This is a genomic window from Bacteroides sp. 214 (assembly GCF_010501015.1).
GTDB lineage: Bacteria > Bacteroidota > Bacteroidia > Bacteroidales > Bacteroidaceae > Bacteroides.
This window is the reverse complement of the sequence record NZ_QVML01000010.1, coordinates 1-57,671: the sequence shown is the minus strand read 5'-3', so window position 1 is coordinate 57,671 and position 57,671 is coordinate 1. Positions and strand designations below refer to the sequence as shown.

Sequence of the window (57,671 nt, the reverse complement as noted above, 5' to 3'; positions counted from 1 at the left end):
CATCAAGCATAGCTTGTAACTCTAATCCGTGACAGTAGTCCCATTTCAGGCGAGGTTGAAAGTCGAGTTGCCATGCTTCGGGGCAACGAATCATTTCCGATTCTACCATTCTTACCGACCAAGGTTGGTTCTTGTCTACTTGTTGCGCCATTGCTGTCATAGAAATCGCCAATACTCCCGGCAATATCAATTGCTTTACTAATTTTTTCATCATTGTTTTCTTATATGTTTTTTATGGTTTCTTATTGTCTGTATTTCCAGAAAGTACAAAAATAGTTTTCCTTACAGGAAGTTTTGTGTAGTTTTCGTTATAAAAAGTGGAATTTTTATTTTTCGTGTACGTAAACAATAGTTTTTGTGGCTTTTTTTATTAGTTTTGCGTGAGCTTTTTGAAATAAGCGGTCAATTAATCTTATAGTATGACCAATTATTCCAATTTTATTTTCCTTGCAACTTTTATATTTGCAGGCGTATAAAGTGCATATAATTATATTTTAAACATAATATCATGAGTACATTACAAAATGCAACAGGAAAAATGACAAACTACAGGTGGGTTATCTGCTCTATGTTATTTTTCGCAACTACTATTAACTATCTCGACCGTCAGGTTTTATCGTTGACCTACGCGGAGTTCATTCAACCCGAGTTTCATTGGAACGACACACACTACGGTATCATTACCGGTATTTTCTCTCTGTTCTATGCAGGTAGTATGCTTTTCGCTGGTCGCTTTGTAGACTGGATGGGCAGTAAAAAAGGTTTCCTTTGGGCTATTGGTATATGGTCGCTCGGTGCGTGTATGCATGCCGGTTGCGGTGTTATTACTGAACTTTGGACTGGTTTAGCCGATAAAGAAGCTATGATTCAGGCTACGGGCGATGTAACGGTTGTTATCGCTACTGTGGGTATGTGGTGTTTCTTGGTTTCGCGTTGTGTTTTGGCACTTGGTGAGGCAGGTAACTTCCCTGCAGCCATTAAGGTTACTGCCGAATATTTCCCTAAGAAAGACCGTGCTTTTGCAACATCTTTATTTAATACAGGTGCATCGATTGGTGCTTTGATTGCTCCGCTTACTATTCCTCCTTTGGCTAAGTTCTTCGGTTGGGAAATGGCGTTTATCATTATTGGTGCTTTAGGTTTTGTTTGGATGGGATTCTGGGTGTTTATGTACGATGCTCCACGCAATAGCAAACGTGTAAATGCTGCTGAGTTAGCTTACATCGAACAAGATGAAGAAGAAGCTGATGAAAAAGAAGAAGTAAAAGAAGAAAGAAAACTTACCTTCCTTGAGTGTCTTGGTTTCAAACAAACCTGGTCTTTTGCTTTCGGTAAATTTATGACTGACGGCGTATGGTGGTTCTTCCTGTTCTGGTTCCCTCCTTATATCTCGGCTCAGTTTGGTATTAAGACTTCCGAAGGTTTGGGTATGGGATTGATCTTTACACTATATGCTATCACAATGCTTTCAATCTATGGTGGTAAGTTACCTTCTATCATTATGAAGAAAACAGGTATGGATGCTTACGCTGCCCGTATGCGTGCCATGTTGATTTTTGCATTCTTCCCGTTGGTAGTATTGTTTGCCCAACCAATGGGTAGCATCTCTCCTTGGTTCCCAACCATCCTTATCGGTATTGCCGGTGCTGCTCACCAATCTTGGTCGGCCAACATCTTCTCTACCGTTGGCGATATGTTCCCCAAAAGTGCTATTGCTACCATTACAGGTATCGGTGGTATGGCAGGTGGTATCGGTTCGGCACTGCTTCAAACATCTGCAGGTAGCTTGTTCGACCATGCCGAAGCTACACAAATGGTATTCTTAGGTTTCCAAGGTAAACCTGCCGGATATTTCATTATATTCTGCGTTTGTGCTGTGGCTTACCTGATTGGCTGGACTGTGATGAAATCATTGGTTCCTAAATATAGCCCGATTAAAGTATAATCTTAGTCTATAAAATATTAATTGAGAAAAGGTGCTCCGTATGGGGTACCTTTTTACCAATTATTCCCCCTCTTATCCCCATTATTCCCCCTTGGGTTTTCTCCTTTTCTTTTACCTTTGTCAACTGACAAACCATCTTATAATTGATTTACCATGAAAAATAAGTTATTTATCTTTGCTTTGTTCATCGCCTGTGCGGTGTCGGCGCAACAAAATTACAAATCAGAAGTGTGGGTAGCCGACAATGGCAACGGAACCTACAAAAATCCTATTCTTTATGCAGATTATTCAGACCCTGACGCATGTCGTGTAGGCGATGATTATTATATGACCTCCTCTAGCTTTGGTTGTTTGCCCGCGTTGCAGATACTACATTCCAAAGATATGGTGAACTGGACAATCATTGGTGCTGCCGTTCCTCATGCTTTGCCACCGGTAACCGATACAGCTCCCGAACATGGAAATCGTGTGTGGGCACCTTGTATCCGTCACCACAATGGAGAGTTTTATATTTTCTGGGGTGATCCCGATCAGGGAGCTTTCATGGTAAAAGCTAAAGATGCAAAAGGACCGTGGAGCGAACCAGTACTCGTAAAACCTGGAAAAGGAATTATTGATACATCTCCTCTTTGGGATGAAGATGGTAAAGTATATATGGTACACGCGTACGCAGGAAGCCGTGCCGGATTGAAGAGTGTTATCGCTATCTGCGAATTAACACCGGGAGCCGACAAAGCTATCGCTCCATCACGCATCATTTTCGATGGACACGACAACCATGAAACTATAGAAGGTCCTAAGTTCTACAAGCGCAACGGATATTACTATATTTTTGCTCCTGCAGGAGGTGTGCCAACAGGTTGGCAGCTTACTCTACGTTCTAAAAACATATATGGTCCTTACGAAGAGCATATTTCATTAGCGCAAGGCAAAACTAATGTAAATGGTCCTCACCAAGGAGCATGGGTTGATACCCCAACAGGAGAGGATTGGTTCTTCCACTTCCAAGATGTGGGCGCTTATGGACGTATCGTGCATCTACAACCAATGAAATGGGTTAACGATTGGCCAGTTATGGGTGTTGATAAAGATGGAGATGGTACAGGAGAACCTGTAAAGACCTATAAAAAGCCAAACGTAGGAAAAACATATCCTATTACTACACCACAAGAAAGCGATGAGTTTGACGGATTTACGCTTTCTCCACAGTGGCAATGGCATGCGAACTATAATGAAAAATGGGCGTACTTTGCTGGCGATAAAGGTTTTGCTCGTCTTTATTCATATCCGGTTCCTGAAAACTACAAGAGCCTTTGGGATGTTTCTAACTTATTGTTACAAAAAACACCGGCAGAAAACTTTACCGCAACCATTAAGTTGACATTTAAGCCTACCAACAAATATACCGGTGAACGTACAGGGCTCGTTGTAATGGGGTTGGATTATGCCGGATTAATTCTTGAAAACACTTCAGAAGGAATTATTCTTTCACAACTCGAATGCTTAAAAGCAGATAGAGGTGGTACGGAAAAAGTGAACGCACAACTTCCTTTGAAAGATCAAACTATCTACTTGCGCGTTAAATTTACATCGGATGGTGGTAAAAAAGCACATGCCGAAGGTGGATGGGATCAAATCGTAATGTGCGATTTCAGTTATAGCCTTGATGGTAAAAAATATACAGCAATGGGTAGTAAATTCCCAGCTAAAGAAGGAAAATGGATTGGTGCTAAGCTAGGAACATTCTGTACACGTCCCGGTATCGTTATTAACGATGGTGGCTGGGTCGAAGTGGATTGGTTCCGTATTACGAAATAACACGAACACGACTATATAAAGAATGAAACTTCTTAAGTAGCAGCTCCTGTAAGGGACTGCACTTAAGAAGTTTTGTGATTTTAAGCTCAGAAATTTCGACTCAAGTAGAAACCTTTGTTAATGCTTGTCTTCCCTTTACATTTCTGCTTATTTCCAAAAAAAACAACGTTGCGCTAAGACGCTTCTGAGAGGGGTATTTCAGCCCCAAATACTTGACGCGTCAACTCTTTATACTTGACGCGTGTACTCTTTATACTTGACGCGCCAAGTATTTGGAGCACACGCCTATACTATTTAACTTGATCCATTTATTACTTTGAAAACAGATTGCGTAAACAGGGATACCAACAAAGATTTTGACTTAAGCCGAAATTTCTGACTGTTTTTTGTCTCATTTCTGACTGTATTTTTGAATTTTCTCAGTGAATTTTGATGCAAAAAGCACTGAGATTTTTTTGCATCTTACTTCAAACGAAAAGTCATAAGTGTTGACTTATGTGTTATGCTCCAAGAGAATCGGATAACGATGTCTTACCTATTACAACAAAAAAATCCCAAGAGGAAAAAACCTCTTGGGATAATTCTTGTTATCTCTTAGATTGTATTTATTACTTTATAGTTACCCTTACCGGATGTTCCAGTTCTTCCTTCCATTCACGGATGTAAGCAAACCATGCTTCGGGTGTTTTATAACCAAAGGTCTCCTTCATGGAAGTAAAGTTCGTGTAGTGATATAGTGATTGTTCTCCATCTGCTTTCATCGTATAGAGATAATTCACTTTATCTTTCACTTCTTCGCCCACATACTTTTTGGGAATATACGTGGCAAGTCCTACGGTTTCTTTGGCATATTTAATAGTGTCGTTTACCGGCCAATGTGTACCCCAGCAACCTACTAAACCTTCTCCATCCGAAGAATGCTCGGAGTTTACAATATTGATAACACCGGTAGCGAATACTTTATCTTTCAGTGGTTGGTCGAAATAGGTTTCTATTCTTAAGTCGCGATGTCCACCATAAAGAATATAGCGGTTTATCATATTCAACTCATCGTTCTGATAGTTCCATTCGGTTACAGCACTCTCGGCAATGGCGCGAATAGGCCCGTAAGCAATCATACGCGAAGTACGATTAAGCACTGGCTCTATATGAGTCGCTTTTTCCCCGTTCCATCCTTTAAAGGCACCTAACCCTGCGCTACCACCTACCAACAGTACATCGTCTCCAAACCCTCGGGCTAGCTGTTCGTCGGTAGGATAAAACTGCGATTCTTGTATTTCAAAACCTTTATTAAACTTGCCATATGGGTCAATGGTTTGTTTTTGATCGAAGTAAACACGGTAAGCTACTAGTTCTGACTCCATAGCAGGACCATGGTGGTGCATTTGATTGTAGATGTTGCTTGTGCCGGGTATGGTGACAGCTTGTACAGGTACATGCTTTCCGCGTTTGTCGCTAACCAATAGCTCGGCATATACGCGTGTGGGGTATTCTTTTTTTACGGTGCTTTTGGTAGCGGAGAGTACAATCTTAAATTCTTTCTTACTTCCTGCCGCAACGTCTGTTAGGAAAACGACTTCATCTGCTTTGAGGTCATTGTTTAAGTCGTCAAGTTGAGATGGAATTTCATTGTTCCCTTCCCATACAGTTGCCGATTTTACTTGGAAGTTCAAATTAAGATCTTGTAATTTAATAACTACAGGTTCATCTGTTTTAGGCTTTGTCCAATCATTGCAGACTTCTACCTTAATAGTCTTTTCATTTTCTGCCTGCACACACGATGAGGCTACCAGTGGTGTAGATAACGCAAAGGCTAATGCGTACATAAGAATTGTCTTCATTGTAATATTGTGTGTAATATGTAAATGGGTTTATAAACGCAAATGTAATGAAAAAAATAAAGGGCGAAAATTATTCGCCCCTTATTCTTTAGAAATCCATCTTTACCAATCCTTTACCTATTTTATAATCTTCACCATTTATTTTAATGTTGTCTACATCTCTCATTTGTAGTTGAGGTCCTGTAGTTTCTATCGTTATATTTTCGAGTTTTACATCTTTAGCCTGACTGATTACTACACCTTCTTTTGCGTCGGTTATGACTACATCCTTAACCGAGATGTTTTCAACCGGCATTTCGGGTAGCCCATTGAAGAAGATAGCACGTCCGGAACCTTTGCAAGTAACATTGGAGATGTGTATGTTGCGGAAGGCAGGGGTTTCTTCTGTTACTGGAGGTACGGTAGTATAGTCGTAATTACGATCCTCATCTGTTAGTTCGCTTTGTGCTTTTCCACCATAGAAAAGGTCGAATAGCAGTGGTTCGTTAGGTATGTTGATCATTTGAATGTTTTCTATGTAGATATTTTCTACTATACCACCACGACCGCGTGTGCTCTTGAAACGCAAACCTACGTCGGTACCCATGAAAGTACATCCTGACACGAAGATATTCTTTACACCACCTGACATTTCGCTACCTACAACAAAACCGCCATGACCATGCAATACTGTATTATTCTTCACGATTACGTTCTGGCAAGGTTGACCTCTGCGACGTCCGCTCTCGTTCTTGCCTGATTTAAGACAGATAGCATCGTCACCTGCATCGAATAAACAGTTGATGATAAGTGCGTTGGTACAAGATTCCAAATCCAAAGCATCGCCGTTTTGTGAATACCATGGGTTGGATACTTTTACATTATTAAGTGTAATGTGTTCGCAAGACAACGGGTGTATGCACCAACTGGCCGAGTTCTTGAATGTTACACCTTCGAATAACACCTTTTTACAGCTTCTGAAGCTCAATAATACAGGGCGAAGGAATGTTCTGATTTCATCCCAATCAGCATCTGTGTGGATGTTTTCGGGGTTGTTGAAGTCGGATGTAGCCTTTGCGCCTTTCAAAGATCCTGCATTTGGATACCAGATATCTTTAGCTTCGTTCAAAACACCTCCCGGTTTGTTCAATAAGGCTTTCCATTGATTTTCGGTCATCTTGCCTTTCTTTACATAACGCCAACTGTCGCCAGCACCATCAAATGTCCCGAAACCAGTTATCGCTACGTTCTCTGCATCCAAAGCCCAAATAGGTGAGGTGCATCTGCGTGTTTCAAGTCCTTCGAAAGAAGTCCCTATAATAGGATATAATTTGTGATCGTCGCTGAAGAGTACCAACGCGTTGTGGTCTAAGAAAAGATTAACGTTGCTCAATAGTTGGATAGGGCCGGTAAGCCACAGACCTTCCGAGATTACAACTTTGCCACCACCTTTGGCGTTTACAGCTTTTATAGCGTTGTTTATGGCGTCTGTGTTTATGAAAATTCCGTTTGGTTGCGCTCCGAAATCCTTAATATTAACTTCGTAGGCAGGGAAAGACGGTTGTTCTACTTTGGCCATGTTAAATGGTAGGTTTTCATAGATGCTTTCATCAATTGCATAAACATCAGTTGAAGACTTTTGGCATCCGCAGCTAGCTAAAATAAATGCCACACAAATTGTAAATGTCCATTTCAAGGTTTTTGATAATGTGTTCATTCGTAATATAATTATTGGTAATAAAATCGTTGCTTAATAATTATAGTGGTAGCGTTTTATCATTCTCTTCTTTTGAACCACTCTCCCGAGTCGTTCAAAAGAAGGATATGATTCTAACCTAATTCTAACTTTAATAAATTATGAAAAACCACTATTTATCGTTTGCAAAAATAGAATAGAAAATAGCGATAATTGTGTACTAATTGTTAGATTATGGGTAAATTTTGATAATATCGGCATTAAGAGCAGGGGCTTATTGTCTGATTATACGAAAAAGTTCTATCTTTGCAACCTTAATTAACAATTTAATAGGTATGAGTTATAACTTGTTGAAAGGTAAAAGAGGCATCGTGTTTGGTGCTTTGAATGAACAATCCATAGCTTGGAAAGTAGCCGAAAGGGCTGTAGAAGAAGGAGCAATTATTACGTTATCAAATACGCCGGTGGCGGTTCGCATGGGCGAAGTAGATGCTTTGTCGCAAAAACTGAATTGCGAAGTTATCCCTGCCGATGCTACCAGTGTTGAAGATTTGCAGGAAGTTTTTCGTCGCTCGCAAGAAGTGTTGGGCGGAAAGATAGATTTTGTACTACACTCTATTGGCATGTCGCCAAATGTGCGGAAAAAACGCACGTACGACGATTTGGATTATAGCCTACTGGATAAAACATTGGATGTATCGGCTGTTTCGTTTCATAAAATGATGCAGGTTGCCAAGAAAATGAACGCTATTGCCGATTACGGATCTATCCTGGCGTTGAGCTATGTAGCTGCGCAGCGTACTTTCTTCGGATACAATGATATGGCAGATGCAAAGGCGTTACTGGAATCCATAGCCCGTAGCTTTGGTTACATCTACGGTCGCGAAAAGAATGTGCGTGTTAATACTATATCACAATCGCCAACCGCTACTACAGCCGGTTCGGGTGTAAAAGGTATGGATAAGCTTATGGACTTTGCCAACCGTATGGCTCCATTAGGTAATGCTTCGGCAGACGAATGTGCTGACTACTGTATTTTAATGTTCTCTGATCTTACCCGTAAGGTAACTATGCAGAATCTTTTCCACGATGGAGGATTTTCAAGCGTTGGTATGAGTTTGCGTGCTATGGCTACCTATTCCAAAGGTTTGGAAGAGTATATGGACGAAGAAGGAAACATTATTTACGGATAATTGTTTCTAAGGTAGCACGACCTTAAAAGGTGTCAATAACACTACTTTATGAAGATACGGAATTTACCAATACTTGTTTTTTGCATTTTATTATTGGTTTCATGCCAGTTTGCTAAGAATAATTTCCTAGATCAAAACTCTGGGAATGGTATCTCCGTTATTCGCTATGATAGGTTACAATACGAGTATGCGGCATTCGACAGTTATGCTGCTGTGCAAAAAATGAATACCACATACTCGTGGCTAACCCAAACTCTGCTGCAAGATGTGCTTGGTATCGGACAAGTTTTCGAAGATGGCATTAACCAAAAAATGCAAGCTTACTTTCAGGACAGTACCCGTTTGCAACTTCTCATTGATGTACAGGAGAAATTTGCCGATATCAGTCATATTGAGAAGGGGCTTACCAAGGGGTTTAAGCGTCTTCAAAAGGAGATTCCCGGTATTCGCGTACCCGAAGTATATACGCAGGTTTCCGCGCTCAATGAATCGGTAGTAATTGTAGATTCGCTACTTGCCATTAGCTTGGATAAGTATATGGGCACAGATTACCCACTCTATTCACGCTACTACCATCCGTATCAATGCAGCTCAATGATTCCCGAACGCATTCTTCCCGACTGTTTTCGCTTTTATCTGTTGAGTGAATATCTTTTCCCCGACAACTTGCGTGGTTCGCTGCTGGAAATTATTCTGTATCGTGGTAAAATAAACTATGTAGTACAGGAGATTCTGGGGTATAAATCGGCCGAGAAAATGATTGGCTACTCTAACGAGGAGATTACTTGGTGTAAAGAGAACAGGAAACAGATTTGGGAGTATATAAATTCTACCGGACAGCTTAACACTACCGACCCAATGGTAATTCGCAGATATATTCATCCGGCTCCGCATACATCTTATTTTGGCGAAAACAGTCCGGCATTTATTGGCGTATGGTTAGGAATGGAAATAGTTTCTTCGTACATGAAACACAATAATATCTCAATCAGGGAGCTGCTCGAAATGAATGACTACCGAAAACTTTTGGAAGAGTCGCGCTTCAAACCTTGATAAACGAAGAACAACATGGAAATAGCTCTGTATCTTATCCCTGTAACTCTGGGGGAGACTAATCTTGATAGTGTGTTACCGATAGGAAATACTGAAATAATTCGTGGCATTAAGCACTTTATTGTAGAAGATGTGCGTACTGCCCGGCGCTTTCTCAAAAAAGTAGACAGGGAAATAGATATTGATAGCCTTCAATTCTATACCTTAAATAAACATACATCGCCCGAAGAAATATCGGGTTATCTACAACCTCTTGTCTCGGGTTTTTCTATGGGAGTAATATCCGAAGCTGGTTGTCCTGCTATTGCCGATCCCGGTGCAGATGTAGTTGCTATTGCACAGCGCAGAGATCTTAAGGTAATCCCCTTGGTGGGACCTTCTTCTATCTTGCTTGGCTTAATGGCTTCGGGGTTTAACGGGCAAAGTTTTGCATTTCATGGATATTTGCCTATTGAAGCAGGCGAGCGGTCTAAATGCCTCAAAATGTTGGAGCAACGCATTTATAGTGAGAAGCAAACTCAGATATTTATCGAAACTCCTTACCGTAATCATAAAATGGTAGAGGATATTTTAGCCACCTGTCGTCCTCAAACAAAGCTATGTATAGCTGCCAACCTTACCACCGATAGCGAGTATGTTAAAACACGTACTGTAAAAGAGTGGAAGAATCGTGTACCTCAACTGGCTAAGATTCCTTGTATTTTTCTCTTGTATCAATAATCGTTTGCAAGTGATCGAACTCGTGTTCAAAGAGTTCTGAGAAATAATTCTTATCAAGGTTGTCTTTTATTTGATTCATAGTCCACAACTTACCCGAAAAGATACGTAATTCATTAAACATCTTTTCATCTTTAATCGGAAGTAGATACAAATAAACCTGTCTGTGGATTAGCCTGTTCTTAAAGTTGTAGCGTATACTGAAAACCGGTTTTAGGTTATTGGCCATAGGCATAGCATCTTGTAGTATGCGCTTAATAGCATCGTCGAGCGTTTCGCCATAATATAGTGTGCTCTCCATTGGTATATCCAAACGTTCTCCTTCGAAGAGCTCAAGTTGTGGCTGTTTTATAAGATACAGCATTCCTTCATGTATCACTGCGATACGAATGACCGGTGTGCATATCGTATTTCCTTTATTTTCCAACTCGGCTTGGGTGACTTTCCCCAATACATAACCTTTATTATCAACTACCGGAATGTAGCGATGTTCGCTCATCATCAGGTTGAAAATATAAATAGATAGTTGATTCAGACATATAGTTGCAATAAAAACAAAAACCGGTGCAATATAAATGAGTAGCCACATGAGTACGCTCTTGTAACCATTCATGTGAATATAGAAGATACCACAAAGTATGATGTGTACAATGGTAATAATCAGGAAGATGCGAATAGACACAATAGTCGATTCAGCAATTTGTGTATATCTGCCTTTCTTCATCTCTTTGTAGCGCTTCATAATAGGACGCTTTATAAGGAATAAAAAGAAGAGAGGTATAGCAATACTTATTTCTAAAAATAGAGGAAGCAGATTGTATGAGATATCTTCTTCCAGAAAGAGAACTATTATCGAATAAACCAATAAAACAGAAGTCGTTACTTCCAGTATGACGTTGACAGTCTTTTGTATTCGACTATATACTGTGTATGCTAATCCAATAGCAAGACCTATATGAATAGATGCTTCTTGAGACCCGATAATCTCAAGTAATATAATTGTGAATATAACCGGAATAAATCCTATCGCTAAATTCAGCGCGTATGATATTTTGATTCTATTTCCCATTTCAATATTAAAACAACCATTCCTCTGAATGGTTCTAAAATTAACTTTTATATGTGCTTTTCTGCGTGGTAAGAGGAGCGCACGAGTGGTCCGCTCTCTACCAACTTAAATCCTTTACGTATTCCTTCTTCTTTATAACGCGCGAACTGTTCGGGTGTAACGTACTCTGCAACCGGATAGTTTTTCCGGCTTGGCTGCAAATACTGCCCAATGGTCAGTATGGAACAGCCCGCTACTACCAAATCGTCCATCGTTTGATGTACTTCCTCTATGGTTTCGCCCAAACCTACCATAATGCCCGACTTGGCTGTTGTGCCTTTATCGGCTATGTGTTTGATAACTTCCAGGCTACGGTCATAGTTGGCTGCACTCCGCACTAGCGGACTGATGCGTCTTACCGTTTCCATATTGTGCGAAATGATTTCAGGTTGCGCTTCTATTACTAAATCCACCAGTTCCATCTGCCCTTGGAAGTCAGGAATCAGCACTTCGAGTGTAGTACCCGGATTTTCCTTCTTTATCGCGCGTATGGTGTCTGCCCAATGCTTAGCGCTCAGGTCGGGTAGGTCATCACGGTCTACCGAAGTAACTACCGCATGGCTCAACTTCATTAATTTAATAGAAGCAGCCACGTTTTCGGGTTCGGCAGGGTCGAGTGGGAGTGGGCGACCTGTTTCTGTGTTGCAGAATTTGCAGCTACGGGTGCAGATGTTTCCACCTATCATAAAGGTAGCTGTACCTTTGCCCCAACACTCGCCTAAGTTAGGACAACGACCACTGCTGCAAATAGTGTGCAGGCAATGTGATTCTACAATGCGTTTTGTTTCGGTATATCGTTGGTTGGTGGCGATACTTATTTTAAGCCACTCGGGTTTACGAACTCGTTCCGCCATCTGCTACAAATTTTCTAAAAAGAATCGGGTTATCTTTGCAAACAGATGTTGACGGGTATTGCCCCCATAAATACCATGATCTCGGTTGGTGTAGTAGTGCATGTCAAACGGTTTGTCGAGTTGTATCAAACATTCGGTGTATTCGGCAAGGTTTTGTAAATGCACATTGTCATCGGCTGTTCCATGTACAAGCAACACTCTTCCGTTTAGCTTGTCCGCACGCGTAAATGCTGATGCAGCTTTGTAGCCCTCGGGGTTTTCGTTGGGTGTGCGCATGTAACGCTCGCCGTAGATGCTGTCGTAGTATTTCCAGTCGGTAACCGGAGCCACTGCTACGCCGGCTTTGAAAACGGGTGTACCTTCGCTCATACTCATGATAGTTGTATAACCTCCATAGCTCCAGCCCCAAATGCCAATACGGGTTTTATCCACATAAGGCAGAGTGCCCATGTATTGGGCAGCCTCTACTTGGTCTTTAGCTTCTTTTACACCAAGATTAAGGTAGGTGCATTTCTGAAACTCTTCTCCTCGTCCTCCGGTGCCTCTGCCGTCTACACATACCATTATATAGCCTTGATTGGCCATGTAGTGATCCCATCCGATGCCGTTTCCTTGTCCACCCATACGCCATCTGTCTAATACTTGTTGGCTACCGGGACCACTGTATTGGAACATGATAACCGGATATTTCTTGCTAGCCGAAAAGCCGGCAGGTTTAATCATCCATCCATTCAGAGTAATGCCTTGTGATGTTTTGAATGTGAACATCTCTCGCGTAGGCAGGTTGTACTCCTCTATCATCGTTTTTAATTTGGCATTATCTACAAGGGTACGTAAGGTTTTGCCGGTGTTATCTTTCACTTCTACTAAAGGAGGTGTAGATATATTGGAGTGAGTATGGATAAAATACTTGAATGTTTTGCTGAAATCGCCCGAATTAGTGCCTTTTACGCCACTTAGATTGATAAGTTCACCTTTCTTTCCGGTTTTGTACACCGCATTTTGAGTAACCCCGTCAACGTTAGCCTCAAAGTAGAAAGAGTTGTTTACCTTATCCCACCCGATGAAGCGCTGCACTTCAAAGTCTCCTTGTGTAACTTGCTTTACCAACCCTCCGTTGAAGTTATACCAATAGAGGTGTTTGTAGCCATTACGTTCGCTAATCAGCGTGAAGTTGTTTTCGTAAAAACGGATATTATCCAGTGCGTCTTCATCAATATAATATGCGCTTTCTTCGCGTAGAATTAGTTTGCATACGGTAGAGCGCGGGTCGGCAAAGTAGAGGTCGAGCTTATTTTGCGTACGGTTCAACGTAATGATTGCCATTTTGGTTGGGTCACTGGTGAAACGTATGCGGGGGATGTAGTCACTTTCTTCTACTGGTAGATTAACTTTGCGGGTTACTCGAGATTTAATGTCAAAGGTGTGTACCGATACTTTAGAGTTGCGTTCGCCCGTTTTGGGATATTTGTAGCTATACATATCCGGGTAGTTGTTACCCCACATCTGTATAGAGTACATAGGTACTTCGGTCTCTTCAAAGCGGATATAGGCTATCATGTTATTGTCTGGGCTGAATTCGAAAGCAGAATTCATGGAAAACTCTTCTTCGTACACCCAGTCGGGTACACCGTTGAGCACTTTGTTAAACTCGCCATCTTCGGTAACTTGCGATTCGCTATTACCAAAAAGGAGCTTTACCAGGAAGATGTTGTTGTCTCGCACGAAAGCTATCTGATGCCCGTCTGGCGAAAATTGAGGAGCTTCTTGCGGTCCACCATCCGAGAGGGTTTCCAATCGGTTGTTTCTTATGTCGTAAATGTAGTACACAGCGGTGTATGAGCGGCGGTAACGTGCTTGTGTATTGGTGCGTATCAAGATTTTTTTCTCATCCGGAGAGAAAATATATCCATCGAACTGTTCGAAATTGCAATCGCGTGCTGTGGCTACGTCAAATACTGTTGCTACCTCTTCGCCTGTGCGGAAGGAATATTTTTTGATTTGCTTGTTGTTAATAATGCGGGTGTAATGTTCTCCATCTTCCATAGAACGCATACCTTGTATGCCTTCTACCCGGAACTTGCCTGCGATAACATCGCGAAGATCCAAATCTTTTTTGCCTTGTGCAAAACAAATAGCTGTAGCGAAACAGAGGAGAAGTGCAAAATGTATTCTTTTCATGTTAATAGGTTTTTATTCTACGTGGGCACAAAAATAGGAATATATTTTGTGAATAAAAAGTGCTGGTTCAATATAAGATTAAGAGCCATAAGCATTTGACTCGGATACTATAAGCATTCTAAATCCAGTTTTGCGAAACAGGTCTTCACATTCACATGTCGCTGTAAGCAAATTTTTAACAAGACATGGCTTAAAGCCCTTATTTAGATGCATTTGTCAGCCATAGTCTCATGTCCTGTCAGCCATAGTCTCATGCCCTGTCAGCCATAGCCTCATGCTCCGTCAGCCATAGCCTCATACTTCATCAACCATAGCGGGAATTAATTCCGCCACTTATACAAACTATTCTTATGTTATGGGAATTCTAATTTCTTTTTTGGATTCATACTACAAGTTTTTTTGTATATGATTGAATCTATTAAATGATTTGTATTTACTTACCATAAGGTATGTCAGTGTATTTAATAAGCATTCTTTTTCTTGATTATATGAGTAAAGTTATGGACAGAAATTGTATGTATTGAGCAAATAATGCAAAAAAAAATAATTGCGATTAAAAAAACTTTACTACATTTGCACAATCTTAATACTCCGAAAACAAATAATTAAGGGAATGAATTGCGAAGAATCTACAACGAGTAACGAGCGAGTGGATCTATTGTTGGATATTGCAGGATTAGGTTGGTGGGAAGCCGACTTTGGACGCGAAACATTTGTGTATGCTGAATCTACTGCTACAATGTTAGGTCTTGATAAGGAAGGGTGCACTTTTGACACTTTTAATAAAATTATACGGGAAGACTACCGGGTGAAAATCATAAATGAACTGATAAGTCTTAAACCGGGAACTACCCGAACAATAACTTATCCGGTAACAACAATTCATGGCGAATTATGGGTAGAAGGCAAATGCCGTGTGAAAGAAACGCACAATAATAAACCTCTCATTATAATAGGAACCCTACAAAGAGTAGAAAACCCTGAAGAGACCAAGCAGCAAGAAAATAGTTATTTGCAGGATCTTTATAAATATATGCCAATAGGGTATCAACAAACCCGCTTAATCTACGAAAATGGCATACCGGTTGATTACGAGTTCCTCGAAATAAACAAACGAATAGAGATAATTAGTGGGAAAACACGCGATTGGATTCTTTCCAGCCGCGGTAGTGAACAAGAAGATTCTTTCGAGTCAGAGCTTAATCATATGATAGAGGTGGTAAATACAGATAAGCATCTGGAATACGATTATCTGGAAGAAAGCCTCGATAATCGTTGTCGGGCCATCATGTTTTCGCCACAAAAAGATATTATCGTAACCCTACTGCTCGATGTAACCGAGACGTACAATGCCAACAAGGCGCTTCGGGAGAGTGAACAATTACTACGGGATATATATACCAATTTGCCTGTAGGTTTAGAAATCTTCGACGCCAATGGTATTCTTATCGAAGCCAACGAAAAAGATGTGGACATACTTGGCATGGCGTGTAAGGATGATTATATGGGTGTGAATATTTTCAATCACCCCATTTTGCCTCTCGAAGTAAAGGAACGTATGAAGCGAGGCGAACGCATGGATTTTAATTCCAGCTATGAATACAGCCGTGTGTTGGATGGTTACTACAAACGCCTGCCAGTGAAGAAGGGGACATCAAGTGTAATAACCAAGATAGTACCCGTAATTAATGCGAAGGGAGATATACAAAACTATATTTTCATCAACATAGACAACACAGAAACCACCAACGCTTATCTGCGCATTCAGGAGTTTGAGGAGTATTTTTCACTTATTGCCGATTATGCTAAAGTAGGCTATTTCAAATGGAACCTGATGAAGCAGGAGGGATTTGCCATTTCACAATGGTATAAGAACTTGGGCATGGATGCTAATACGCTGATTGGTGCGAATCTTGATGATGAATATAAAACATTGACGCTCGAAGACGCACGTGTGCTTAAAAAATTCTATCAAGATGCTAGAGAAGGTAATGCCAAGATACTAAACCGCGAAGTGAAGGTGTCTAAAGAAGGTGAAGCTCCCCGCTGGCTGCGTTGCACATTGATGGTAAAAGAGTACGATCCCGAGAACAATAACATTGAAATGATTGGGCTTAGCGTAGATATTACCGAGCTGAAAGAAATGATACTCGCCAAAGACAAGGCAGAGGCTTTGGATAAACTAAAATCGGCATTCCTTGCTAATATGAGTCATGAAATACGTACACCACTCAATGCTATTGTCGGTTTTTCGGATGCTGTGTGCGAGGTTGAAGATGTTGAAGAACGTCGCGAATTGGCTGCTATTATCCGCCATAACAATAATCTGTTATTGAAACTAGTTTCGGATGTGCTCGATCTTTCCAAGTTGGAAGCCAATATGTTTGAATTGAACAAACGTGAGTTCAGCCTGAAGAGCTTCTCGGATGATATTGTTACTTCTATGCAGAATAAGATTCCCGAAAATGTAAAACTGCAATTAAGTGAAGAATTGCCCGAAGTTGATATTGATGGTGACCAGGAACGTATTCAACAAGTGGTTGTAAATCTCTTAAGTAATGCCTTCAAGTTTACAAAGCAAGGTAGTGTAACTTTCGGCTATGAATTGACCAATAGTGATACTATACTTTTCTATGTGAATGATACCGGTATAGGTATTCCTCAGGAAGAGCAAGAGCGTATATTCGAACGTTTTGTAAAGTTAGATTCCTTTGTGCAAGGTACAGGACTGGGGCTCTCTGTGAGTAAAAACATGGTTATTCAGATGGGAGGCGAAATGGGAGTCGTTTCGGAACCGGGGATGGGCTCTAGATTTTGGTTTACGCTACCTGTGAGAGGATAAAAAAAGGGCCCGTTCAAACGCATTAATGAACGAGCCCTTCAGTTAATCACAGAAAGAGAAAACTTGTGTTGTGCAAGAGAATACTATTTATTATTAAAAACTAGTTATTGTTATTGAAATGATAAAATATCGTCAGCCATATTGCTGATACTATTAATCGTTTGGTGTGAAAAAGGACTTACTACTAATGCGTCTTCTTGAGACACTGTGTTGTTAGTCTCTTCTTCCAGAACTTCACTCTCAAAAAAGCTTACGACTTGGTCGAGGCTCTTTCCTTTTAAGATTTCAACAAACATTTTCATCATAGCTGTTTTGGTTTTTACTTAGTTATTCATATAAAAACTAAAAGTTACAAATACGCGAATGATACACAAAGAGCGATAAGTGTTGGGAAGTGTAATTGAGGTTTCCCAGTATGATTCCGAAAGCAATGACAAAATAATATTGATCTTCGCGTATTTGTAACAATTAGTTGCCTTCATTGCTTTCTTTGACAAAAATAGGGGGTAAAAAGATAAAAAGATTGTCAAATCTGGAATAAAGATTCTCAAATCAGAAACTTTTTGTGTCTGTTTTATGCTAAATTTGAAACTTAGAACAAAACAATTAAAAATATTGGCTGGTAATTCATCAAAAATTCCCCATTTCATCGATATATATACGATTTTGCTTTGTGGAAAAGACGCAAATGTTAAAACTGGCAGAATAAAGAATGTTTTTTTGAAATAATTGAATGAAATGTAGGTGAAAAATAGATGTTACACACTAAAAACGGAACAAACGTTAATTTGAAGAACAGCTCTAAATACGCCAACCCTCTCTTTTCGTCTATTTATTCTACTGTAGCCTTGTTGTCTTTTGCTTTTAACGACTCTGGTTTTTCTTCTGGATACATATTTTCTTGATTTGCTACAATATTTAAGTTCAAAAAGATTAAAAACTAATATGATGTGCTGATTCTTTTTTATAGCTTTGTTAGCAATAAATCTCTAACCTTATATTGTTATGGCAACAATCGCTCTTGATATTGGCGGAACAAAGATTGCAAGTGCTATCTTTATGCCCGATGGAAGTATGTTGTACAACCGCAGAAAACTCTTAAAAGGAAAAACCGGAAGCGAGGTCGGTGAAATGGCCGCTGAAATTTTAACCAAGTTGCTAACTTTCGCCCGTCGAAGCCTTATCCCTATAGAAAATATAGGGGTATGTATCCCAGGTATTGTTTATTCGCAAACAGGAAGAGTGTGGGCACCCAATATTCCCGGATGGGATAATTATCCGCTTCGCGCGGAACTCGAAGCCTGCGTCAAGAACCCCCGTGTTAAATTGTATATTGATAGTGACCGTAACTGCTATATGTATGGAGAGTTATGGAAAGGTGTTGCCAGAGATTGCCATAGTGCGGTTTTTATGGCGGTAGGTACTGGTATTGGTGCTGGAATTATCATTGATGGCAAAGTGTTGCATGGTGCGGGAGATATTGTTGGTGCTGTGGGGTGGAGTGCGCTACAGCCACCTTATACAGATAAATATGATGCGTGCGGATGTTTTGAATATTACGCGTCGGGTAATGGTATTGGCGATCGTGCGCGCGATGCTGTACGTGCGGATAAATCCTATAGGGGTAAGCTAAGACAGAAACCGATAACCCGAATAACGTCACAGGATGTCTTCTCTGTATATGAAGAAGGTGACCCAATTGCTGTGGCCGTTATTGATAAAGCAATAGAGATGTGGGGGATGGCTGCAGCTAATTTGGTCAGTATTCTCAATCCGCAAATGATTATTTGGGGTGGTGGTGTGTTTGGCCCGGCGGCGGGTTTCATCGAAAGGATTTATAATGAAGCTTTGAAGTGGGCACAGCCCATTAGTATCAGGCAAGCGGAATTTGTAGCTACAGGATTGTCTGGTCATGCGGGACTAACCGGTGCAGCTTATATGGCTATTCGTAACTATGAGAGTGAAGTAAGTGATAACGAAATAGAATAAAGTGATGAAACAATATAATAAAACACTTGTATTTATTGCTGCTTGTATAGGCATGTCGTTTTTTGGAATTTCTATGCTGACAATGGGCTCTGTTTTACCTTCGCTTGAAACAAAACTGGAGTTGGATAAATTGCAAGCAGCCTCGTTGGTAACGTTACTACCTATTGGAATATTGACAGGCTCGTTGGTGTTTGGTCCTATTGTAGATCGTTTTGGGCATAAAGTTATGTTGATAACGAGCTGCCTGGTAGTGTTGTTGGGCTTAGAAGGTATTGCTCTGTTTGATAACCTTTCATTGTTGCGTTTCTCTATTTTCCTTATAGGCTTGGGGGGTGGTGTTTTGAATGGTGAAACCAATGTGTTGGTCTCCGAAATATCGAGCGACGAAGAAAAAGGTGCAAAACTGAGTTTGCTGGGTGCGTTCTATGGCATTGGAGCTCTCGGCATTCCGGTGTTGCTTAGTTTATTGCTGAAGAGTTATCCGTTTGAACTAATTTTGCAAGGTACAGCTGCTGTGCTGCTGTTGTGTGTTCTTTTCTGCTGTCCGATTGGGTTTCCAACTCCCAAGCAACCGCAAGGATTCCCCGTGAAGGAAGGTGTGAAGTTGCTTAAAGAGAAAACACTGTTGCTGTTTTCTTTTATTCTCTTTTTTCAGAGCGGACTCGAAGGTGTAACCAACAACTGGACCACTACGTATCTAAAAGAGGTAACCAACATACCAAACGAACAAGCTCTCTTAGTACTTACTTTTATGGTAGCTGGTCTGACTGCTGCCCGGTTTGTGCTTGCTGTGTTGCTGAAAAAGTTTCAAGAAAGTACCGTGTTGGTTGCAAGTCTTTGTTTGGCTGCTGTGGGGTATGTGTTACTGATGGGAGAACCGCGCTTTTTGCAAGCAGCTATAGGTATGGTGCTGATTGGTGCAGGATTGGCATCGACCTTCCCTGTGGTACTGAGTTATTTGGGGCAAAAGTATAAAGCATTGTCGGGTACTGCTTTCAGTGTGGCACTGGTAATTGCACTAACAGGTAATACGTTGCTCAATTGGTTGGTGGGTATACTCTCCAAGGAATATGACATTACTTTGTATCCTCAGTTAATGATAGTGGCGATAGTTGCGATGCTATTGTTGTTTAGGTTTGCCAAAAATCAACATGTTTAGAAGTCTTAATCAATTTATTAACAATAAAAATTTTATGTAATTATGTTAGCACTTGAATGGTTAAAAAACGCGCGTAACATCATGGATACGCTTGAAACGACCCAAATGGAAAATGTTCAAAAAGCCGCCAAAGTAATGGCAGATACCATCGAAGCGGGGGGGTGGGTTCACACTTTCGGATGTGGTCATGCTACTATTCCGGTAGAAGAGATGTATCCTCGTATCGGTAGCTTTGTTGGCTTTCACCCTCTCTGTGAGTTGCCTCTTACTTTCTTTACCCAAATCATCGGACAGATGGGTATTCATCAATTCCTTTTCTTGGAAAGAGCCGAAGGATATGGCGTGGAGATTATGAAGAATTATGACTTCGGTTCGCATGATTGTATTTGGATTTTCTCTCATACCGGCATTAATAATGTAAATATTGATGTTGCTTTAGAAGCCAAAAAAAGAGGCATGACGGTAATAGCTTATGGGTCGGCAGCCGAAGCAGAAGGAAAAACCACACGTCACCCATCGGGTAAGACTATATTCCAGATTGCCGATATTGTGGTAGACTCCTGTGTGCCTATTATCGATGCTTCTGTAACACTGAAAAACCACTTCGACAAAGTAGGCCCGCTTTCTACACATGCATTTGTTACATTGGTGTGGATGACTATTACTACTGTGGCCGAAATACTTGCCGACCGTGGAGTTAAGTTACATATTCATCCGTCGCACAATGTGCCGGGAGATACAACAGCTCGTGAGCGACTGGATGCAGCTATTGCCGAATATAAAAAGAAAGTAAAATCATTGTAATAGGCATGTCTCTTTGAAAATTGCGTCCTTCAATTTCTTTATACCAATAATTATGACTAAATTGCCGCGTTTTTTAGCATATGGCTAAGAAACTCTTCTTTAGTAGATAGAATAATAATTACTTATAAACATTAACGTAAAAAAGAAAATGAAGAAAATTGCACTAATTGTAACTGCTTTGGCAGGTGTTGTATTTACATCTTGTACCGCTCAGGCACCGAAAGAAAACTTAAAGACAGAGGTTGACTCATTGTCGTATGCTATTGGTATTGCTAATACACAAGGTTTGTTGCCTTATCTGGCGCAAAATGGTGTGGATTCAACTCAGATGGCTGACTTTGTGAAGGGTGTTCTTGAAGGAGTAAACGCTACTAGCAAAAGCGCTGGCTATGAAATGGGATTGGGTGTAGGTCGCCAAATCAAAGATCAAATGCTTCCAGGTATCAACTCTCAGGTGTTCAAAAATGACTCAGTAAAGAAGGTTAGTAAAGACAACTTCATCGCAGGATTCATTGCGGCAACATTGGGAAAGAAAACGGCTATGAACCTGGAAGGTGCGCAAGCGTATGTGCAACAGTATATGGAAGAGCAACAAAGCAAAGATAACATGGCACAGTTTGCTGATAACAAGAAAGCTGGTGAAGATTTCTTAGCGGCAAACAAAGGAAAAGAAGGTGTTATTACTACTGAAAGCGGTTTGCAATATAAAGTTATTAAAGAGGGCAAAGGTGAAATACCTACTGTTGATTCGAAAGTTAGAGTGAACTATCGTGGTACTTTGATTGATGGAACTGAGTTTGATGCTTCTAAAGAACCTATCACTTTCCCAGTAACAGGTGTTATCGCGGGATGGACTGAAGCTCTTCAATTGATGCCTGTTGGTTCTAAATGGGAACTTTATATACCACAAGAATTGGCATACAAAGCTACTCAAAGAGGTAGCGATATCAAACCTTTCTCTGCTTTGGTATTCGAAATTGAATTACTCGGAATAGAATAACGTCTCTTTTTAAGAGCAAAAGGGAAAGGAGTCTTGCGCAAGCAGGACTCCTTTTTTGGTGGGGTACAGTATGTCTACATGCAGTGTATCCGGAAGAAGAAATTCTCACCACGTTGAGAATAAACACTCGCCTTGTCGAGAACAAATACTCGCCATGTCGAGAATTTATTCTCAACATGATAAAACCTTTTGAGAAAAACAGCTATGTAGTAAAATTAAAAACGTTAACATACAAATGATAGGTTGTGTCAATACGCTGGTAAAAGGTCGCTTTGAGAGAGGGTTTGGATACGCTTTGTTTAGAAAAAAAAGAGGCCATCTCACTAATTTGGAGACGGCCTCGTTTGATTTGTTATTTCAATATTACCACCACTTTTCTACGTTTTTCTTCGCCCAGTCTGTAAATAGTGGGTATGTCGTATAAATAGGTGTTGCTTCTACTCTTAATTTCACATCAACATTCAATACGTCGGCATTTGCTCCATCGGCGTTCAGGCAGAGTGCGTATGGGTAGAAATCTTCGCTTCTGTAGAATGTTGTAGTACCATTCGAGTTGTCATTTGCTGAACCAAACAATGGATCGCAGCAGCTTAATCCTTCGCAGGTAGGAGCACAGTCAATCAAGTGGATTTCGTGCTTCCTGTTCATGTTCTTGGTGATAAACGGATTGTAAGCTGGACCTACTTTGGTACCATATACGTTTGCACCACCATCAAATTCGGTTTCTTTGTAAGGAATGGTAACAGTGAATTTAACTGTAGCAAAATTTGCGTTAGCCATTTCGGTTGCGGCAACATCTTCTACACCAAGTTCTGCTTTTGCGTTATCGAACAAGTAGATAATGTAGTCTTGACCTTCTTTAACCAATGTAAAGTCAATCGGTTCGTTGTTTCTCTTTATGGTAATGTTTTCGTAATCTACTTCATCGTCCATTACTACATGGTAACCAAATCCGTTCTTGTAGTTAGCTCCCGACCATACAAGTTCAAATTCGTCAACAATCTTACCTCTTGTGTAGTAAGTAGTGATTGTTCCATGGAAATCGTTGGTTACTTTCTTGTAGTATGTTTGCGTAGAAGCATATTTCAATACAACGTCATTCATATCATAGTCACCTCTTGCGGGCCAATTGTCTTCAAAAGCAAGTAAACCTCTGGTGGTGGTAGAAACCGGGAATGTTTCTGTTTCAGGGTTGATTGTTGGAGCTACACCGTGTAATTGGAAAATAACGTCGTTGTAGTCGTACAATGGGCCTTCGTAATAGTCTTCCAAGCCAAATACAACTGTAGGTTTATCTCCATCGGCTCCGTATGTAAAGGTAGAAGCCATGTCGAAATATGGTATGTCTAATGGGGTGGAGTAGTGATATTTGCTCTTATTGTCTATCATAAAGCCTATTTTATATCCCTTTGGCCATGTTTCTTCAAATTCTCCATTGGCGTTGATAAATGGCAGTGTGGCTGTTGAACCTTTCAATCCGTCATCCGTTCTTCCACCGGCTGCACCATGTAAGTCTGTCCATATATGGGCTTTCTTTAGGTTTTCGATGTATGCTTTGGTTGGAGTGTCAGCTGCGGGATAGCAAAAATAGTATAGGTCGTCGTTTCCGCCAGTGGTTCCTGCGATGTATTCGATAGTTACGGTTTCCTCCTCAACATAGAAGTCGCTATCGTAAGTAGACAAGCCTACTGGAGTTCTTTCTTCTGTATAAACACCTGCGACAACTTCCTGTGCCACCCGTAGTACTTGGGGAAGCATTTGTCCGTAGTTTGCAGCGGGTAGTGTTAAATAACCGCCAACTATAGACTCTGCTCTTGTTTTGCTTGTCGCATTCAATAGTAGCAATTCATTGTTTTTGGTTGCTGTAATGTTGCTGCCTACTACATCTACGTTTAACACGCGAGGAGCAAGGATGTAGTTGGTGTAAATGTATGCTTGCTTTACCGAAACAGGGAGCATGATGCTACCATTGAATTTTCCCTCTTTATCGGTAAATCCCATTGCTACCGCGGTTATTTCCTTGTTTTTAACCTGTACTCCGTTTGTGTCAATTGTATACGGATTTTCGTCATAGATCTCAAACATCATTTGGGCTTCAATACCGTAGTCTAAATTAACGGTTACCTCTTGAGTGGTCTTAAAGTCAAAAAACTGATCCAGTTTATTGGTGTCAGGGATTGGCTCTACGTACAAATCTTTCTCGTTGCATGACGAGAAGATACAAGTTGCAGCTGCGATAACTAATATCGAAGCTGACTTTCTGATTGGATTCAAATTAATACACATAATCATAATAGTTTTAGTGATATATTCGTTAATTACATTTTCTGTTCTTTGTTGTTGCAAATTTAGGCTAAAGTTTTTGTAATTCAAATGCTTTTTGCAAGTTTATTTGCTCAGAATGTGCAATTTTAACAAAATACACTAAAGTGACCAGGAAAAACGAAAAGAGAGCGAAGATTCACATCTTCGCTCTCACCACCTAATAACTAAGTATTACTACTTGTCAACATTCACAGGATACGCTCATCGCTGTGATTTCTTTTTCTGTTTTTTATATCCTAACATCTACACTCGTACAGCTTGTAAAGAGGTAGGTGGCAGCTGCTATTATTATCAATAGCGTGGCTATTTTTCGAAGTAAGTTCATGTCGATGCACATAATGTTATAGGTTTAATGCGTTAATAAATTGTCGTTTCCTAATTCTGTATTGCAAAGATACAACAATATTTGATATAATGAACAGAATAATCAACTTATTTGCATGAAAAGTTGTAAATAGCTTCTTTTGCAGTTGTTTAATGTGCTTTGTTTTGTTGTAGGTGGTGTTCTGTGTTGTTTGTGGCGGTTGTTCTGCTGGACTTCTGCTTATATTTCTTTTGTTGATGAATTTGGTTAGTTGGTGTTGAATGTGCAACTTTTATTTTCTATGTGCAACAAAGAGTTGTGGATTCGGGTATAAATGAAGAGCGGGTACCCGTTTGGGTACCCGCTCTCTGTCAACAACTTTACAATTAGTGTATGTACCTGAAACTAAAATACATCTGCAGGTTCTTCGAACCAGTTTAAGTGATTTTGCAACTTACTGTTTACCCAGTCTATGTATTTTGGATAAGAGTAATCTATAGGTTTTGTTTCTACTGGAATTTTGAACTCTTCTACTCCAGCCAAGTTGATAGCGAATGGATAAGGGGTATCGGCGGGGCCTGCATACATAAGTTCATTCTCATTGCTTCTATCATCAAATTGTCCGAAGAGAGATTGGTCTGCTTTTTCTGTTGGCGAGTAGCCTGGTAGGTGAATTTCGTGTCCAGCTCTTCCGTTGGAGATGATGAATGGGTTGTATGGAGCGCCAATTCCCGCTTGGTTGAAATCGTCTTGTAGGATGCTGTTGTTTTCTTCATCGAAAATCATCGTTACGTTAAACTCTTTCGGAGTGCAAGTATAAACTTTGTCTGCACCAAACACGGTTTGTAGGTCATCGTGTACATTATTGCTAATGTTGATGATAAAGCCATTGCCATCAGTTTCTGGAGTGTAGCCTGCGTCGTTTATTCTAACGCTTTTTACGGAAGCCGGGCTTATGTTTGCTTTGTATGCAAAACCGTTTTTATAGCTTGCTCCTGAGTGTAATAGTGTGAATTTGTCCTTGATGACTTGTACTATAGGTTTAGTTTCTGATTGCACTTTGCCTTCGAGGGTTTTAATGTATTTCACATAGGTAACTTCCGATTCGTATTTCACAACTACGTCGTTAAGGTCATAGTCGCCTTTTCTTGGCCAATTGTCTTCAAAAGCCAGGATTCCACGAGTGTTTTCTATTGAAGTTCTTGAATTCACTTCAGGAAGTGGTTTTGGTTTTTCGATAGCGTTGGTTGGATTTACATTCATGTGGAACATAACGTCATTACAGTCTTTGTCGCCACCGCCTTTAGTGTCTTCAAATCCAAAGCAAACAAATGTATCGTCATCTGTTGCCAATGCGGCATCAAAATAAATAGTGTGTGTTTTGAAAGTTTCATGGTTGTTGAATGCGCTAGCTGAATAAAGCACATCCTTTCTTGTGTTTATGTATGGATTGTTGTCCCAAATAGAAAACGCGTTCGATCTGAGCATAAAGCCAATTGTTACGCCAGCGGGGAATTCTTTAATCCACTTTTTTGTATCCGCATCATAATACATTAGTTGTACTACGTCGCCAACCTTTAAGCCTTTATCGAGCTTTGCATAAGGCAATGCAACTACTTCTTTCATTTTGCTTTTCGCTACGGTTGAGATTTCCTCTGGTGTTCCATTGTAGAAGAAGTAACTCAATGTGTTTGAGTTGGATGCATCTCCATGGATCATTGCAATTTTGATTTCCGCGGTTTTGTAGGTATGCAACAACGCGTCTTTGTAGTAATCCTTATTGGTTACTGCTGTGGTGTTGGGGAATGCGGCTGTAATTCGGTTTAGGTATTTGGCGTCAACGGTAATCGTTTCGGTGATGTAATTTGGACGGTAATTTGCGTCAATATCCATAGTACTTCTTACGTTGCCGTTGTCTTCTGTGGTAAGATATCCGTCGATGGTGTTGTTGGAAAGTGTACGTGTGGTGTTGTTGTCATTAGAGCTTATGCTAAGGTCAACAACAGAGAAATCTGCCATTCCAGCACTGATGTTTGCGTGCATTAGGGTTGGGATGAATAGGTCGGGGGTATAAATATATAACTCCTTCGCTGTGGCAGGTATTACTTTTGACAAATTGATTTTTCCACCTACGGAAATGCCGGCGGCTACAGATTTTAATCCACTTTTCAATTCATAATAGTTATTGGCATTCAATACCAATGGGTTTTCGGTAAATACTTCGAATGTAGAAACAAATCCACTTGAAGCTCCATAGTTTACATTCAATTTCACGGTTTGCGTAGTGGCAAAGTCGAGAAGTTGCGGGTCTTCGTTGTTAACTTCCGTTTCCGGAGTTTCTTCAAAGTAGTCTTTTTCCTGGCAGCTGCCGAGGGAGAATACTACAGCCATCGCTAAAAGCGCGGCACCTGTTTTAAATAATCTTGTTTTCATAATACACATATATTATACGTTGTTTAATAAATATTGATATAACAAATTGTTTATTTTAATCTTTCTCTTTTGCAAATATACAATGACTTTTGATATAATGAACAGAATTTGCAACTTATTTGTTCTCGGCGATGCTTATTTATTTTAATTCAAAATAACATAATAAAGCATTTTATGGTAAAATGTGCTTTGTGTGCGTTTAATGGCTCTTTTTGGCGTGAACTTATTCTCTTGTTTATATTTGGTCGAATTAGTTGTATATTTGACACTTGTTGGGCTTTTGCTTGCAAATGCTACTAAAAACCACTTTCTGATTAGCTAATATTAGTTGCCGAAAACTCATTAAGTTGTATATCTTGCTCTTTGGCTCTGTGCGTGCAAGCAAAAAAGAGATGTGATAATTATAAAAGTAAAGGAGCAGAATGTTATATTTGCAAAAATAAACTACTGTAACCATGAAAGGAATCGTATTAGCCGGAGGCTCCGGCACTCGTCTTTACCCCATAACTAAGGGAGTAAGTAAGCAAATGTTGCCGGTGTTTGATAAGCCCATGATTTATTATCCCATCTCAGTATTGATGTTGGCGGGTATCCGCGAAATACTAATTATCTCTACTCCAACAGACTTACCTGCGTTTAAGAGACTGCTGGGCGATGGCTCTGATTATGGTGTACAGCTGGAATATGCAGAGCAACCCTCGCCAGACGGGCTGGCGCAGGCATTCATTATTGGCGAAAAGTTTATCGGCAATGATGCGGCTTGTTTGGTGTTGGGCGATAATATCTTTTACGGACAAGGTTTCACGAAGATGCTGACCGATGCGGTAAAGGCAGCGGAAGAAGAAGCAAAGGCTACCGTGTTTGGATATTGGGTAAGCGACCCCGAACGTTATGGTGTTGTAGATTTTGATGAAGCGGGCAATGCGTTGAGCATTGAAGAGAAACCGATAAATCCGAAATCAAACTATGCTGTAGTGGGTTTGTATTTTTATCCTAATAAAGTGGTGAATGTAGCGAAGAGCATCAAACCATCGGCACGAGGCGAATTAGAAATTACCACTGTGAACCAGCGTTTCCTCGATGATGAGGAGCTAAGAGTACAGTTGCTTAGCCGTGGATTTGCTTGGCTGGATACCGGAACGCACGATTCCCTCTCCGAGGCAAGTACCTTTGTAGAAGTAATTGAGAAACGGCAAGGACTGAAGGTGGCTTGTCTGGAAGGCATCGCTTATCGCAAAGGATGGATTACTACCGAAAAAATGCGCGAACTGGCACAGCCCATGATTAAGAATCAATATGGCCAGTATTTATTGCGGATGACCGATCGCGAGCCATAAGCTGACGAACCATCTGCCATAGGCACACGGAGCATGAGGCTATGGCTGACGGAGCATGAGCCATAGGCTGACGATGCACGAGCCATAGGCTGACAGGGCGTGAAACTATGGCTGACAAGTGTATTTTCTGACTGATTTTTACTTCACTTCTGACTGTGTTTTGCTTCACTTTTGACTGTGTTTTTAACACAAAAACAGTCAGAAAAATGCTGTGAAGACCCTGTGAAGGATTAAACAGGGGGGGCTTCACACGCAACTTGCTTACTATCATTCGCTTACAGCGATATGTGAAGGTGAAGACCTATTTCGTAAAACTACATTTGGAGTGTATAATCACCTTTCCGCTCTTCAATCCCTTCGCTTTAGCTTCGAAGGTAATTGTTCCTGCCGTTTCTCCTGCTTGCACAATGGCTGTTAGTTCTCCACTGAATGCGTGCATTTGTGGCAAGTGGAAGAGCTCTAAGCAAGTTGGGTCTCCATTGGCTGCGGCACGATAGCTGCCGGCACCTTTTACCGAGAAATTTATCAGACGAGCATCATGCGGACAGAGATTGCCTTCTTTGTCTACTACGCGAACGGTGATATATGCCAAATCTTTACCATCGGCAGTTATTTCTTTTCTATCCACACGAAGTTCAATATTGTGTGGCTTACCTGCTGTACGAACTGTTTTTTCTTCCACCGCAAGACCGGCTTTATCGTAAGCTACCACCTTCAACTCACCGGGCTCATAAACTACATCCATCCACATAAGACGATAGCGATGCAATACACTTTCATTGCTAAACGTTTTCTTACCCTGACTTTTGCCATTCACAAAAAGCTCGGCGCTAGGATGGCTGGTGTACACAAATACAGGAGTAACCTTTCCTTCGCGTCCTTGCCATGTCCAGTGCGGAAGTATATGTAACGTATGTGCATTTTTGTTCCACTGGCTGCGGTAGAGATAGTAGCGATCCTTCGGTAAACTGGCTAAATCTATAATCCCGAAGAGTGAGCTATGGCTTGGCCAAGCATCGGTATCATACGGCGAAGGCTCGCCAAGATAGTCGAACCCTGTCCAGACAAACTGCCCCATAGTCCAATCATAATCATCTGCTAAGGCAAAATCGTCATCGGGGATGTTTGCCCAACTGCAATACTCCACATCATAAGAAGAAGATTGATGGTCGTCGTGTGTCATAGGCGCTACTTTTACAGGGAATTTATATACTCCGCGCGAACTAACTGTAGAGGCGGTTTCCGAGCCCAGAATAACTCCTTGAGGAAGATTCTCGTAAGACTCCACATAGCGATGTGCGCGGTAGTTCAGTCCCGGTACGTCGAGTAATGCAGCGAAGCCATTCTTCAGTACGCAGCTAACTTGGTCCATGCCACATGTCACAGGGCGGGTAGGATCTTCGCGATGGCAGATGTTTTGCAAGAAAGAGGCTACCTGATAGCCTGTGGGGCGGCACTGTGTGGGTACTTCATTGCCAACACTCCACATAACCACACACGGGTGGTTGCGGTAGTTGTGTAACATATTCACCATGTCTTTCTCTGCCCATTCCTGGAAGAAGCGGTGATAACCATTTTTGCACTTAGCAATATCCCACTCATCAAAAGGTTCTACCATCATCATAAATCCCATTTCATCACATAGCCTTACCAATTCCGGTGCGGGCATATTGTGCGCGGTGCGAATAGCATCGCAACCCATCTCCTTGAGCAATGTGAGTTGTCGGCGTAATGCTGCTACATTTACTGCCGCACCGAGCGGTCCTAAATCGTGATGGTTGCATACCCCTTGAAACTTACGGTGTTTGCCGTTGAGGTAGAATCCTTTCTCGGCAATGACTTCAATGTGGCGGATGCCGAAACGCGTGGTGTACTCGTCTATCTGTTTACCGTCCACGTATATTTTGGATACGGCATGATAGAGTACAGGCTCTTCGGGCGACCAAAGTTGTGGATGCTCCACAATAAAATTCTGTTCAAACTCCCTACTGTGGTAAATTTTGCGTGTGTCGTCTTTCATTGCTACTACACTGCCGTCGGGTGCTATCAGTTCGGTATAGACACGGATGTCATTGTTCTTGTCGTTAGCAATCTTAGTTTTCAGACATACTGAGGCAAACTCAGCCGAAACATGTGGCGTGGTAAGATATGTACCCCAAACAGGCACATGTGTTTCCTCTGTAATAATAAGGTGGACATTGCGATATAGTCCTGCTCCCGGATACCAGCGCGAAGATTGCTCTTTGTTCTCCAAACGAACAGCAAGCACATTGCCTATACCATTGGGGGTTAAGTACTCGGTGATGTCTACATGGAAAGAGTTGTAACCATTGGGCCAAAAGCAAGCCTCTTTGCCGTTTACGTAGACACGTGCTTCGCTCATGGCTCCATCAAAGAGTAGCGACACGCGCTTACCCGGTGCGAAGTTTGCCACATCAAAGTTTCGTCTGTACCAACCAACGCCTGCATAGGGTAGTCCGCCTGTGCGTCCGGTTTTAAGCGTTGCGGTTGTTTCAAAGTTTTGCGTAACAGCTACTCGCTGCAAATCATTCTCTATGTCAAAAGGTCCGTAAATGCTCCAATCGTGCGGAACAACAACCGTTTGCCAGTTCTTATCATTGAATGTGGATTCCGAAGCTTCGGGGTAATCTCCCTTTGTGAACTTCCATCCTTTTTCGAGGGTTGTTTGGGTACGTAAATCGTTTCCGTAGCTAAGCATAGCGGATAAACACAGTAGTGTTGCGAGTAGTAGTGCTTTTTTCATGGTAATTGTATTGTATGGAGCAAAAATAAAGAATTCTATTTACAAGAGTACGCAAATGTAGGAGTTAAAAACAAAAAAAGAGTTTTAATTAGGGTGGCAAGCCGATAGATTTTAAACTCAAATATTTCTTCGGTACATAAAATAGTGTACATTTGTCAAGCCAAATAGCCATATATCGCCTGTTTGGCCTTTAACAATAAATCATATTACTATGAGTAGAAAACAGTTTTGTACAAAGAGTGACATCATTAAGTTTATTGATGAAAATAAAATAGAGATGGTCAACTTTATGTATCCGGCTGCCGACGGCAGACTGAAAACATTAAATTTTGTTGTAACAGACCAACTTTATTTGGAATCCATTCTTACCAATGGTGAGCGTGTGGATGGTTCCAGCCTTTTCCCTTTTATCGGTTCGGGCAGTAGCGACCTTTATGTGGTTCCACGTTTCCGTACCGCTTTTATAGACCCTTGTTCGGAAATTCCTACGCTGTGCCTGCTTTGCTCATACTTTGATAAAGATGGAAACCGCTTGGAAAGCTCCGCCGAATATGCCCTGCATAAAGCAGCTAAGGTATTCACCGAAGAGACCGGCTTGGTTATGGAAGCTATGGGCGAACTAGAGTACTATGTTATTGAGAGCGTAGAAAATACAGGTGAAATCTTCCCGGTTGCCGATCAGCGTGGTTATCATGAGTCGGCTCCTTTTGCTAAGCTCAACGAATTTCGGATGGACTGCATGCGCAAAATAGCGAAAGCCGGCGGTATGATTAAGTATGGACACTCCGAAGTAGGTAACTTTACCCGCAATGGTAAGGTGTACGAGCAGAACGAAATAGAGTTTCTGCCTACTGATTTAGAATCGGCTGCCGACCAAATCGTTATAGCAAAATATATCATCCGCAACTTAGCTTACAGCTACGGACTTGAGGTGAGTTTCGCTCCTAAAATTATAACAGGTGAAGCAGGTTCGGGTATGCACGTACATATGCGCTTTATCAAGGATGGTAAGAATATAACAATGGAGAATAACGAGCTTTCTACTACGGCTCGCAAAGCTATTGCCGGCCTTATTACGTTGGCTCCTTCTATTACTGCCTTTGGTAATACAAATCCTACATCCTACTTCCGTTTGGTACCACATCAGGAAGCACCTACTAATATTTGTTGGGGCGACCGCAATCGTTCGGTACTCATTCGTGTGCCGTTGGGCTGGAACATGTCTCAATGTATGTCTTCTGTTGTAAATCCGTGCGCAGAGGTTGAGAAGGGTGATACTTCTATGAAACCTACTTTTGAAATGCGCTCGCCCGATGGTTCTGCCGATATTTACCAACTGCTTGCCGGATTATGTGTGGCTTGTCGTTATGGCATCACCATGTCCGACGAAGAAGCTCTTGCGATTGCCGAGCGAACCTATGTGGATGTAAATATTCACTCTGCCGAGCACAAACACAAGCTCGAAGCACTACAAAGTTTACCCGATAGTTGCGCGGCCTCGGCTGTATGCCTGCAAGAGCAACGCGCGGTGTACGAACAGCATAGTGTGTTCGGTGCCAGTATGATTGATGGCATTATTCGCAAACTTGAATCATATAGAGATGGCAACTTGCGACAAGATATAAAGGATACTCCGGCGCTAATGACGAATTTGGTGAGGGAGTTCTTCCACTGTGGATAAAGAAATTGAGGGGCAATAACGCCCCTCTTTCTTTTATAATGGTATCAGTGCTCCAATTTCTATCATCCACTTCTCTGCTAGCTCCGACCAGAATATAGTTGTTCCGGGTTGCTTGCGCAGGGAAATGGCATGACCACCATCGGGGAATATATGCACGGACGACTTCAATACCTTGTGTTGTTGCAGTGATGTGTAGAATGCCAAACTGTTTAGTGGTGATACAGACCTGTCGTTAGACGCATGAATGAGTAATGCCGGAGGTGTATCTGCGGCAACTTGTTTTTCTAAAGAAAAAAGAGTGCGGATTGTTTCCTCTTTTTCATATTCGCCAAGCAAGTTGCTTCGGCTTCCTTTATGCACCATCGCGTCGTCCATCGAAATAACGGGCGATATCAACACTGCAAATGACGGTGTATAGCTATACGCATCCAACGAATCGCCTGCCGCCGACCAATCTTCTTTCAACACGCACAGTGAGGCAGCTAGATGTCCGCCTGCCGAGCAACCCATAACACCTACTTTGTTTGTATCTATTCCATAAGTTGCTGCGTTCGCACGGATATAACGCATGGCACGTTGTGCGTCTTGTAAGGGTGCTTTGTAGCAAGTTACCACGTCGGGCGATTGCGGAAAACGATGTGCCAATACAAAAGCGGTTACTCCCATGGTGTTGTACCACTTGGCCAGCGCAATGCCGCTGATTTCGTGTGCCAGCCGCACGTAGCCACCACCGGGAATGATGAGTACGGCAGTTCCGGTACGTTCTGCTTTAGAAGGTTCGAACACTTGAATGTAGGGAGTGCCTACTTGGGTGATACGCTCATTGGCTATGATGTTTTTGGTAGGGATACCTTTACTGTTGGGCATATTTTTGTTCCAGAGAGGAAGCTCTTGTTGTGCCATGGCGGGAGCGCAAACGAGTAGAAATCCGATGAGGGTGGGTAGGAGAGATGGTAACTTATTCATGTGTTGTATTTTATTGGTTTTCTACAAAAATAGCACTTTGTTCTTAAATAATATATATCTTTAGCCCCAAACTCTAAAATTATGAAACAGTTACATCTCTTTTTCGTCCTTGTTTTTGCGACGATTGCATCTACTTCATGTGTGAGTCCAACGGTTAAAAGTAACGACGCTACCGGTTGGGACAAAGTACCCGAAATCCTAAAGAATATATCTGAACCCGTATTCGCTGATGCTGTTTACAACATTCTCGACTATGGTGCTACACCCAGCGAAACAATCGACAGTCGCCCTGCCATTCTCAAAGCGATCAATGAATGTAACCGTAATGGTGGTGGCAAAGTGCTTATTCCTGCGGGAACTTTCTTTGTGAAAGGCCCTATCGTACTAAAGAGTCATGTCAACCTGCACTTGGAGGAGCAAGCACGATTGGAGTTTTCTACCGTTCCCGAAGATTATCTGCCCATGGTATTGACCAAGTGGGAAGGAACCGAATGTTTCAACTATTCACCTTTTATATATAGCTACCAATGTACCAATGTGGCGCTAACCGGTAAAGGTACGATAGATGGCAACGGAGCGGCAGTATTCAATACATGGAAGGCTTTGGAACGTCCGGCTATGGACAGGTTGCGACAAATGGGCAACGATACCGTTCCTGTTTACGAAAGAACCTTTGGCGAAGGTTGGTACCTGCGTCCTTGCATGATTCAGTTTTACGGCTGCAACAATGTACTGGTAGAAGGTGTGCAGATTTACGACTCGCCTTTCTGGATTATTCATCCGGTATTTTGCGATAATGTCATTGTGCGCGATGTGTATATCGAAAGTTTCAATTATAACAACGATGGTTGCGACCCCGAGTCTTCAACCAATGTGTTGATAGAAAATGCGCATTTCAATGTGGGCGATGATGGTATCGCTATTAAGTCCGGACGCGACCAGGATGGTTGGCGCATAGGACAAGCTACCGAAAGTGTGATTGTACGCAACTGTCATTTTGCTAATTGGGCTATAACAATTGGTAGCGAGATGTCGGGCGGTGTGCGCGATATTTATATAGAGGATTGTAAGATAGACAGTTGCCGCAATGGTATCTACTTCAAGTCCAACCTCGACCGTGGTGGTTTCTTCGAGAATCTCTATATGCGTCGTATCCATGCAGATATCTGTTTGTGGGGTATGGTTAATTTCCGTACGGATTATCATGGCTACCGTGGTGGCAACTATCCTACGTTATTCAGAAACATCACCATAGAAGATGTAACCTGCAACCGGGTAGATAGTGTTGCTATCATGGCAAACGGTGTACCCGAAGCAAAACTACATAACATTACCTTGCGCAATATACATGTGAAACAATCGCCCAAAGCCACCCAAATGAAAAATGTGGTAAATCTGGTGCTTGATAATGTAACGGTAAACGGTAAACAGGTAACAAGCGAGAACGAGTAGAGGAGGGGCTATTGCCCTTCCCCGTTTCTGAATATGGTTGGCTTCGAACCGAATTGTTCTTTGAAGCACTTGCTAAAGTATGCGGGGTCGTTGAACCCTACTTTGTAAGCTATCTCCGAAATAGTCAGGTCGGTAGTGCGTAACATGTCGGCAGCTTTCTTCAGGCGGATAATGCGCATATACTCATTGGGCGAGTAGTTGGTAATTCCTTTTATCTTCTTATAGAAGATGGTTCTTCCCATGTTTACGGCATGCGCAAAGTCGTCGATAGAGAACTCGGCATTGTCGATGTGCTGCTCTATCACTTCGTTGATTTGCGCGATAAATTCACTGTCTTTATCGGTTGTACAGATGGTGGTTTGTATGATGCCCGGTTCGTGTGCAAATTTATATTGCAGTTTCTCGCGCTGCTCAATAAGCTTGATGATGCGCGATATTAAATATTCCGTACTGAAAGGTTTAATGATATACGCATCGGCCCCTGCATTGATGCCCTCTACCTGATGCTCGATAGAAGAGTGTGCAGTAAGCAGAATAATAGGAATATGACTGGTCTGGAAGTCGGCCTTTAGCTTGCGTGTCGCTTCAAAGCCATCCATTTCGGGCATCATCACGTCGCACACTATAAGGCTGGGTTGCTCTTCAATGGCGGTTTCCCATCCCTTCAAGCCATTTACAGCAGTAACAATGGTGAAGAAATCCTTCAGGTGATCTTCGAGGAAGATACGTATCTCTTCATCGTCTTCAATCAAAAGAATCTTATATTTCTTGGTCGATGGCTCTTTCTTTTCCTCGTTTACCTCTTCTACCGTGTCGTGCTCGTCGAGGTTGATAACTATTTTCCGCTCTTCGGCTACTTTTACGTTTGTCACGATATCGGCAGCGTCGTACTCTTCGCCGGTTGCGGGTAGTGATACGATGAAGCATGCTCCACCCCATTCCGAATCGCTATATGTGATGTCTCCTTTATGGATGTGTGTGAGCTCGGCAGCCAAGTGTAAGCCAATACCCATACCTGCGGTAGAGTAATTTATTTGCTTGAATCGCACGAATAACAGCTCTCGCTTTTCGGGTGGAATACCAATACCTGAGTCGGACACGGTGAGGGTAAAGTAAGGGTTCGTCTCTTCGAAAGCCATGTTCAGTGCTATCTTCCCTTCCTCCGGGGTGTATTTGAAGGCGTTGGAGAGTAGGTTGAATACTACTTTCTCTATCTTTCCTTTATCCAATAGTACCACTCTGGATTCCTCGTTGCTGGCGAAGGTAAACTCTATCCGGTTCCTTTCGGCGGTTTCGGTAAACATTTCATAGATGCCTTTGACGAAACCAACTACCTCCGTCTGTTCTACCCGCAAATCCATCTGGTCGTTCTGCATCTTGCGGAACTCGAGCAACTGGTCTATCAGGCGCATCAGTTTAGAAGAACTTTTCTCCAGCGTAAGGATATGTTTTTTTAGTGGAGCAGGCAGAGGTTTGTAGTTGCTCATGCTCTCAATGCTTCCGCGGATAATGGTCAGCGGTGTTCTGAACTCATGCGATATGTTGGTAAAGAAGCGTAGCCTGAACTCTGTGAACTGCTTTTCTACAGCTACGTCGTTGTGTAGCTTGTTCATTTTCAGCAGTAGGCGACCAATAAAGAATGCAGCTACAAGGAACACGACTATGTAGAGCAATAGAGCCTGCCACGATTTCCAGAAAGGAGGTACCACGATGATTTCCAGCAGCGTTTCCATATTGTCCCACGCATGTACGTTGTTTACGTTCTTTACTTTGAAAAGATACTTCCCCGCCGGAATGTTCTTGTAGGTAGCAATGTTGTATTGCGTAGCAGGGTTCCAGCTCTTGTCGTAATTCTCCAGGATATACGTATAGCGGTTAGAGTGTGAACTTTGGTAGTTCAACGAAGAAAACTCCAGACTAAACGAGTTTTGTCCATGTCTCAGTCGGATGCTTTGTGTCTTCGTAATGCTTTCGTTTAATGGCGAGTCGGGAGTGTTGGGCGATACGGGCGCTCCGTTGATGCTTAGCTCGGTAATAGTCACCGGCAGTACCAGCGTCTTGGTGTCAAAGGAAGCGGGGTCTAATATATACATCCCGTTAAAACTGCCGAAAAGTAGCTCTCCGTTTTTTCGTTTGTAAGCAGCCGATTCGCAAAACAAATCGCTTTCCCAGCTATCGAGGAAATTGTAGTTCTCGAATAGTACGTCGGCAGGGTTGAACTTGGAAATTCCATTTTCGGTGCTTAACCAAATGTTCTCGTTTTGATCTTCGAGAATGGCTTGTATCATATTGCTCATCAAACCTTCCTCGGAGGTGTAATGGATGAACGAGAACTCTCCTGTCGAGGCCTCTTTGGTGACAAGGTTAAGTCCGCCACCCGATGTGCCTACCCAAATATTACGTCGTGCGTCTTCATGAATGGCTTTTACAATGTTGTTGCTGAGCGAATGTGGGTTGTCACGGTCGAAGTGATAATGCTTAAATTCCCGGTCGTTTGCAAGCAACTTCTCGGGTTCGAAAGTGATGATGCCATTCTCTCCACCTACCCAGATGAGTCCGGAGCTATCTTGAATGATACATCTGATTTGTCTTTGTTTTTCGGTTACGGTAGCGAACGATGTCGTGTTGAACACACCGTTTCGCAGCTCGCACAGAAACAGCCCACCTCCAAAGGTTCCTATCCACATGCGCCCTTTAGTATCTCGCAAAATGGTGTAAATGTTATTAGTGCCGATTTTGTTGTCGTCGGCAAAATGGTAATTATAGCTCTCCTGAGGCGTTTTTTTACCTTTGGGAACAACAAGTAATCCATCTCCTTTGGTGCCTATCCATGTGTTGCCTTCGCCATCTGTAGTCATGCAATAAGCCACGCCTTGCTTGAGCGAGATATTGAACTTTCGCTTCAGATCTTTGTCGAACACGTATATATCGCCACTTTTGGTTCCAATCCATAGGCACTCGCTCTCAGGATTCTCAAAGATGCTGCGAATAATTTTATCCGAATAACCGTTTTTTTGCGTGTTAGGTAAAAATACTTTGTTGTTGTATTGGGCAAACGAAATCTTGGAAATACCCGTGTTCTCGGTGCCAATCCAAATCTCTCCGGCGCGGTCTTCCTGCACAGAGAGGAGGTAGTTGGTGCGTAATCCGCTGTTGCCGGTGGTAAAGTGGCTTACCTCTCCGTTGTTCTCGATGGTGAATAGCCCGTTGCCAAAGGTGGTAATCCACGCGATGCCTCTCGAATCGCAAAGAATGTCATATCGCTCCATGTCGATAAGCGAAAGAATAGATTGGGGTATCAGACGATATTTCTCAAAACTCTCAAGCTCTTTCCTAAAACGCCAGATGTTGCCCGATCGGTTATACACCCACGCATTGCCGGTGTTGTCGGTATTGATGTTGCTGTTTTCAATCTCTTCGCCACCAAACAGATTTTTGGCGCTACTCACCCTGTTTGCTGCAACATCCAGCAGTAGCGTGCCTTGCTTGCCGGCAATCAGTATTCGCTCATTATCCAGCTTGAAGGTGTGGTTTATGTTGAACGTTTTTCTTTCGCTCAGACGAATGGTAGCTGTAAATACTTTGCGTTTTTTGTCGAAGGCAAGCACAATGTTGTCGTTGGTGAAGAAGTAGAGCTGGTTCTCCACTTCAATTGCGCTATGGTAGTTGTAGAGCTGGTTCCCGATGTTGCTTTGCTTAGGAATGCCATTGGCTATTTGCAGCAATCCTTTGTCGGTGCCAATCCAGGTTTCGCCGGTGGTGTCTTCAATGACAAACGAAACGGTGTTTGTGCCGATGGTGTTTGCGTCGTACAGGGTGGGGATGCCTTTTTCCTCCTCGTAGCGGATGTGGCAGGCGCCATGTTCTGTCCCCCAAAGCCATGTGTCGCCATTGGCTGCTATGTGTATCTTGCGATAATTGCGTGCTTCGTTCCTGCCGGTGTAGTCCACAAAAGACTCTGTTTTTGTGTCGTAGCAGTTGAAGTACCGGGAGGTAGTTTGCACCCATATCAGCCCGTTGTAGCCTTCTATGGTTTGGCGTATATTGTTCTCGGCAAGTGAGGCAACCCCAAATTCGGGATGCATGGAGATGAATTTGTGTCCATCGTAGCGATTTAGCCCGTTGACAGTGCTGAACCACATAAAGCCACGACTGTCTTGCATAATACTCCTGACGGTATTATGTGATAAACCCTCTTTGTTGGTGATGCTCTCAAACCTCAAACCATCTATGGCGAAAAGCGGCAGTGCGGTCCAACAAATTAGCAGTAGAATTAGTCGTATTTTTTTCATAATTGCTAAAGTGCAAAGTTACAAAAAATCCCCGACAAACAGACTGTTGATTAAGATTATTAGCAACGCTTCACATTTGCTTATGGCTCTTGCCTTGTTTGCTATAAGCATTTGCCTCGTATGCCATAAGCATTCACCCCGCGAGCCATAAGTATTCACCCCGCAGTCCATAAGCATTTGAGCAGAGAGCCATAAGCATGTTCGTCGACGACTGCTGCGACTTTCTTTTCTACTACGTTAGTAGTATTTTCTTTTCTTATCTAATCTTATCTTATGCTGGTGAAACGCTGGTGTTTTGTTTGCTCTTCATGGTTGTTTTGTTGTTGTGTAATATTTGTGTTTGTTTTGAGGGAGTTTACTTGATTAATATCGATGAAATGGACTGTTTTGAGTTATATGTTTTACTATTGTGTATCTAAAAATCGCATAAAAACCTCTTTTTCTTCCTCTAGCGTTCAGTTACCGTTCAGTCACCGTTCAGTCATCGTTCAGTTACCTTTCAGTTATCTTTCAGTCAGTTTTGATTAAAAACATTCGTGTATTCTTTTTTTTGTTTCGAGGTGGTGTTACATAGCCATTGGTATAGCGTGTGGATATATACAATATTCGGGTGTTCTGACAATTTTTCGGGTTTGCTAATTGCTTTTTCGGTTGTAGCGGTACAGGTTTTGGGTAAAAAGGAAAAAACGTCGGGGAGCGTTGGTTTGGAACTCTCTATTTTTGTTGCGATAACGAGATAGAGGTTGATGTTTAAATCCATTGACCTAGAAACTAATATTAAAAACATAAAAAAGTATGAAAAGAGAGAGAAATCCTTTTGTTCTTAGGTTATTTCTGCTTTGTGCTGCTGCGTTTATGTGGACTGCTACGTTCGCGCAAAGCACTATTACTGTATCCGGAACGGTGCAAGATGATTTTGAAACACTGCCGGGTGTAAGTATTTCTGTGAAAGGAACAACAACCGGTGTTATAACCGACCTTGACGGTAAGTTTACGGTAAATGTTCCAAGTGACAAAAGTGTACTGGTGTTTTCTTATGTGGGCTATGTAACCCAAGAAATTACCGTAGGTGCAAGACGCACTATCAACGTAACAATGGCTGCCGACGACAAAATGCTCGACGAAGTGGTGGTTATCGGTTACGGTACGGTAAAGAAAAAAGACCTTACAGGAGCTGTTTCGTCGGTGTCGGCTAGTAGCTTGGCTGCTGTGCCTGCTATGACTGCTGCTCAAGCACTTCAAGGCAAAGCTGCCGGTGTAAACATTGTTACAGCCAGTGGTGCACCCGGTGCAGGTGCTCAAATCACCGTTCGTGGTGGTACATCTATCACGCAAGGAACCGCACCTCTTTATATAGTAGATGGCTTTGAAATGAGCGACGCTCTTTCTAATATCAATGCCAACGACATTGAGAGTATCGACATCTTGAAAGATGCTTCGTCTACTGCTATTTATGGTGCGCGCGGATCGAATGGTATCGTGTTGATTACTACTAAATCGGGTAAGAAAGGTAAAACATCGGTAACGTATAATGCTTTCTTCTCGTTTGACCAAATATCTAAGAAATTGGATATGATGGACAACGCACTTGATTACACAAAATATCAATACGAGATGGCTGTGCTTCAAGGTAAGCCTTCGCAATATAGTGCTATCTTTGATGACAACACAGCTACCGATGGTGCCGATTTTTATTCGGGAGCTTATGGCCGTATGAATAGCCGCTATGCTACTGCCGATGTGGTAGATTGGCAGGACAAAGTGTTTGGCGGAACAGCCTTGACACAAAACCACAATGTTAACATTACAGGTGGTAGTGAAACGTTGAAGTTCCTAGTGAGCTACAACCACAACGGACAAGATGGTTTATTAGCTAACCACAACCAAGCTAAGAACACAGTTCGTGCTAAGCTTAACGCGGAACTATTTAAAGGTGTTCGTTTTGACTTCAATACCATGTTCTCTAATACTGATAGAGACGGTGGTGGTGCTTACTCGGGCATGAAGAACGTGCTTCTTCAACCTATCCATGGTGGAACACGTTTTACCCGCGATGAGTTGCTTTACACACAAACTTACCCCGAATTATCGGGTTTGGACTCTAGTTATGATACTGCCAATCCTATTGTGCAAAATAATGCATCGACTTCCAATAAGCGCTCTCGCCTCTTTACAGTAAACGCAGGAATAGAATTTGACTTCTTGAAACATTTTACATGGCGCACTGCAGGCCAGTACACCTGGTCTAATGGTAAAGACACTGGTTTTACAGATGAAAATTCAACTTCTTACCTGATGGACCCCGAAAATACAGGTATGACCGGTTATATCAATAATTCAGAGTCATATAAATATCAGGTTTCAAATACCTTGAACTATGCACAAACCTTTGCCAGTGTGCACAGAGTAAACGTATTGTTGGGTCATGAAGTTTCTTATTCAGAATCAACAGGAAACAAGTTGAGTCTTAAAAAATTCCAATATCCTAATAAGGGACTTGATGATATCAGCCTTGCCGAAGTTAACGAAAAATCCACATCGCACTCGCGCGGTGGTATGGTTTCGCTTTTTGCACGTGCCAACTATTCATACAACGACCGCTATTTGCTTACTGCTACCATTCGTACCGACGGTTCTTCTAAATTTGCAAAAGGTAACAAGTGGGGTACCTTCCCATCAGCTTCGGTAGCATGGCGCATCTCTGAAGAATCTTTCTGGAAAGAAAACAGCATTGACGACGTAGTAAATAACCTGAAACTGCGTGTAGGTTATGGTGTAACAGGTAACAATGATATTGAGGGTAACAGATATACTACCTCGTTGAAACAAACGAGTTACCCAATGAACAATAATACAGGTAATCCGGCTTTTATAGTTGACACTACACTGGGAAATGCCAACTTACAATGGGAATCATTAAAAGCTACCAATATCGGTTTGGATATCTCTTTGTTCAATAGTCGTGTGAATCTAACAGCCGAGTGGTATAATAATGAAATAGCCGACTTGTTAATGAAATGCGTTCTTCCTGCTTCTACCGGTTATGCCAATCAGTTCCAAAACATTGGTAAAATGCGTAACCGTGGTTGGGAATTCACATTGAATACAACGAATATACAGACTAGGAATTTCCGTTGGACTTCTGACTTTAATATCTCTTTCAATACCTCAAAAGTAGTTTCTTTAGAGAAAGATATTGAGAACAAAACATTCTCGGTAGGTAGCAACCGTGCTGGTACATTGACCTATTATGCTGTTGTAGGCGAAGCGTTGGGAGATATGTATGGTTATAAATATGATGGACTCTATACAACAGACGATTTTGAAGACAATGGCAATGGTTCATTTACACTAAAAGAAGGTGTGGTAAAACCTGCTAACGGAACACCACAACCTGGTGATATGAAATTTGCTGCCGACAATGAAGAAGGTGACCAGTTTACACGTCAGATGGTGAAAATAGGTAACGGTGCTGCCGATTTTATTGGTGGTTTCAACAATAGCTTTACTTACAAAGGCTTTGATTTTAGCTTCTTCATGAAGTTCAGTGTGGGTAACGACATCTACAATGCTACAAAACATAGCATGAGCCCTTATGCTGTTTACCAAAACACACAGTCGGAGTTTGGCGACAACTATTACCGTCTGATAGATCCTAACACCGGTCAAAAAGCTACTACATTGGCTCGTATCAAAGAATTGAACCCTAATGAAGCATCACGCACATGGAGCTTAGGTTTGACTAACTCAAGTTACATCACTTATCCTTCTTCTTATTATGTGGAAGATGGCTCATACCTGCGTCTGGCACAAGTTACCATTGGTTATACTTTCCCGAAAAACTGGTTGAAGAAAGCTATGATCTCTAACGCGCGTATCTATTTTACAGGAAACAACCTGTTGACAATAACCGGTTACGATGGTTACGACCCCGAAGTAACTTCAGGTAATGACAACGTGGTATGTACTCCGGGATACGACAGTTCAACTTATCCTCGTTCAAGAAGTTATGTTGTAGGTTTAAACTTAACATTCTAAAAATAATAAATTCCAATTATGAAAAGAATATCAAATATACTATCCAACGTGAAGAAGGCATTGATTATGTCTTCTGTAGTGGCAGTTTCTTTGGGAGTGACATCGTGTGAGGATTGGCTGGATATGCCTTCTTACACCTCATTCGACGCAGAGTCTGTCTTTGCCGATGATGCTACTGCCGATATGTTTGTGCAAGGTTGCTATCGTGGCATTATCCACTCTGAAATGTTTTATCAACTGGGTATGGGCGAAACCGTTATGCACTCCAGCGAAGACGGTACAACCAATAACTCCAAGTACAATGTTTGTAACTATTTCTACGATACCACTTCTCCTTACACAGTAACTACTATCTATAAGGAGCAATATCGTATTATTGAAAGTGCAAACATCGCAATTTATCAGCTAGGAAATGCAGCTTCCAGCGCTAAGCGTAACGCATTGTTGGGCGAGGCTTTAGCCATACGTGCATTTTGCTACTACAACCTGATTCGTATTTACGGTGACGTTCCTGCAGTATTTAAACCGTTGGAAACAATGGATGCTAATGATGAAAACACATTCTATCCTAAGCGTTCGCCACGCGATGAGATATATGATCAGATTATTGGCGACTTGCAAAAGTCAGTACAATTCATTCCTTGGTTCTCGGAAAGTGGTTTCGGTACACACGAACGTATCTCTAAACAAGCGGCTTATGCGCTGTTGGCTCGTGTAGCACTGTATGCCGGTGGCTATTCATTACGTTGGGACTTGGAAACACTCGATCCAAGCACGATGAAAATGTCTCGTCGTAGCGACGATGCACGCGTTCGCGAACTTTATCAGATAGCCGATGCGGCTTGTGCTGCTGTGATTGCCCAAAATGAAAACAAATTGATTCAGAGTAAGAATGGCAAGAGCGGTTTTGAACACTTGTGGTATAATTTCTGCCAACGCAATTTCTCTGAAACAGACTCGGAAATGCTTTGGGGAATTGCCTCACTGGGTACAGTAACCAATTCGAACTTCGGTGTGTATGCACAACCGGGTAGTAGAGGTGGTACGTATGGTTCGCGTAAAGCTATGCAATTCCATTTGCCAACTTATTACTTGTCGTTCGACGCAAACGATACTCGTCGTGATGTAACCTGTACCTCTTATAGTATTTACTTCTTGGAAAAAGGAGCTGCTACCGATACTTGGGTAGATGTAGGTACAACTTACTCTTGTATTATGCACGGTAAGTTCCGTATTCCATGGTGTGTTGAGCCTGCTGCCGCTGCGCAACGTAACTTGAATATTCCTGTATTGCGCTATGCAGATGTATTGCTGACTTATGCCGAAACTCAAAACTACCTGAACAACGGTCCAACAACAGCAGGATCTGCTGCACTGAAACAAGTAAGAGATCGTGCAGGTATTGGTTCTATGGCAATACCTACTACACAACAAGCTTTTGAAGATGCTATTGTTCAAGAGCGTAAATGGGAATTTGCAGGTGAGTTTAACCTCCGCACAGACCTGATTCGTATGAATCGTTTGAAAACAGAGTTGGAAGCTACCAAACAAGATATGAAAGACCTATCTGACCGTAAGGGTAAATATGCCAATACACCTAACTACCGCTTGTACAAATATCAGGTAGATGGACAAGCGTATGGTGATAAATTCCTGGCTGTGGATTACATTGACTTGACCGACCCAGCAGAGATTGCATTGATTGCAGATGCTCCTACTGCATCCCAATCGAGCGACTATCCAGCTTTCCGCGAAACAGTAGCCAACATTGTACGGGCTCATGGCATAACTGTAGGTGATGGCGATAAGTGGTATCCTACCAGAATGTTTGAAGCTTACAACAGTACCTATAACGGAAACTGTCGTAGAACAGTAGGTTTTGCAGGTGGTGTTAATGCATTACAAATAGGTAATATTATCTATACTAAGCCAACCGGTTCTGCCGAAAATGGTGGTACATATCCTAACTGGATTCAAGCTGCCGATGGAAGCGACGGTCTGTACTACGGTTTCAAAGAAAACTGTGTGGAACTGTTGCCTTTTGCTGCTAAAGCTGCCGGTCATCCTATGATTGACAATCCGAACTTGACACAGCATCCTGGATATGCTAATTAATGCACATCATTAAATGAAAGTTTTTTTAGTTAGATTACTGTTAGTTCTCGGAATATCGGCTTGCGCTTGCAAGCCGGTCTCCGGGCAACAACTCGCTTTCCCAACAGCCGAAGGTTATGGTAAATATACCACAGGAGGTAGGGGAGGAAGAGTTATTACTGTAACAAACCTGAATGATTCGGGAGAGGGTAGCTTGCGTAATGCCATAGAGCAATCGGGCGCGCGTATAGTTGTTTTTGCGGTAGACGGTACAATTGAACTAAAATCCAAACTAATAATAACCAATGACAGTATTACTATTGCCGGGCAAAGTGCGCCCGGTGATGGTATCTGTTTGATGAATTTTCCTTTTTATATAAGAGCCAACAATGTAATCGTTAGGTACATCCGCGCACGTATGGGCGATAATTACGGAGCCGAAGATGATGCAATGGGAGCTATGCGAGTGAAAAATTTAATTATAGACCACTGTTCGGTATCTTGGTCGATAGACGAATGTCTTTCCGTGTATAACTCGGAAAACGTTACCGTGCAATGGTGTATGATTACGCACAGTCTTTCCAAATCGGCACATGCCAAAGGAGCGCATGGGTTTGGAGGAATATGGGGAGGCAGTGGCGCAACTTTTCATCATAACCTGATAGCACATCATAGCAGTAGGAATCCACGTTTCGCATCGGATGGATGCAGTCCGGTAGACTTCAGGAATAATGTGGTTTACAACTGGGGATATAAGTCGGCCTACGGTGGCGGACGCTACGGAAAAGTAAATTTTGTATCCAATTACTATAAACCCGGACCTGCAACCTCGGAAGAGAAGCGGGCTTGTTTTCTCGATCCTGCCGAAGATGGAACCGGTGCATATTACATGGATAATAACATAATGATAGGTAGCGAGATTGTTACCAAGGATAACTGGAAAGGGGTTAGTAATGATAACCGGGTAAAGGCAACAGAGCCTTTCCCGTTTATCCCCATTAAAGAAGATAGCCCCGAAATAGCTTACGAAAAAGTACTTCTTTACGCAGGGTGTAGCCGTAGTCGCGATGACTATGATACACGCGTGATAGAAGAAGTGCGTACAGGAACAGCCGTAGGCGGAGAAACGTACGGCGGTGGGAATAAAGGAATTATAGATTCGCAAACAGCTGTAGGCGGATGGCCGCAGCTACGACAAGGAGAATACCCGCAAGACAGTGATGGCGATGGTATGCCCGATGTCTGGGAACTGGAACACAAACTCAATCCACATAATGCAGCAGATGGAAATCTGTACAATATCATTGACAATTATACAAATGTAGAAGTATATCTAAATTATTTACTATCTTCGAAACGCTATCCTTTGGATAGAATTTCCGCGTTCAGCTCTAAGCTGCAACCCATGGGACGAATACTGGAAACTCCCGACTATTACGTGTGGTGCTGCGCGCCTATTTACGACGAAGAGGGCAAGGTTCATGTATTCTATTCTCGTTGGCTGGCGAAGTATGGCATGGGAGGTTGGATTAGTCAGTGCGAAATAGCACATGCCGTAGCCGAAACTCCCGAAGGACCCTATACGTTTGTCGGAACCGTACTGGCTCCGCGCGAAGGCTTTTTTGATGCGACAACTTGTCATAATCCGCATATACAAAAGGTGGGTGATACATACTACTTGTTCTATATGGGTAACAGTGACAAGTCTGTGCATAGCAAACGCATAGGATTGGCAAAGTCTGCCTCTCTCTATGGGCCATGGGAGCGAAGCGAGCAACCGGTGTTGGAAGTAGGCGAAACTGGTGCATGGGATGATTGCTGTACCACAAATCCGGCTTTTATTGCACACCCAAACGGACAAGCATGGCTCTATTATAAATCGTGGAATAGTGCCGAATATAAAAATCAATCGGGAGCTATACGTGCCAATCGTAAGTACGGATTGGCAATAGCAGACGAAATAAACGGTGTGTACAGTCGCTACGAGGGGAATCCTGTTGTTGATTTTTCTGTACATGGCGACAATAAACAGGTAGAAGACGCGTATGTATATATAGAAGATGGCAAATTTAAGATGCTGATGCGCGATATGGGATATTTTGATCATGAGGTGGGACTGATATTTGAATCGGAAGACGGACTGCATTGGTCGGATCCTAAAATAGCCTGGTTTGGAGCGGAAGCTTATCTGAAAGAGCCACCTGCGCCTAAGCACCTGAAGCGTTACGGACGTTTCGAGCGTCCGCAATTATTGATGAAAGAAGGGAAGCCTGCCTATCTGTTTAATGCCATGCAAGGCGGTGCGTATGGAACGGCTTCGGGATTTGTATTTAAGATAATATGTAATGAATAATATTTATTTGAAGAACTGTAATACCATGATTAAGAAACTAATTTTAGGGTTTGCTGTTGCGCTACTGGTCTCGTGTAGCGAAGGACAGCCTGAGAAAATTGATCGTCTGGCGTTGATGGAAAGAAACAATCCACATGTTTCTGAGTTTGAAGAACTAGCTTCTCTATCTGTAGGGAATGGAAATTTTGCTGTAACGGTAGATGCTACCGGACTGCAGACCTACCCCGAACTGTATAGTGCTGGTGTGCCACTGGGTACACAAACCCAATGGGGATGGCATAGCTACCCCAATACCGAAAAATATAATCACGACGAAACCCTGAAAAATTACAATTTCAGAGGATGGGAAGAACCTTACTCTGTTCAGTTCAATGAACCAGGCAGGGCAAATGGTGCAGCAAACTATTTCCGTGTAAATCCACATCGTTTGCACTTGGGCTATGTAGGTTTGGAGTTGACAAATGAAGCCGGAGAAAAAGTAAAAGCAACCGATATAAAGAATATAGACCAAGAGTTGGTACTGTGGAATGGTTTGGTGGATAGCCGCTTTACTGTTGGAACAGACACAGCTGTGGTGAAAACAGCAGCACATCCCGATAGAGATGTTTTGGCAGTAGCAGTTAGCTCGCCTATGCTTACTAAAGGAACAATGGCTGTAAACCTACGCTTCCCCTATCCGAGTGGTGGCCATGCCGATGATGCTACCAACTGGACATCTCCCGAAAAACATAAAAGTGAGATAGTAGAACAAAACGACAAAAAAATAGTTATCAAACGTACACTCGATGAAACAGTGTATTATGTAACATTGGCCTGCGAAGGAAAAGCTTCCATCAAAGAGAAAGAAGCACACTACTTTGTTCTTACCCCCGAAAGTAACGACTTTGCCTTTACCTGCGAATTTACAGCAGAGACTCCTACAGCAGCAATAGTTCCTAATAACGATGCTTTTGCTGCATCGGCTACTTATTGGCAGAATTTCTGGCAGAGAGGTGGAGCAGTAGACTTCTCTAAATGTACCGACGAGCGCGCGAGTGAATTGGAACGCAGAGTTGTACTTTCACAATACCTGATGGCAATTCAATCGGCAGGTATGTATCCTCCTCAAGAAACCGGTTTGACTTACAACAGTTGGTTTGGTAAATTCCACCTTGAGATGCATTGGTGGCATGCAGTACACTTTGCATTGTGGAATCGTGCCGACCTGTTGGAGAGAAGCATGGACTGGTATGCACAAGCGTATCCTATTGCAAAATCAATAGCCGAACGTCAAGGTTTTAAAGGAGCACGTTGGATGAAGATGACAGATCCATCGGCAATAGAAGCACCTTCTAAAGTAGGCTCATTCCTTATTTGGCAACAACCACACTTCATCTATATGGCGGAGCTGATTTACAGAAACAACCCTTCGCCCGAAGTGATTGAAAAGTATAAGTTCTTAGTGGCGGAAACTGCTGAGTTCATGATGTCGTTTGCTACATACGAAGAACTGGAAGGACGCTATGTGTTGAAAGGAATTATTCCTGCACAAGAAACACTTAGAGCTTCGGAAACAATCAACCCACCGTTTGAACTTTCGTACTGGCACTACGCTATGTCGGTAGCACAACTTTGGAGAGAACGTGCAGGCGAGAAACGTAAACCACAATGGGACGAATTGATCGATAAACTATCTCCATTAGCTTACTTGGATGGTTTGTACTTAGCTTCCGAAGATGCGGTAGATACATATAAAGATATTCGTTTTACTTCCGACCATCCTGCTGTATTGGGAGCGATGGGTATACTTCCTGCATGCAAATTGGTTCGTCCGGATTACATGAAGAATACGCTGAACTGGATTTGGGATAACTGGAACTGGGGTAAGACATGGGGATGGGATTATCCGATGACTGCCATGAGTGCTGCTCGTCTGGGCGAACCAGAAAAAGCAATTGGCGCATTGCTGATGGATAAGCGTACCAATACCTATTTGATTAACGGTCATAATTACCAGGATTCTCGTTTACGTGTCTATTTGCCGGGTAATGGAGGATTGCTTACTGCTGTAGCAATGATGTGTGCCGGTTGGGATGGCAATGAAATTAAGAATCCGGGATTCCCTAAAGATGGTAAATGGAACGTGGTATGGGAGGATTTACAACCTATGCCGTAAACCAGAAAAAGAAGCAACGATGAAAAAAATAACAGCAATACTTTTAGTGCTTTTCTGTATGCAAACCGCATACAGCCAGAAGACCGGCATCCTCTTTGCCGATTCGGAAATGAAGCGTTTTCCACAAGCATGGCAATTAGATCACGGTAAGCGTTTGTACTTTGGTTACTCACAAGGACTGGGATGCCAGGCGATGCTTGAGGTGTGGCGCAAAACCGAAGACCGTAAATATTTAGATTACGTTATAGAATGGGCGGATACTATTATTAATGATAGAGGTGAGATTCATCTCTATAAGGTAGAAACCTACAACATAGATTACATCAACCCCGGTAAAATACTGTTTGAGGTATATCGCCAAACGGGTAATGAGAAGTACAAACTGGCTATCGAAAGGCTTGTTGCCCAAATGAAGATGCATCCCCGTACATTGGAAGGAGCTTTCTGGCACAAGCTTATCTACCAGCATCAAATTTGGTTGGACGGATTGTATATGGGTTCTCCTTTCCTTGCCGAGTATGCCGTAACTTTCGATAAACCCGAATGGATTGATGACGTAATGAACCAATTCCTCACTTGTGCTAAACATACTTATGATGCCAAGACCGGACTGTACTACCACGCTTGGGACGAGAGCAAGAACCAACGTTGGGCAAATAAGGAAACAGGACAGTCGCCCAACTTCTGGGGACGTAGCATCGGCTGGTGGTTTATGGCACTGGTAGATGTGCTTGATTTTATTCCACAAGAACACCCACAGCGTCCGGAACTCCTGAAGATGATTCAAGGATTGGCAGACACACTGCCCAAATATCAGGATAAAACAGGGTTGTGGTATCAGGTGGTTGATCAGGGAAATCGCGAGGGTAACTACCTTGAAGCATCTGTTTCATCGCAATTTATGTATGCTTATGCCAAAGCTGTGAACAAAGGATATTTGGATAAGAAGTACAAAAAGATAGCTGAAAAGGCATACAATGGTTTGATGAAAACACTTATGGTGACCAACGAAGATGGTACACTGACTCTAACCAAATGTTGTGCGGTTGGTGGACTGGGTGGTAACCCGTATCGTGACGGAAGTTTTGAGTATTACGTTAACGAACGCATACGCGATAACGACACAAAAGCCACTGGCCCTTTCATTATGGGCTGTCTTGAATTAGGAAAATAAGGGGGAACGTTAATAACTAATGAACATGAATTTGAAATCGATTGTCGGGCTGGCGCTTCTATTTGCCGTTGGACTGACATCCTGCAAGCGTGACGAGCAAGCCTCGTATGCCTATCTTTATAAAGACCTGCCATTTGATATGCCAGTGCTTACACCGCCAGTCTTTCCTAACAACGAAGTGTCTATCAAGGATTTCGGTGGTATGGGAAATGGAATCAATCTCAATACGGATGCTTTTGCCAAGGCTATTGACCACCTGTCACAAAAGGGTGGAGGACGCTTGGTTGTGCCGTCGGGTGTGTGGTTTACCGGTCCCATTGTATTAAAAAGCAATATAAATCTACATTTGGAAGATAAAGCCATTATTCTTTTTTCGCCTGATAAAAGCTTGTACCCCATTGTTGAGACATCATTTGAAGGTTTGGATACAAAGAGATGCCAGTCGCCTATCTCAAGTAGGAATACAGAGAATGTTGCGATAACAGGTAGTGGAGCTATTGACGGAAACGGACACTATTGGCGTCCGCTGAAGAAGCAAAAGGTAAACGAAAGCATCTGGGCAGCAACGATTGCCCGCGGTGGCGCTTTCAAACGTAGTGATTATTGGATGCCTTCGGATGCGTATGTATATGGTGACGCTATTGCCGAGATGAATGTGCCCCGCACCTTGAAAACACAAGAAGAATGGGAAGCGTTACGCGATTTCCTTCGTCCGGTAATGGTGAGCTTTATCGAATGTAAGAATGTCTTTCTACAAGGAGTTATTTTTCAGAACTCACCCGCTTGGAATGTTCATCCGCTGATGTGCGAAAACTTTATTATGGATGGGGTACAAGTACGTAATCCGCAATATGCGCAGAATGGCGATGGATTAGACCTGGAATCTTGTAAGAATAGCATCATTGTAAACAGTACATTTGATGTGGGCGATGATGGAATTTGTGTTAAATCGGGCAAAAATGAGGATGGACGTAAACGTGCTCGTGCTTGCGAAAACCTGATTGTGAATAACTGTACGGTATTCAAAGGACATGGCGGATTTGTGGTAGGTAGCGAAATGTCGGGTGGCGTAAAGAATGTATCCGTAACCAACTGTCAGTTCCTTGGCACGGATGTGGGTTTGCGTTTTAAGAGTAGTCGCGGTCGCGGTGGTGTAGTCGAAAATATTCACATCTCGGATATTAGTATGTTTGATATTGCTACCGAACCTATTTTATTTAATCTCTACTATGGTGGTAAGTCGGCTGTGGAAACACTCGAAGATGGCGATGAAATAGAAAAATCGGAGGAACTACCGCTAGTAGACGAAACAACTCCTGCTTTCAAAGATATTTATATCAAGGATGTGGCTTGTAGTAACGCCCGTAGAGCACTTTATTTTTATGGATTGCCCGAGCAAAACATTGATAATATCAATGTGGAGAACATAACTGTTTATGCTAAGATAGGTGCGGAGATAATGGAATCTACCAATATCAAGCTAAAGAATATTCAAATTTACCCGGAGAAAGGCCCTGCCCTGTATATGGAGAATGTGAACAATGTAACGGTCGAAGGTTTTGAAACGAACTACAACCTGGAAACAATCTTTGAAGTAGCAGGAAAAAGAACAGCAAATGTGGATATTGTAACCTTGTGTGATAGTGAGAAACTAACACTGGCTAAGGAGGTAGCCCAAAACGCTGTATCTTTGCATAAGCCTAATTGAAAGAAAATAATGTATTAACCCTAATAAAAGTATGATTTATAGAATTTCAGTAACCCTAACATTATTGTTCGCATTTGTGTGCGGATTGTTTGCTCAAGCAACACTTAAACCTCAAGAACTGGCAACAACAATAGCCAATCGTATTATCTCGGAAACTCCATATACTTTTACCGATAAGGTAACCAAGGAGACTTTTACGTCGCTTAAAGGCGTGAAAATGAGTAGAGATATGAAAGTAAGCAACGAATATAATGAGTGGCACTATACCAACGGCGTGTTGCACATGGCGATGTTGGAGCTTGCCGACCGTACAGGCGATAAGAAGTATGAAGACTATGTATCAAAGAACATGGAGTTTGTATTCGATAAGGATAACTACGCTTACTTCGAGAAACAATATAACGAAGCTTTCAAGGAAGGTGGCTGGAAAGCTATCCGTAAATTGACATGGCACATGATTCACCGTAATAAGCGTTTGGATGATAACGGACCAATGGGTGCAGGTCTTATTGAGTTACAAATGAGAAGACCGAATAAAGCCTATTTGAATTACATCAATAGTACCGAGGAGCATTTGATGTTGGATGAACCTCGTCTCTATGATGGAACCATTGCCCGTATATGGCCACACGAAAATACGATTTGGGCTGACGACCTCTTTATGGCTATCTCCTTTCTTTGCCGTATGGGCAAAATGACGGGAGATGTGAAATACTTTGATGACGCTGCCAACCAAGTGCTGAACTATCATAAATATCTGTGGCATCCCGGTAAAGAAATATACTACCATTGTTACCATACGGACGTGAAAGAACATGGTGTTGCGCATTGGTCGCGTGCTAATGGTTGGATGATTATGGCGCAAGCAGATTTATTAACGATGCTTCCCGAAAATCACCCGAAGAAAGCAGCGCTTATTGAAAATTACAATCGTCAAATAAAGGGTATTCTGCATTATCAAGGGAAGAATGGTCTATGGCATCAAGTACTCGACAAACCCGACTCTTACGAAGAGATAACAGGAACAGCTATGTTTGTTTTTGGTATTGCTCGTGGTGTGCGCATGGGTTGGATCAATAAAGATTATATCTATGCAGCCGAACAAGGTCTGAAAGGTATGATGACTAAGATGACCGATGATGGAGACGTTACTGCTATTTGCGTAGGTACAGGTATTATGCCTTCACTGTCGTTCTATTACAATCGTCCGGTACAAAAAAATGCACCAATGGGCGAAGGCCCTGTGCTTAGAACATTGATAGAGATGTCGCTTGCTAATCGTTACTCGGAAATATCTGCCGATAGTCAATACGATAAAATAGGTCGTAAGAGGTAAAACGGAGTTATAAGATAAAAGAAGTGGGGTTCATTTATAAAAAAAGTGAACCCCACTTTGCTTTTAAATGGAGTTCACTTTTCTATCTAAACTATGGTTCTATTGAATAACCGCTGTACAGATTTGCAAGTCGGCAGCTTTGGAGCTTCCGCCTACCAGAACATCGTATGTTCCCGGTAATACTTGCATAGCGTTTGTAGCATCATCCCACCAAGCTAAATCTTTCCCGGTTAGCTCAAACTGTACAGACACTGTACTTCCTACCGGAATGAAGACACGTTTGAAAGCGCGTAATGTTTTAATAGGACCTTCTTTGTCGCCTTGTTTTCTTAGATATACCTGCACAACCTCTTCGCCATTGCGTTTCCCTGAGTTTGTAACCGGAACTGTTAGCTTAAGCGACTTACCTGCTGAAATCTTCTCTTTTTCGAGTACTATCTTTCCATATTCAAAAGTAGTATAGCTCAACCCGTGTCCGAAGTGGAATAGGGGAGTGTCCTTCATGTATCGATACGTTCTACCTGTCATGTTATAATCTTCAAAATCGGGAAGCTGGCTTAAATTAGCATAGAAGGTAACCGGCAGTTTACCGGCAGGGTTGTAGTCGCCAAACAATACTTCGGCAACAGCTGTTCCTCCTCGTTGACCAGGATACCATGCCTGCAGAATGGCTTCGCATTTTTTGGATTCGGGTACTAAAGCAACAGGCGATCCAGAACAGTTAACCAAAATAACTTTCTTGCCTGCTTTGTGCAATTCGGCAATAAGTTCGCGTTGTACTTCCGGTAACTCAATCTCAGTGCGGTCTCCACGTTTGAATCCAGGAAGATTAACACTCATCTCTTCTCCTTCTAAATGCGAAGATAAACCTCCGGCGAAGATAACAACATCTGCTTCGCGTACCTTTTCTACAGATTTCTTTATATTAATATCTTCTTTTATACCCAAATCGAAATCAAGTATCGCATCGCTTCTGAAGAATTCGAAATCCAACTCAATATCATACTTTTGTCCGGCTACTACATTCATACCGAAAGTGGTTTTTCTTCCACCGTGTTTGTTAGAGAATCCTTTAACTTCTTTGCCATCTACACGGATGCGTCCCATACCATAACTGTATAGTTCGAATACAACTTCGCCCGATTCTTGGGGAGTAAATACACTACTGTAGGTTGCCGAAAAGTCGGTTAAGTTTACACCTGCTGCAAAAACGGTAGCACCTGCCGTGCAAAGATGTAGTGGTGTTGTGATTTGCGTAGTTGTTACCGGGTCGCCTTCGCGGGTAAGGTTATTCCAGTAACGCGCTGTAAATCCAGCTCCTTCGGATGAGGCACATTGATTGAATACGCTCTTTAATAAAGTGCGCTCTACCAACGGACAACCTTGTTCATAGATAAGTTTATCATCCTTTCCCATTGCAGCACGAATACCTTCGAGTATAGTAACGGTGTGTGCAGGAGTGCCATTATAATTACCCCATTGCATAGTGGAGTCGTTGGCGTTGGGGCCCATAACAGCAATCGTTAAACCACCACGCTTGAGTGGTAATGCTTCATTCTTGTTTTGCAACAGCGTCATAGATTTACGTGCTATATCTAATGCCAAAGAATCGTGCTTAGCCGAAGCTACTACAGAGTAAGGGGTCTTTGTCCAGGATACTTTGCTTGGGTCGTCCATCTCGCCGAGTGCAAAACGCGCTTCAAGCAATCTCTTTACAGAAACATCAAGCTCTTTCTCGTCTATTAATCCTTTTTTTACACTCTCTACTAAGGCTTTGTAGCTTGATCCACAGTCCAAATCGGTGCCTTTTCGTACGGCATCGGCAGAGGCAGTAGCTGCATCAGGATGTGTCTTATGACCGCGGTCGTTGTAGAAATCGGCTATAGCACCGCAGTCGGCTACAACAATACCTTCAAAGTTCCATTCGTTACGCAGAATTTGCATCATCAGTTGGTTGCTACCACAACAAGGTTCGCCTTCGAAACGGTTGTAGGCACACATCACTTCTTTTACTTTAGCTTCCTTTACTAACGCTTCGAAAGGAGGAAGGTAGGTTTCCCATAAGTCGCGTGGAGAAATATCTTTAGCATCGAATTCATGTCTGTTCCATTCCGGACCAGAGTGTACGGCAAAGTGTTTGGCGCAAGCATGTAGTTTGTCATATTTGGCATCACCCTTATCTTGCAATCCTTTTACTACCATAACACCCATGCGACTGGTTAGGTACGGGTCTTCCCCGTAAGTTTCGATACCTCTTCCCCAGCGTGGGTCGCGGAAGATGTTTACGGTTGGTGTCCACATGGTTAATCCTTGATAACGTTCGTAGCTACCTTGTGCTGCGTAGTATGCATTCTTCGCACGTCCTTCATCAGAAACAGCGGTGAAAACATTGTAAACAGCATCGGTGTCGAAAGAGGCAGCCATACCGATGGGTTGTGGAAAAACGGTAGCAAGTCCGGCACGTGCTACACCGTGCAATGCTTCGTTCCACCAGTTATAAGGCTTAATACCCAATCGTTCTATTCCTTTGGAAGCATCCATCATTAACTGTGCTTTTTCTTCTACTGTAAGTAGAGGCAACAAGTCGTCAGCGCGTTCGGAGGGAGATAAAGAACTGTTCTTGTAAGCTGGCTGCTGTGTACAACCAACCAGTAGCGGAAGAAGGAAAAGTAGGGAATAAAAAACTTTTTTCATTGATTTTCTGTGTTTTTGCCTGTATTTGGCGGTTATTTTAATCGATTACTTCTTAATGATGGTACAAATGTGCAAAAGCTTATTAACTCCTTCGGGTAAATACTGATATTTAAGGTGTAATCTTTACTGCTCGGGGTAAAAATTGAGCCGCACTTCGTCTTTTCTGGTCGAATTATTGTCGAATGCTTATTTTACATACGCTTCAAGATACTTTCTTGTTGTGCTTTTTGCACTGCAAAGCTAAGTCATTTGCAGTGCAAAGCTATCCTTTTTATTATGCGTTATTCATCTCTTCTGTCTTATACGGGATTTGGTTGTCACCTTTTTGCTGCATAATATTTTCTTATTTATGCATAAAACCGTACAACATCGCTACAGTGAAACTT

At 42.2% G+C, this 57,671-nt stretch carries 34 protein-coding genes (1 of these 34 running past the window's edge); 20 read left to right on the top strand and 14 right to left on the bottom strand.

Annotation, left to right across the window (positions count from 1 at the left end):
• Positions 1–160: the 5' end (the start) of a glycoside hydrolase family 105 protein gene (locus D0T50_RS08840; protein ID WP_370520902.1), read on the bottom strand. It extends 998 nt beyond the left edge of the window; 160 of the gene's 1,158 nt are visible here — the first part of the coding sequence; it begins with the start codon at positions 158–160; the stop codon falls past the left edge of the window.
• 348 nt (positions 161–508) lie between these two features.
• Between D0T50_RS08840 and D0T50_RS08835 the strand changes: the two genes are divergently transcribed.
• Together D0T50_RS08835 and D0T50_RS08830 are read left to right on the top strand one after the other, a co-directional pair.
• Entirely contained in the window at positions 509–1,945 is a 1,437-nt protein-coding gene (locus tag D0T50_RS08835; RefSeq protein ID WP_163223161.1) for an MFS transporter, read from the top strand.
• Between the two features lie 153 nt (positions 1,946–2,098).
• Entirely contained in the window at positions 2,099–3,763 is a 1,665-nt protein-coding gene (locus D0T50_RS08830; protein WP_163223160.1) for a glycoside hydrolase 43 family protein, read from the top strand.
• Positions 3,764–4,371: 608 nt separating this feature from the next.
• Here the strand turns inward: D0T50_RS08830 and D0T50_RS08825 are convergent.
• Together D0T50_RS08825 and D0T50_RS08820 are read right to left on the bottom strand one after the other, a co-directional pair.
• Positions 4,372–5,604 carry a DUF4861 domain-containing protein gene (locus tag D0T50_RS08825; protein ID WP_370520901.1) on the bottom strand — a complete coding sequence of 411 codons (1,233 nt, stop codon included), beginning with the start codon at positions 5,602–5,604 and terminating at the stop codon, positions 4,372–4,374.
• 88 nt (positions 5,605–5,692) lie between these two features.
• Entirely contained in the window at positions 5,693–7,300 is a 1,608-nt protein-coding gene (locus D0T50_RS08820) for a glycoside hydrolase family 28 protein (protein ID WP_163223159.1), read from the bottom strand.
• A gap of 314 nt (positions 7,301–7,614) precedes the next feature.
• On the opposite strand from D0T50_RS08820, the gene D0T50_RS08815 reads away from it, so the two are divergent.
• The 3 genes from D0T50_RS08815 to D0T50_RS08805 are packed head-to-tail and all read left to right on the top strand — an operon-like array spanning position 7,615 to position 10,245.
• A complete protein-coding gene (locus tag D0T50_RS08815; RefSeq protein WP_163223158.1) occupies positions 7,615–8,472 on the top strand; it encodes an enoyl-ACP reductase in 858 nt (285 codons plus the stop codon).
• A 48-nt stretch (positions 8,473–8,520) separates the two neighbouring features.
• Positions 8,521–9,525 carry a gliding motility lipoprotein GldB gene (locus D0T50_RS08810; protein WP_163223157.1) on the top strand — a complete coding sequence of 335 codons (1,005 nt, stop codon included), beginning with the start codon at positions 8,521–8,523 and terminating at the stop codon, positions 9,523–9,525.
• A 15-nt stretch (positions 9,526–9,540) separates the two neighbouring features.
• Positions 9,541–10,245 (top strand): SAM-dependent methyltransferase, encoded by a 705-nt coding sequence (locus D0T50_RS08805; protein ID WP_163223156.1) that lies wholly within the window; start codon positions 9,541–9,543, stop codon positions 10,243–10,245.
• On the opposite strand, the gene D0T50_RS08800 is transcribed toward D0T50_RS08805, so the two are convergent.
• From D0T50_RS08800 to D0T50_RS13990, 4 genes are read right to left on the bottom strand one after another with little or no spacing between them, the layout of a single operon-like run.
• Entirely contained in the window at positions 10,211–11,311 is a 1,101-nt protein-coding gene (locus D0T50_RS08800) for a hypothetical protein (RefSeq protein ID WP_163223155.1), read from the bottom strand. The two genes, D0T50_RS08805 and D0T50_RS08800, sit on opposite strands and share 35 nt — an antisense overlap.
• 47 nt (positions 11,312–11,358) lie before the next feature.
• A complete protein-coding gene (lipA, locus tag D0T50_RS08795) occupies positions 11,359–12,204 on the bottom strand; it encodes a lipoyl synthase (RefSeq protein WP_163223154.1) in 846 nt (281 codons plus the stop codon).
• A 3-nt stretch (positions 12,205–12,207) separates the two neighbouring features.
• Complete coding sequence (locus D0T50_RS08790) at positions 12,208–14,313, bottom strand: S9 family peptidase (RefSeq protein WP_370520900.1); 2,106 nt, start codon at positions 14,311–14,313, stop codon at positions 12,208–12,210.
• Entirely contained in the window at positions 14,274–14,369 is a 96-nt protein-coding gene (locus D0T50_RS13990; RefSeq protein WP_370520899.1) for a KxYKxGKxW signal peptide domain-containing protein, read from the bottom strand. The genes D0T50_RS08790 and D0T50_RS13990 overlap by 40 nt, the downstream gene beginning before the upstream one ends.
• A gap of 629 nt (positions 14,370–14,998) precedes the next feature.
• Here D0T50_RS13990 and D0T50_RS08785 point away from each other — a divergent pair.
• Positions 14,999–17,227: a PAS domain-containing protein gene (locus tag D0T50_RS08785; protein WP_163223152.1), complete on the top strand. Its 2,229-nt coding sequence runs from the start codon at positions 14,999–15,001 to the stop codon at positions 17,225–17,227.
• 110 nt (positions 17,228–17,337) lie between these two features.
• Here D0T50_RS08785 and D0T50_RS08780 read toward each other — a convergent pair whose 3' ends face one another.
• Complete coding sequence (locus tag D0T50_RS08780; protein WP_163223151.1) at positions 17,338–17,532, bottom strand: hypothetical protein; 195 nt, start codon at positions 17,530–17,532, stop codon at positions 17,338–17,340.
• A 700-nt stretch (positions 17,533–18,232) separates the two neighbouring features.
• Between D0T50_RS08780 and D0T50_RS08775 the strand changes: the two genes are divergently transcribed.
• The 4 genes from D0T50_RS08775 (at position 18,233) to D0T50_RS08760 (ending at position 22,179) form a co-directional block, all read left to right on the top strand.
• Positions 18,233–19,216 (top strand): ROK family protein, encoded by a 984-nt coding sequence (locus tag D0T50_RS08775; RefSeq protein ID WP_163223150.1) that lies wholly within the window; start codon positions 18,233–18,235, stop codon positions 19,214–19,216.
• 4 nt (positions 19,217–19,220) lie between these two features.
• Positions 19,221–20,375 carry a sugar MFS transporter gene (locus tag D0T50_RS08770; RefSeq protein WP_163223149.1) on the top strand — a complete coding sequence of 385 codons (1,155 nt, stop codon included), beginning with the start codon at positions 19,221–19,223 and terminating at the stop codon, positions 20,373–20,375.
• Between the two features lie 42 nt (positions 20,376–20,417).
• On the top strand, positions 20,418–21,179 hold the full coding sequence (locus D0T50_RS08765; protein WP_163223148.1) for a sugar isomerase domain-containing protein: 762 nt from the start codon (positions 20,418–20,420) through the stop codon (positions 21,177–21,179).
• Positions 21,180–21,327: 148 nt separating this feature from the next.
• On the top strand, positions 21,328–22,179 hold the full coding sequence (locus D0T50_RS08760; protein ID WP_163223147.1) for an FKBP-type peptidyl-prolyl cis-trans isomerase: 852 nt from the start codon (positions 21,328–21,330) through the stop codon (positions 22,177–22,179).
• Positions 22,180–22,542: 363 nt separating this feature from the next.
• Here D0T50_RS08760 and D0T50_RS08755 read toward each other — a convergent pair whose 3' ends face one another.
• Together D0T50_RS08755 and D0T50_RS08750 are read right to left on the bottom strand one after the other, a co-directional pair.
• Complete coding sequence (locus D0T50_RS08755; protein ID WP_163223146.1) at positions 22,543–24,465, bottom strand: LruC domain-containing protein; 1,923 nt, start codon at positions 24,463–24,465, stop codon at positions 22,543–22,545.
• A gap of 748 nt (positions 24,466–25,213) precedes the next feature.
• A complete protein-coding gene (locus D0T50_RS08750; protein ID WP_163223145.1) occupies positions 25,214–27,241 on the bottom strand; it encodes an LruC domain-containing protein in 2,028 nt (675 codons plus the stop codon).
• A 455-nt stretch (positions 27,242–27,696) separates the two neighbouring features.
• Between D0T50_RS08750 and rfbA the strand changes: the two genes are divergently transcribed.
• Complete coding sequence (gene rfbA / locus D0T50_RS08745; RefSeq protein ID WP_163223144.1) at positions 27,697–28,578, top strand: glucose-1-phosphate thymidylyltransferase RfbA; 882 nt, start codon at positions 27,697–27,699, stop codon at positions 28,576–28,578.
• 301 nt (positions 28,579–28,879) lie between these two features.
• On the opposite strand, the gene galB is transcribed toward rfbA, so the two are convergent.
• Positions 28,880–31,342, bottom strand: a complete 2,463-nt coding sequence (galB, locus tag D0T50_RS08740; protein ID WP_163223143.1) for a beta-galactosidase GalB — start codon at positions 31,340–31,342, stop codon at positions 28,880–28,882.
• A 211-nt stretch (positions 31,343–31,553) separates the two neighbouring features.
• On the opposite strand from galB, the gene D0T50_RS08735 reads away from it, so the two are divergent.
• Positions 31,554–33,023 (top strand): glutamine synthetase family protein, encoded by a 1,470-nt coding sequence (locus D0T50_RS08735; protein ID WP_163223142.1) that lies wholly within the window; start codon positions 31,554–31,556, stop codon positions 33,021–33,023.
• Positions 33,024–33,056: 33 nt separating this feature from the next.
• Here D0T50_RS08735 and D0T50_RS08730 read toward each other — a convergent pair whose 3' ends face one another.
• On the bottom strand, positions 33,057–33,989 hold the full coding sequence (locus D0T50_RS08730; protein ID WP_163223141.1) for an alpha/beta hydrolase: 933 nt from the start codon (positions 33,987–33,989) through the stop codon (positions 33,057–33,059).
• A gap of 81 nt (positions 33,990–34,070) precedes the next feature.
• Between D0T50_RS08730 and D0T50_RS08725 the strand changes: the two genes are divergently transcribed.
• The gene (locus D0T50_RS08725) at positions 34,071–35,441 is read left to right on the top strand and encodes a glycoside hydrolase family 28 protein (protein WP_163223140.1); all 1,371 of its coding nucleotides are present in this window, start codon (positions 34,071–34,073) and stop codon (positions 35,439–35,441) included.
• An 8-nt stretch (positions 35,442–35,449) separates the two neighbouring features.
• Here D0T50_RS08725 and D0T50_RS08720 read toward each other — a convergent pair whose 3' ends face one another.
• Positions 35,450–39,733, bottom strand: a complete 4,284-nt coding sequence (locus D0T50_RS08720) for a hybrid sensor histidine kinase/response regulator transcription factor (protein WP_163223139.1) — start codon at positions 39,731–39,733, stop codon at positions 35,450–35,452.
• Positions 39,734–40,528: 795 nt separating this feature from the next.
• Between D0T50_RS08720 and D0T50_RS08715 the strand changes: the two genes are divergently transcribed.
• Genes D0T50_RS08715 through D0T50_RS08685 form a run of 7 tightly spaced genes read left to right on the top strand, consistent with a single transcriptional unit; the run spans position 40,529 to position 54,591 of the window.
• Positions 40,529–43,771 (top strand): SusC/RagA family TonB-linked outer membrane protein, encoded by a 3,243-nt coding sequence (locus D0T50_RS08715; RefSeq protein ID WP_370520898.1) that lies wholly within the window; start codon positions 40,529–40,531, stop codon positions 43,769–43,771.
• A gap of 18 nt (positions 43,772–43,789) precedes the next feature.
• The gene (locus D0T50_RS08710; RefSeq protein WP_203558217.1) at positions 43,790–45,886 is read left to right on the top strand and encodes a RagB/SusD family nutrient uptake outer membrane protein; all 2,097 of its coding nucleotides are present in this window, start codon (positions 43,790–43,792) and stop codon (positions 45,884–45,886) included.
• Positions 45,887–45,899: 13 nt separating this feature from the next.
• Positions 45,900–48,218 (top strand): hypothetical protein, encoded by a 2,319-nt coding sequence (locus D0T50_RS13985; RefSeq protein ID WP_203558216.1) that lies wholly within the window; start codon positions 45,900–45,902, stop codon positions 48,216–48,218.
• Between the two features lie 28 nt (positions 48,219–48,246).
• Positions 48,247–50,373 (top strand): hypothetical protein, encoded by a 2,127-nt coding sequence (locus D0T50_RS08700; protein WP_163223174.1) that lies wholly within the window; start codon positions 48,247–48,249, stop codon positions 50,371–50,373.
• 19 nt (positions 50,374–50,392) lie between these two features.
• The gene (locus D0T50_RS08695) at positions 50,393–51,547 is read left to right on the top strand and encodes a glycoside hydrolase family 88 protein (RefSeq protein WP_163223138.1); all 1,155 of its coding nucleotides are present in this window, start codon (positions 50,393–50,395) and stop codon (positions 51,545–51,547) included.
• Between the two features lie 25 nt (positions 51,548–51,572).
• Positions 51,573–53,255 carry a glycoside hydrolase family 28 protein gene (locus D0T50_RS08690; RefSeq protein WP_163223137.1) on the top strand — a complete coding sequence of 561 codons (1,683 nt, stop codon included), beginning with the start codon at positions 51,573–51,575 and terminating at the stop codon, positions 53,253–53,255.
• Between the two features lie 31 nt (positions 53,256–53,286).
• Positions 53,287–54,591, top strand: coding sequence for a glycoside hydrolase family 105 protein (locus D0T50_RS08685; protein ID WP_163223136.1), 1,305 nt, complete (start codon positions 53,287–53,289; stop codon positions 54,589–54,591).
• Positions 54,592–54,690: 99 nt separating this feature from the next.
• On the opposite strand, the gene xyl3A is transcribed toward D0T50_RS08685, so the two are convergent.
• Positions 54,691–57,285 carry a xylan 1,4-beta-xylosidase gene (gene xyl3A / locus D0T50_RS08680; RefSeq protein ID WP_163223135.1) on the bottom strand — a complete coding sequence of 865 codons (2,595 nt, stop codon included), beginning with the start codon at positions 57,283–57,285 and terminating at the stop codon, positions 54,691–54,693.
• Between the last annotated feature and the right edge of the window lie 386 nt (positions 57,286–57,671).

Bases quoted from the DNA above. Each gene is read 5' to 3' on its own strand.
- D0T50_RS08835 (WP_163223161.1), top strand. From the start codon at position 509: ATGAGTACATTACAAAATGCAACAGGAAAAATGACAAACTACAGGTGG.
- D0T50_RS08830 (WP_163223160.1), top strand. From the start codon at position 2,099: ATGAAAAATAAGTTATTTATCTTTGCTTTGTTCATCGCCTGTGCGGTG.
- D0T50_RS08825 (WP_370520901.1), bottom strand. From the start codon at position 5,604: ATGAAGACAATTCTTATGTACGCATTAGCCTTTGCGTTATCTACACCA.
- D0T50_RS08820 (WP_163223159.1), bottom strand. From the start codon at position 7,300: ATGAACACATTATCAAAAACCTTGAAATGGACATTTACAATTTGTGTG.
- D0T50_RS08815 (WP_163223158.1), top strand. From the start codon at position 7,615: ATGAGTTATAACTTGTTGAAAGGTAAAAGAGGCATCGTGTTTGGTGCT.
- D0T50_RS08810 (WP_163223157.1), top strand. From the start codon at position 8,521: ATGAAGATACGGAATTTACCAATACTTGTTTTTTGCATTTTATTATTG.
- D0T50_RS08805 (WP_163223156.1), top strand. From the start codon at position 9,541: ATGGAAATAGCTCTGTATCTTATCCCTGTAACTCTGGGGGAGACTAAT.
- D0T50_RS08800 (WP_163223155.1), bottom strand. From the start codon at position 11,311: ATGGGAAATAGAATCAAAATATCATACGCGCTGAATTTAGCGATAGGA.
- lipA (WP_163223154.1), bottom strand. From the start codon at position 12,204: ATGGCGGAACGAGTTCGTAAACCCGAGTGGCTTAAAATAAGTATCGCC.
- D0T50_RS08785 (WP_163223152.1), top strand. From the start codon at position 14,999: ATGAATTGCGAAGAATCTACAACGAGTAACGAGCGAGTGGATCTATTG.
- D0T50_RS08780 (WP_163223151.1), bottom strand. From the start codon at position 17,532: ATGATGAAAATGTTTGTTGAAATCTTAAAAGGAAAGAGCCTCGACCAA.
- D0T50_RS08775 (WP_163223150.1), top strand. From the start codon at position 18,233: ATGGCAACAATCGCTCTTGATATTGGCGGAACAAAGATTGCAAGTGCT.
- D0T50_RS08770 (WP_163223149.1), top strand. From the start codon at position 19,221: ATGAAACAATATAATAAAACACTTGTATTTATTGCTGCTTGTATAGGC.
- D0T50_RS08765 (WP_163223148.1), top strand. From the start codon at position 20,418: ATGTTAGCACTTGAATGGTTAAAAAACGCGCGTAACATCATGGATACG.
- D0T50_RS08760 (WP_163223147.1), top strand. From the start codon at position 21,328: ATGAAGAAAATTGCACTAATTGTAACTGCTTTGGCAGGTGTTGTATTT.
- D0T50_RS08755 (WP_163223146.1), bottom strand. From the start codon at position 24,465: ATGTGTATTAATTTGAATCCAATCAGAAAGTCAGCTTCGATATTAGTT.
- D0T50_RS08750 (WP_163223145.1), bottom strand. From the start codon at position 27,241: ATGAAAACAAGATTATTTAAAACAGGTGCCGCGCTTTTAGCGATGGCT.
- rfbA (WP_163223144.1), top strand. From the start codon at position 27,697: ATGAAAGGAATCGTATTAGCCGGAGGCTCCGGCACTCGTCTTTACCCC.
- galB (WP_163223143.1), bottom strand. From the start codon at position 31,342: ATGAAAAAAGCACTACTACTCGCAACACTACTGTGTTTATCCGCTATG.
- D0T50_RS08735 (WP_163223142.1), top strand. From the start codon at position 31,554: ATGAGTAGAAAACAGTTTTGTACAAAGAGTGACATCATTAAGTTTATT.
- D0T50_RS08730 (WP_163223141.1), bottom strand. From the start codon at position 33,989: ATGAATAAGTTACCATCTCTCCTACCCACCCTCATCGGATTTCTACTC.
- D0T50_RS08725 (WP_163223140.1), top strand. From the start codon at position 34,071: ATGAAACAGTTACATCTCTTTTTCGTCCTTGTTTTTGCGACGATTGCA.
- D0T50_RS08720 (WP_163223139.1), bottom strand. From the start codon at position 39,733: ATGAAAAAAATACGACTAATTCTACTGCTAATTTGTTGGACCGCACTG.
- D0T50_RS08715 (WP_370520898.1), top strand. From the start codon at position 40,529: ATGAAAAGAGAGAGAAATCCTTTTGTTCTTAGGTTATTTCTGCTTTGT.
- D0T50_RS08710 (WP_203558217.1), top strand. From the start codon at position 43,790: ATGAAAAGAATATCAAATATACTATCCAACGTGAAGAAGGCATTGATT.
- D0T50_RS13985 (WP_203558216.1), top strand. From the start codon at position 45,900: ATGAAAGTTTTTTTAGTTAGATTACTGTTAGTTCTCGGAATATCGGCT.
- D0T50_RS08695 (WP_163223138.1), top strand. From the start codon at position 50,393: ATGAAAAAAATAACAGCAATACTTTTAGTGCTTTTCTGTATGCAAACC.
- D0T50_RS08690 (WP_163223137.1), top strand. From the start codon at position 51,573: ATGAATTTGAAATCGATTGTCGGGCTGGCGCTTCTATTTGCCGTTGGA.
- D0T50_RS08685 (WP_163223136.1), top strand. From the start codon at position 53,287: ATGATTTATAGAATTTCAGTAACCCTAACATTATTGTTCGCATTTGTG.
- xyl3A (WP_163223135.1), bottom strand. From the start codon at position 57,285: ATGAAAAAAGTTTTTTATTCCCTACTTTTCCTTCTTCCGCTACTGGTT.